Annotated in this window: 51 protein-coding genes and 1 other annotated feature (1 of these 52 running past the window's edge); of the genes, 13 read left to right on the top strand and 38 right to left on the bottom strand. The window is 29.9% G+C overall.

Annotation, left to right across the window (positions count from 1 at the left end; genetic code table 11):
• Positions 1 to 35 precede the first annotated feature (35 nt).
• The 12 genes from RSD37_RS10015 to RSD37_RS10070 form a co-directional block, all read right to left on the bottom strand.
• Complete coding sequence (locus RSD37_RS10015; RefSeq protein ID WP_346946594.1) at positions 36 to 299, bottom strand: CopG family transcriptional regulator; 264 nt, start codon at positions 297 to 299, stop codon at positions 36 to 38.
• A gap of 126 nt (positions 300 to 425) precedes the next feature.
• Entirely contained in the window at positions 426 to 1589 is a 1164-nt protein-coding gene (alr, locus tag RSD37_RS10020; RefSeq protein WP_346946595.1) for an alanine racemase, read from the bottom strand.
• A gap of 74 nt (positions 1590 to 1663) precedes the next feature.
• Positions 1664 to 2284 (bottom strand): germination lipoprotein GerS-related protein, encoded by a 621-nt coding sequence (locus tag RSD37_RS10025; protein WP_346946596.1) that lies wholly within the window; start codon positions 2282 to 2284, stop codon positions 1664 to 1666.
• A gap of 84 nt (positions 2285 to 2368) precedes the next feature.
• Positions 2369 to 3271, bottom strand: a complete 903-nt coding sequence (locus RSD37_RS10030) for an NAD(P)H-hydrate dehydratase (RefSeq protein ID WP_346946597.1) — start codon at positions 3269 to 3271, stop codon at positions 2369 to 2371.
• A gap of 1 nt (position 3272) precedes the next feature.
• Positions 3273 to 3647 (bottom strand): holo-ACP synthase, encoded by a 375-nt coding sequence (gene acpS, locus RSD37_RS10035; protein WP_346946670.1) that lies wholly within the window; start codon positions 3645 to 3647, stop codon positions 3273 to 3275.
• A 176-nt stretch (positions 3648 to 3823) separates the two neighbouring features.
• A complete protein-coding gene (locus RSD37_RS10040) occupies positions 3824 to 4171 on the bottom strand; it encodes a DUF6514 family protein (RefSeq protein ID WP_346946598.1) in 348 nt (115 codons plus the stop codon).
• Between the two features lie 293 nt (positions 4172 to 4464).
• Positions 4465 to 5727 carry a hypothetical protein gene (locus tag RSD37_RS10045; protein ID WP_346946599.1) on the bottom strand — a complete coding sequence of 421 codons (1263 nt, stop codon included), beginning with the start codon at positions 5725 to 5727 and terminating at the stop codon, positions 4465 to 4467.
• A complete protein-coding gene (locus RSD37_RS10050) occupies positions 5727 to 6854 on the bottom strand; it encodes a DUF58 domain-containing protein (RefSeq protein ID WP_346946600.1) in 1128 nt (375 codons plus the stop codon). The genes RSD37_RS10045 and RSD37_RS10050 overlap by 1 nt, the downstream gene beginning before the upstream one ends.
• Before the next feature lie 9 nt (positions 6855 to 6863).
• The gene (locus RSD37_RS10055; RefSeq protein ID WP_346946601.1) at positions 6864 to 7814 is read right to left on the bottom strand and encodes a MoxR family ATPase; all 951 of its coding nucleotides are present in this window, start codon (positions 7812 to 7814) and stop codon (positions 6864 to 6866) included.
• A gap of 342 nt (positions 7815 to 8156) precedes the next feature.
• Positions 8157 to 8498 (bottom strand): single-stranded DNA-binding protein, encoded by a 342-nt coding sequence (gene ssb / locus RSD37_RS10060; RefSeq protein ID WP_346946602.1) that lies wholly within the window; start codon positions 8496 to 8498, stop codon positions 8157 to 8159.
• A 97-nt stretch (positions 8499 to 8595) separates the two neighbouring features.
• Entirely contained in the window at positions 8596 to 10635 is a 2040-nt protein-coding gene (locus RSD37_RS10065) for a PAS domain-containing sensor histidine kinase (protein WP_346946603.1), read from the bottom strand.
• A gap of 396 nt (positions 10636 to 11031) precedes the next feature.
• A complete protein-coding gene (locus RSD37_RS10070) occupies positions 11032 to 11859 on the bottom strand; it encodes a YihY/virulence factor BrkB family protein (protein WP_346946604.1) in 828 nt (275 codons plus the stop codon).
• A 442-nt stretch (positions 11860 to 12301) separates the two neighbouring features.
• On the opposite strand from RSD37_RS10070, the gene RSD37_RS10075 reads away from it, so the two are divergent.
• Positions 12302 to 13096, top strand: a complete 795-nt coding sequence (locus RSD37_RS10075; protein WP_346946605.1) for a nitrilase-related carbon-nitrogen hydrolase — start codon at positions 12302 to 12304, stop codon at positions 13094 to 13096.
• A 180-nt stretch (positions 13097 to 13276) separates the two neighbouring features.
• Positions 13277 to 13447, top strand: coding sequence for an HTH domain-containing protein (locus tag RSD37_RS10080; protein WP_346946606.1), 171 nt, complete (start codon positions 13277 to 13279; stop codon positions 13445 to 13447).
• Between the two features lie 42 nt (positions 13448 to 13489).
• Here RSD37_RS10080 and RSD37_RS10085 read toward each other — a convergent pair whose 3' ends face one another.
• From RSD37_RS10085 to RSD37_RS10100, 4 genes are all read right to left on the bottom strand, one after another.
• Positions 13490 to 14482, bottom strand: a complete 993-nt coding sequence (locus RSD37_RS10085) for a hypothetical protein (protein WP_346946607.1) — start codon at positions 14480 to 14482, stop codon at positions 13490 to 13492.
• A gap of 18 nt (positions 14483 to 14500) precedes the next feature.
• Positions 14501 to 15529 carry a M42 family metallopeptidase gene (locus tag RSD37_RS10090; RefSeq protein WP_346946608.1) on the bottom strand — a complete coding sequence of 343 codons (1029 nt, stop codon included), beginning with the start codon at positions 15527 to 15529 and terminating at the stop codon, positions 14501 to 14503.
• Positions 15520 to 16560: a M42 family metallopeptidase gene (locus RSD37_RS10095; RefSeq protein WP_346946609.1), complete on the bottom strand. Its 1041-nt coding sequence runs from the start codon at positions 16558 to 16560 to the stop codon at positions 15520 to 15522. Before RSD37_RS10095 ends, RSD37_RS10090 begins: the two co-directional genes overlap by 10 nt.
• Before the next feature lie 330 nt (positions 16561 to 16890).
• Positions 16891 to 18252: an MATE family efflux transporter gene (locus tag RSD37_RS10100; RefSeq protein WP_346946610.1), complete on the bottom strand. Its 1362-nt coding sequence runs from the start codon at positions 18250 to 18252 to the stop codon at positions 16891 to 16893.
• 409 nt (positions 18253 to 18661) lie between these two features.
• On the opposite strand from RSD37_RS10100, the gene RSD37_RS10105 reads away from it, so the two are divergent.
• Entirely contained in the window at positions 18662 to 18940 is a 279-nt protein-coding gene (locus RSD37_RS10105; protein WP_346946611.1) for a 4Fe-4S binding protein, read from the top strand.
• Positions 18941 to 19038: 98 nt separating this feature from the next.
• Here the strand turns inward: RSD37_RS10105 and RSD37_RS10110 are convergent, their stop codons facing one another.
• The 3 genes from RSD37_RS10110 to addB all read right to left on the bottom strand — a co-directional run bounded on the left by RSD37_RS10110 (position 19039) and on the right by addB (position 28230).
• Positions 19039 to 20676 carry a hypothetical protein gene (locus tag RSD37_RS10110; RefSeq protein ID WP_346946612.1) on the bottom strand — a complete coding sequence of 546 codons (1638 nt, stop codon included), beginning with the start codon at positions 20674 to 20676 and terminating at the stop codon, positions 19039 to 19041.
• Positions 20677 to 20819: 143 nt separating this feature from the next.
• Complete coding sequence (addA, locus tag RSD37_RS10115; RefSeq protein WP_346946613.1) at positions 20820 to 24767, bottom strand: helicase-exonuclease AddAB subunit AddA; 3948 nt, start codon at positions 24765 to 24767, stop codon at positions 20820 to 20822.
• A complete protein-coding gene (addB, locus tag RSD37_RS10120; protein WP_346946614.1) occupies positions 24757 to 28230 on the bottom strand; it encodes a helicase-exonuclease AddAB subunit AddB in 3474 nt (1157 codons plus the stop codon). Before addB ends, addA begins: the two co-directional genes overlap by 11 nt.
• 467 nt (positions 28231 to 28697) lie before the next feature.
• Here addB and atoD point away from each other — a divergent pair, with 467 nt between their 5' ends.
• The 3 genes from atoD (at position 28698) to RSD37_RS10135 (ending at position 30372) form a co-directional block, all read left to right on the top strand.
• Positions 28698 to 29351 (top strand): acetate CoA-transferase subunit alpha, encoded by a 654-nt coding sequence (gene atoD, locus RSD37_RS10125; protein ID WP_346946615.1) that lies wholly within the window; start codon positions 28698 to 28700, stop codon positions 29349 to 29351.
• Between the two features lies 1 nt (position 29352).
• A complete protein-coding gene (locus tag RSD37_RS10130) occupies positions 29353 to 30012 on the top strand; it encodes a 3-oxoacid CoA-transferase subunit B (protein WP_346946616.1) in 660 nt (219 codons plus the stop codon).
• Between the two features lie 87 nt (positions 30013 to 30099).
• On the top strand, positions 30100 to 30372 hold the full coding sequence (locus RSD37_RS10135; RefSeq protein ID WP_346946617.1) for a late competence development ComFB family protein: 273 nt from the start codon (positions 30100 to 30102) through the stop codon (positions 30370 to 30372).
• A 62-nt stretch (positions 30373 to 30434) separates the two neighbouring features.
• On the opposite strand, the gene RSD37_RS10140 is transcribed toward RSD37_RS10135, so the two are convergent.
• On the bottom strand, positions 30435 to 31784 hold the full coding sequence (locus RSD37_RS10140) for a CCA tRNA nucleotidyltransferase (protein ID WP_346946618.1): 1350 nt from the start codon (positions 31782 to 31784) through the stop codon (positions 30435 to 30437).
• Positions 31785 to 32033: 249 nt separating this feature from the next.
• Between RSD37_RS10140 and RSD37_RS10145 the strand changes: the two genes are divergently transcribed.
• Together RSD37_RS10145 and RSD37_RS10150 are read left to right on the top strand one after the other, a co-directional pair.
• Positions 32034 to 32294, top strand: a complete 261-nt coding sequence (locus tag RSD37_RS10145; protein WP_346946619.1) for a hypothetical protein — start codon at positions 32034 to 32036, stop codon at positions 32292 to 32294.
• 166 nt (positions 32295 to 32460) lie between these two features.
• Positions 32461 to 33231 carry a polysaccharide deacetylase family protein gene (locus RSD37_RS10150; RefSeq protein ID WP_346946620.1) on the top strand — a complete coding sequence of 257 codons (771 nt, stop codon included), beginning with the start codon at positions 32461 to 32463 and terminating at the stop codon, positions 33229 to 33231.
• A gap of 13 nt (positions 33232 to 33244) precedes the next feature.
• Here RSD37_RS10150 and RSD37_RS10155 read toward each other — a convergent pair whose 3' ends face one another.
• The 3 genes from RSD37_RS10155 to RSD37_RS10165 all read right to left on the bottom strand — a co-directional run bounded on the left by RSD37_RS10155 (position 33245) and on the right by RSD37_RS10165 (position 35508).
• Positions 33245 to 33511 carry a hypothetical protein gene (locus tag RSD37_RS10155; RefSeq protein WP_346946621.1) on the bottom strand — a complete coding sequence of 89 codons (267 nt, stop codon included), beginning with the start codon at positions 33509 to 33511 and terminating at the stop codon, positions 33245 to 33247.
• A 2-nt stretch (positions 33512 to 33513) separates the two neighbouring features.
• Entirely contained in the window at positions 33514 to 34074 is a 561-nt protein-coding gene (locus RSD37_RS10160) for a phosphatase PAP2 family protein (protein WP_346946622.1), read from the bottom strand.
• A gap of 84 nt (positions 34075 to 34158) precedes the next feature.
• Positions 34159 to 35508 carry an SH3 domain-containing protein gene (locus tag RSD37_RS10165; RefSeq protein WP_346946623.1) on the bottom strand — a complete coding sequence of 450 codons (1350 nt, stop codon included), beginning with the start codon at positions 35506 to 35508 and terminating at the stop codon, positions 34159 to 34161.
• A 248-nt stretch (positions 35509 to 35756) separates the two neighbouring features.
• Positions 35757 to 36032: a binding site (T-box leader), on the top strand.
• A gap of 171 nt (positions 36033 to 36203) precedes the next feature.
• Here RSD37_RS10165 and thrS point away from each other — a divergent pair.
• Positions 36204 to 38141, top strand: a complete 1938-nt coding sequence (gene thrS / locus RSD37_RS10170) for a threonine--tRNA ligase (RefSeq protein ID WP_346946624.1) — start codon at positions 36204 to 36206, stop codon at positions 38139 to 38141.
• A 48-nt stretch (positions 38142 to 38189) separates the two neighbouring features.
• Here the strand turns inward: thrS and RSD37_RS10175 are convergent, their stop codons facing one another.
• The 6 genes from RSD37_RS10175 to RSD37_RS10200 all read right to left on the bottom strand — a co-directional run bounded on the left by RSD37_RS10175 (position 38190) and on the right by RSD37_RS10200 (position 44147).
• Positions 38190 to 38900: a C39 family peptidase gene (locus tag RSD37_RS10175; RefSeq protein WP_346946625.1), complete on the bottom strand. Its 711-nt coding sequence runs from the start codon at positions 38898 to 38900 to the stop codon at positions 38190 to 38192.
• Between the two features lie 241 nt (positions 38901 to 39141).
• Positions 39142 to 40083, bottom strand: coding sequence for a C39 family peptidase (locus RSD37_RS10180; RefSeq protein WP_346946626.1), 942 nt, complete (start codon positions 40081 to 40083; stop codon positions 39142 to 39144).
• A 104-nt stretch (positions 40084 to 40187) separates the two neighbouring features.
• The gene (locus RSD37_RS10185) at positions 40188 to 41129 is read right to left on the bottom strand and encodes a DMT family transporter (protein ID WP_346946627.1); all 942 of its coding nucleotides are present in this window, start codon (positions 41127 to 41129) and stop codon (positions 40188 to 40190) included.
• A gap of 180 nt (positions 41130 to 41309) precedes the next feature.
• Positions 41310 to 42101 (bottom strand): ABC transporter permease, encoded by a 792-nt coding sequence (locus RSD37_RS10190; RefSeq protein ID WP_346946628.1) that lies wholly within the window; start codon positions 42099 to 42101, stop codon positions 41310 to 41312.
• Positions 42085 to 42858, bottom strand: coding sequence for an ABC transporter ATP-binding protein (locus RSD37_RS10195; protein WP_346946629.1), 774 nt, complete (start codon positions 42856 to 42858; stop codon positions 42085 to 42087). Before RSD37_RS10195 ends, RSD37_RS10190 begins: the two co-directional genes overlap by 17 nt.
• A gap of 230 nt (positions 42859 to 43088) precedes the next feature.
• Positions 43089 to 44147 (bottom strand): ABC transporter substrate-binding protein, encoded by a 1059-nt coding sequence (locus RSD37_RS10200; protein WP_346946630.1) that lies wholly within the window; start codon positions 44145 to 44147, stop codon positions 43089 to 43091.
• A 310-nt stretch (positions 44148 to 44457) separates the two neighbouring features.
• Between RSD37_RS10200 and RSD37_RS10205 the strand changes: the two genes are divergently transcribed.
• Both RSD37_RS10205 and RSD37_RS10210 read left to right on the top strand, forming a co-directional pair.
• Positions 44458 to 44808: a rhodanese-like domain-containing protein gene (locus RSD37_RS10205; RefSeq protein WP_346946631.1), complete on the top strand. Its 351-nt coding sequence runs from the start codon at positions 44458 to 44460 to the stop codon at positions 44806 to 44808.
• A gap of 243 nt (positions 44809 to 45051) precedes the next feature.
• On the top strand, positions 45052 to 46818 hold the full coding sequence (locus RSD37_RS10210) for a M3 family oligoendopeptidase (protein ID WP_346946632.1): 1767 nt from the start codon (positions 45052 to 45054) through the stop codon (positions 46816 to 46818).
• A 189-nt stretch (positions 46819 to 47007) separates the two neighbouring features.
• Here RSD37_RS10210 and RSD37_RS10215 read toward each other — a convergent pair whose 3' ends face one another.
• The 3 genes from RSD37_RS10215 to RSD37_RS10225 all read right to left on the bottom strand — a co-directional run bounded on the left by RSD37_RS10215 (position 47008) and on the right by RSD37_RS10225 (position 50124).
• The gene (locus RSD37_RS10215; RefSeq protein ID WP_346946633.1) at positions 47008 to 48405 is read right to left on the bottom strand and encodes an amino acid permease; all 1398 of its coding nucleotides are present in this window, start codon (positions 48403 to 48405) and stop codon (positions 47008 to 47010) included.
• A gap of 283 nt (positions 48406 to 48688) precedes the next feature.
• Complete coding sequence (locus RSD37_RS10220; protein ID WP_346946634.1) at positions 48689 to 49633, bottom strand: TDT family transporter; 945 nt, start codon at positions 49631 to 49633, stop codon at positions 48689 to 48691.
• A 17-nt stretch (positions 49634 to 49650) separates the two neighbouring features.
• Complete coding sequence (locus RSD37_RS10225) at positions 49651 to 50124, bottom strand: C-GCAxxG-C-C family (seleno)protein (protein ID WP_346946635.1); 474 nt, start codon at positions 50122 to 50124, stop codon at positions 49651 to 49653.
• Between the two features lie 410 nt (positions 50125 to 50534).
• On the opposite strand from RSD37_RS10225, the gene proS reads away from it, so the two are divergent.
• The gene (gene proS / locus RSD37_RS10230; protein ID WP_346946636.1) at positions 50535 to 51971 is read left to right on the top strand and encodes a proline--tRNA ligase; all 1437 of its coding nucleotides are present in this window, start codon (positions 50535 to 50537) and stop codon (positions 51969 to 51971) included.
• Positions 51972 to 52148: 177 nt separating this feature from the next.
• On the opposite strand, the gene RSD37_RS10235 is transcribed toward proS, so the two are convergent.
• On the bottom strand, positions 52149 to 52823 hold the full coding sequence (locus RSD37_RS10235) for a uracil-DNA glycosylase (RefSeq protein ID WP_346946637.1): 675 nt from the start codon (positions 52821 to 52823) through the stop codon (positions 52149 to 52151).
• Between the two features lie 233 nt (positions 52824 to 53056).
• Positions 53057 to 53185 (bottom strand): hypothetical protein, encoded by a 129-nt coding sequence (locus RSD37_RS10240; RefSeq protein ID WP_346946638.1) that lies wholly within the window; start codon positions 53183 to 53185, stop codon positions 53057 to 53059.
• 219 nt (positions 53186 to 53404) lie between these two features.
• On the opposite strand from RSD37_RS10240, the gene RSD37_RS10245 reads away from it, so the two are divergent.
• Complete coding sequence (locus RSD37_RS10245) at positions 53405 to 54484, top strand: DUF3298 domain-containing protein (RefSeq protein WP_346946639.1); 1080 nt, start codon at positions 53405 to 53407, stop codon at positions 54482 to 54484.
• 205 nt (positions 54485 to 54689) lie between these two features.
• Here the strand turns inward: RSD37_RS10245 and RSD37_RS10250 are convergent, their stop codons facing one another.
• From RSD37_RS10250 to RSD37_RS10265, 4 genes are all read right to left on the bottom strand, one after another.
• The gene (locus RSD37_RS10250; protein WP_346946640.1) at positions 54690 to 56069 is read right to left on the bottom strand and encodes an MATE family efflux transporter; all 1380 of its coding nucleotides are present in this window, start codon (positions 56067 to 56069) and stop codon (positions 54690 to 54692) included.
• 188 nt (positions 56070 to 56257) lie between these two features.
• Positions 56258 to 57106 carry an ABC transporter ATP-binding protein gene (locus tag RSD37_RS10255; RefSeq protein WP_346946641.1) on the bottom strand — a complete coding sequence of 283 codons (849 nt, stop codon included), beginning with the start codon at positions 57104 to 57106 and terminating at the stop codon, positions 56258 to 56260.
• 29 nt (positions 57107 to 57135) lie between these two features.
• Positions 57136 to 57510: a GntR family transcriptional regulator gene (locus RSD37_RS10260; RefSeq protein WP_346946642.1), complete on the bottom strand. Its 375-nt coding sequence runs from the start codon at positions 57508 to 57510 to the stop codon at positions 57136 to 57138.
• A 32-nt stretch (positions 57511 to 57542) separates the two neighbouring features.
• A protein-coding gene (locus RSD37_RS10265; RefSeq protein ID WP_346946643.1) for an ABC-2 transporter permease crosses the window boundary here: on the bottom strand, positions 57543 to 57671 show its final stretch. It continues 543 nt past the right edge of the window; the window shows 129 of its 672 coding nt (coding positions 544-672); the start codon falls outside the window, past its right edge; it ends in the stop codon at positions 57543 to 57545.

Genomic DNA, 57671 nt, shown 5'->3' on the forward strand with positions numbered 1-57671 from the left:
CTCTTTATAATAGTTGTCATTAGGCATTCACTCTCCTAAAGGCTAGCTTCATATTCATTTAAGTCATTAATATAACTTTCAAAGCCATATTCCGATAATTCTAAATTTAAATTTCTCATTTCTAAATATCCTTGCTTCATTATCTCTATATAGCTATTATGGTTACTACCTTCACTATATACTATTCCATAGTCAAGAATTAATTTACTACTTGTTTTATACTGTTTTTTATCAATCGCATTTATTTTATTACTAAAACTATTACTGAAACTTAGAACTAATCTCTTCGAGTTACGCATGGAATTCATTACCTCCAATTTAAATAACAACTATATGTACAATTTTATTATAATTCATTAATTGTTATTATGTCAAAGAAATTATCCCTTTTTTCTACTTTTTACAACATTTTTTTCATTCTTTAGTTACACATAATTCCTTACACTAACTACTTTTCCATCTTTTTTGTAAATCCTTGGCACACGCTTGCTAATATCACAAAGTATTTCGTAATTTATAGTTCCTATAGAACTTGCAATATCATCTGCAGTTATAGTATTTCCATATTCGTCTTTACCCATTAATATAACTTCATCGCCAACTTTAACACCTGGTATGTCAGTTACATCTACCATGCATTGATCCATACAGATACGTCCAACTATTGGAGCTACCTTACCGTTAACAATAACTTTAGATTTTCCTGTCAGTAACCTTGATAACCCATCCGCATATCCTATTGGAAGTGTACCTATTATACTTTCTCTTTCTGTTGTAAATACCCTTCCATAACTAATACCTTCTCCAGCTTTAAGGGTTTTAATATGAACAATTTTTGATTTTAGTGTCATAACTGGTATAATATTTACATTACTTTTTTCCACATCATGTGAAGGGTAATAACCATAAAGCATAATTCCAGCTCTCACCCCTTGATAATCTAGTTTAGGTAAATCTATTATTGCTGCACTATTGCTTACATGTTTAAAAGGAATGATAACACCTAATTCTTCAAGATATTTATTAAACCTGTTAAATCTTTCAATTTGAACATTGGTATAATCTTTTTCCTTTTCATCTGCAGTAGCAAAGTGTGTAAATATACCAGCAACACTTATGCCTGGCAATTTAGTTATCCTATGTACTTCCTTGGCCTGTTCTATTGTAGTTAAAAATCCAACTCTCCTCATACCAGTATCAACTGCAATATGAATTTTAGCTATAGTATTTTTTTTAACCGCTACTTTTGAAAGACACTTAGCATCTTCGTAAGTATAGATAGTTTGTTCTATATCAAAATCAACAACCTCATCATAAAACTCACTAGCAGTAAATCCTAATACTATGATGGGCAAGTGTAATCCCGCTTGTCTAAGTTCAATAGCTTCAGTAATTACTGCTACTCCAAACCTAGTTGCTCCACACTTTATTAACTCCCTATATATATCTACAGCTCCATGACCATATCCATCAGCCTTTATAACAGCAACTATTTCCTTGCCATTACAAACTCTCTTCACTTCTTTAATATTATTTCCTAACTTATCTAAATCTATCTCCGCCCACGACGGTCTTATTTTCTCAATCATGTTACTCACCTCAAGTTACTCGAGACTTACACTTTCTATGATCTATAGTTAAATATCTACACTCTATACAATTATTATAAATCCAGTTCTATATCATCAACTTCATCAATCCAATTAAAATTCTCATAAGTATATACAATTCTTTCTCTATGGTTATTATCATAAATCACAATTTTCTTTGGAACATAATCATTAACATTATAATACATACTACCTTCATAAATGTTATTATTACTTCCCGGAATTAAAGTCCTTATAATAAAGTATTCTTGATTATTTATAATTTCAGTATCAAACTTTAGCTCTTCATTTGTATATACAAGACCTATAAATTCTCCAATAAAACCATACTTAAAAACTTCATCAAACTCTTTATCAAGGGTATATTCTCTGGTGCTCTCATTATCTTTAACTTGAATTTCATCCCCTTTAAATGTAAAGGACCTGCTATCATTTAAATCCAACTTATAACCTATATCCTTTTTGTAAACTTGAACACCTTCATATTTATTAGTTTCCTTGTCATTTATAACCTCAATTGTTATGTTACTTTTATATGCCTTGATTTCATTCAAAGCTTCAATTACATGGTATTCATCCGAAGTTTCTGTTTTCCCTCTAAGTCCTAAGATTATTGCAAATATTATACATATACTTATAATACCCACAAGTGTATAAGCAACTTTTTTTTTCATAAAATCCTCCAACCAACTTACTACACTATATGTTTATTAATGTTATTTGTACTCTATACCATATTTACTTATTATAATTAACAGTTATACATCATTTATAATTTCATTTATTATAAATGGTAACTCCTCTACAATATGAGTAGCATTAACACAGAACATATTCTCTGATAATCTATCTCCACAATATCCATGTATAAAAGTCGCAACATAAGTAGCTACTAAAGGTTCATATCCTTGAGCTATAAATGAAGTAATAATACCTGTTAATGCATCTCCCATACCACCTGAAGCCATAGAACTGTTTCCTGTAGTATTCTCAAAAACATAGTTACCATCAGTTATTATAGTTCTATGATCCTTTAATAAAACTATAACATCATGCTCAGCTGCAAAGCTTCTAGCTACTTCCACCCTATTTTCTATTATTTCATCAACAGGTAATCCTGTTATTCTTGCCATTTCTCCATAGTGTGGTGTTAATATAATACTATTATTTTTATTTTGTAATAATTCAAGATTCTCCTGTAGTGCATTTATACCATCTGCATCTATAACTATAGGGCATTCAGCATTTTCAATCATACTCTTAACAATGTTAAATGTTAACTTGGTGTTTCCCATACCAGGTCCAATTGCCATACAATTAGACTTCACCATAATATTACCAATCTTATCACTTTGTTCAAAGTTTATTGTCATCGCCTCATTGAGTTTTATACTCATGATTTCTTGTATTTCTTTTGGTGTACAGAGGGTTACAAGCCCAGCACCACTTCTTACAGCACTTTGTGTAGTGAGATATGCAGCTCCAGTAAATCCTACAGAACCTGCAATTATAAATGCTTGTCCATAATCTCCCTTGAAACAATCCTCACTTCTTCTTCTTAATGTATTTCTTACCATTTCCTTATTCACTTGAACTGGCTTATGTTTAAATCCCATAAATCCCAAATTATTATTTCTAAATTTATCAAAAGGACCTACCAAATTACTCCGCCTCCAGTACAGCATAGGCAATAGCATTATCGCATCCATGTGAAATACTAAGATGTATATTAGTATTCCCTGTTTTATTTGCAATCATCTTTGCTTTCCCTCTTAATGTGACTATAGGTTTCCCAAGAGTAGTACTCTCAACCACTATATCCTTAAATGTAAATCCTCTGAATCCTGTTCCTAAAGCTTTAGACACAGCCTCTTTAGCCGCAAATCTTCCAGCTACATACTCAGGTCTTAAATTACGTGATTTTAAATACTCAATTTCATTATTGGTAAATATCTTCTCTAAAAATCCATTGTTTTTATCTAGGATACCTTTTATTCGTCTTATTTCAACTATATCTACTCCAACACCTATTATCACCATATCACCCCCAACCCGGCATAAAAAACCAAAGAATACTCTGAAGTTTTTTTAATATTCTTATATTATATATTTTACCATAAAAGTGTGCCTTGTTATATATTTAATATAAATATAAGTTAATTATCTATAGCCTACTTAAATACTTATTTTTATTTTCTCCTAATATTAACTTCTTAATTTGCAATTGCCTCTGCAATATCATTAAAATCCATATAGTATTCTTCAATGTGCTCTTCTACTATATCAATAAGATGTATTGGAGATACACTATTGTTTTTTAACATATTTAAAAACTCATGTCCCTTATTCTTATAAGGAGTTATATACTGAACCTCATCTTTAAAAACTTGTCCACTTCCATTGTTATCTTTTATTTTACTTTCTACTTCTATACCATATGCTTCTATCACTCTCCTGCCACCTTCAATATCCATTGATAATTCTCGTTGAATTAACTTATAGGTGTACTCTACATGATCTTCTCCACACACTTCATTACATTTTAAAGTTTCAACTACCATAAAAAACTACCTCCCAAACACAGTAAAAACTGATTTCATAACAATATTTTTTGCTTAATTTATCAGTTAATGAAATTGTAACACTCTATAAAAAAATAATGTGTAAATTCTTGTAGGTAATAATAATATATTCCCCCCTTTTAATTTACACTTTATTTCATAAAACATCGCTAGCTTTACAGTTATATACATTTATTCGTAATTGTTGATATGTTTGGGGATAAAATGTTAATGCATTGTGAGTTTTTTTGTCTTTTCCTGTATATTTTTTTATTTTCATTCTTTATTTTTACTTATTTTATCTTTTTATTTATATTATCCACATATTTTTCCACTTTTTGTTCTTGTCCACAGTTTATAATATGTGTAGAAAATTTTGCTTCGTTATATAAATATGTTATTTCATCTATCTCTTCACAGTTATCAACCTTAATTTTTACCACGTTTAACAATTGTTTAGGAGTCATATATTCCTCAAAAATTCCTTTTTCTCTTGCTTTCTTTACAAACTCGCCATATTTATATATTATTTCTTCCCTCGAGCTTCCCTTCTTCCTAAAAATACTCTTAATACGTCTAATGAATCTGTTTGGTGATTTACCACTGCCTTCAATATTTTCAACTACCTCGATATATTCATTATTTTTGTTAGTCTCATTATTTTTTACTATTTTTCTAGCCAACTTCGTTAAAATAAAAATCAGCATTACAATTACTAATATTTTTATTATTAAATAAAATATAGGGCTTATAGTAATATCATACTTACTAAGCAGTTCCTCAGTTGACTTATTATTAGGATTACCCATACCACCAAAAATTTCTTCTACAGTTGCACCTTTTCCTTTAAAAAGGTTACTAATAAGATTATAAAGTAACGTCATTGGATATGAAAAAATTATTAGCACCAAATCTATAATCTTATCTAAAAGAAAATTAAATATGTTATAAAGCATCTTAACAAGACTTACACACTTATTATAAAAAAAATCCCTTGTTATTAAAATTGCAAATATAACTAGTACAAAACTCCAAGTCCTACTTACTTTACCCCTTTTAATATTGTAACAATATCCCATAGATTCACGTAAAGTTATTACACCTAACACTAAATACATAATAATTGCTCTATATATAACTGTGGACGACGGTAACCATATTAATCCATATACTATTGCAGCTACAAAGATTGCATACACTCCTTTTATAAATATAATCTTATATCTATCATAGCTTATATTTTCGCTCTCTTCCTTAATTAACATCATACTTATAAATATAATAAATATTACATTTAGGCATGCAATAAATGGTTGAACATTGATTACTTGATATGTAAATACTGGAACTATAGGACCTCCTATACATATAATCAACTTTACTTGCTTCTTAAATAAATACCTAGATGCTTCAACACTTATAAGGCTGATTATGAACAAAGAAAAACTTATTTCTCCACCAAAAATAATGGTGCTTACTACAGTCCAAATTATAGAGGCTAACATAATAAAAGTTGTGGCATAAAAAAATCTAACTCGTTCGGACCAACTCATCATTATTTAATATCCCCCTTATATGAAATTTTCTCTACACCTTTAACATCTTCAATGTTATTTTTTTTAGATACATCAATTATTTTAAACTTATAACCCTTTAAAACAAGTGCTGATATAACTGCAATATCTCTTTCATTTAAATAGGATGTTATTAAAACATAGGTGCAATCTCTATCAAAGTAAGGTATCCTAATCTTTAGATATTCACTTAATTCATATTTAACAGCCATATAAACTCTAGTACAGTATTCTAAAATTTTATTAAAATTACCTACCTTTGGAGCAATTTCATTAGGTCCCTTTTCATCGCAATAAATAAGATGACAATTACTCCATATACCAGTAGGGATACTCTCTTTTGTAGCTCTAGCTGCTAATGCTACAGCTATATCTATAGACTTTTCTATAATTTCTTCATTAATACAATTCCAACAAGGATCACCACACTGAGTATTAAGTATTATTACCATTTGCTGTTCTGATGTATAATCATAATCCTTTACCATAAGCTTATTAGCTTTTAAAGAAGTTTTCCAGTGAATATCCTTCATTCTATCTTCAACATTATATTCTCTTATCCCCTTAATATACAATGGGTCTTTATGTATCCATCGTCTTACAGTATTATTACCTAAGAAATTGGTGACATCAAATTTAAAGTCACCTATAGACTTAATCTTTGGATATACTAAAACTTCTATATAATTATCTATTTCTTTCTTTTCGATATTCATTCCTAAAACATCTCCAATAAGAATATTCATGGACTTTATTATATAAGCACCGCGCTTATCTCCTATTAGAGTATATATCCTAGTCTTCCTTTGAAACTTTCCCATAGAATATTTGCAAATATGCCACGTATCATTTCCTTCTTTGTATGAGTTTACATTGCCAACAAACCTTAATCCTGCCGGAATTCGCTCTTCTATTATTAAAAATAGTACTGGCATCTTTTTATTATTTTCAACCTTTGTAGTTATTGTAAATTCTTCCCCAACAGTTACCCTATCTCGCTCTAATTCTCTATTTACCTTTAAATTCCTATACCCCATTTTTGTGGTTATATTAGCAACCTGTAATAATATAATAACTATAAATGCGAGAAACAAAGTTTGAAGTATCATGCTACACCTCTACTGCCTTTCTATTGGGGTCGCAACTACAGCGAGTATATCTTTAATTACCTTCTCGCTCTTTTGGCTTCCACTATTTATTTCACTTCTAAGAATAATTCTATGACTCATTATAGGTACTGCAAGTTCTTTCACATCTTCAAGAATTACATAATCTCTTTCTCTAATTGCAGCTAATGCTTGACATCCTTTCATCAGGTTCAATGTAGCTCTCGGACTACATCCCAGTTCAATTTCGCTATGACTTCTTGTTGCACTGACTAAATCTAAAATATACCTTCTAATATCATCACTTATATGTACTTTATTATAATTTTCTTGTACATAGTTTATTTCTTCCATGGTTATTGTGGCTTGTAAAATATCTATAGGGTCTCTTCCTATAAACCTATCCATCATTTTTATTTCATCATTATAGCTTGGGTATCCCATTGATAATTTCATAAAGAATCTATCCAGTTGTGCCTCTGGTAATGGGAATGTCCCAAACTGCTCTACAGGGTTTTGAGTTGCGATAACAAAGAATGGTTTCTGAAGCAAGATAGTATTACCTTCTACAGTTACTTGTCTTTCTTCCATGCACTCAAGTAATGCTGATTGTGTTCTTGGAGTAGCTCTATTTATTTCATCTGCTAATACAATTTGACTAAGAAGAGGCCCTTCTCTAAATTCAAACTGCTTTGATTGTTGATTATAAAAATATATTCCAGTCAAATCTGATGGAAGTAAATCTGGGGTAAACTGAATTCTCTTAAAACTACAATTCATAGTCTTAGATAAAGTTTTACATAGTTTAGTCTTACCAAGTCCTGGTACGTCTTCCAAAAGCACATGACCAGATGTTATAAATGATACAATTACCTTCTCAATTATATTTTCCTTTCCTATTATAACTTTAGATATATTCTCCATAGACTTTTCTTTGAATTCCTTAAATTTCCTAATTTCCATGATAATCCCCCTTTTAATTCTATGTTTTTATTAATTTACTTAAATAAAATATTTCTTTCTTGCTGTAAATATAATTATTATACTTAAATATGTAGACTTATACATTTATTATACTATTGTAAATGATATTATCCAAATATTTTCATTATATATATCATCCATATTTCACATTAATCTAATACCTATTTTATTCAATATATACCTCCATTTTTCCTACAATAAAATAGTACATTTATATCCCCCAAAATATTATATTACAAATAAAAGACCCTATCTTACTATAATATAATTATAATAAGATGAGCCCTCTCTTTTAACTAATATGATTTTACGGGTTAATTTTTAAATAATTTCTTCTTTTGTCTTCTTACTGCCTACGAATTGAAATTCATCTGCAATAACCTCTGATATGTATTTTCTCTGTCCTTCTTCATTTTCATAATGTCTACTCTGAAGTCTTCCCGTCACGCTAATAACGCTTCCTTTTATAAGGTATTCACTAACAATTTCAGCTTTTTTCCCTCTTAATATTACTGGAATGAAATCTACATACTTTTCTCCAGATGCTGTTTTATAAGGTCTATCTACAGCTAAAACCAATCTAGTAAAAACCTTACTACTATCTTCACCTACTTTAATTTCTGGATCACGGGTTAGTCTACCAACTAAAACAATTCTATTCATCATATACCTCCAAAAAATATATCATTTCTTGTAATTTTACCCATGAATATTTTTTTTAATCAAAATATATGAATCTTTTAACTAACCATAAAGTATCTTATTTATATATATCTGAAAACTCTATCTTTATTCGCTCTGAGTTATTCTTACTTGCATTATATAATTCTGAAGAACAAAACTTATTTTTAGACATTATACTTGGAAGCTCAACAACAAATTCGCTACCTCTACCTACTACACTATTAACAAATATTCTACCGCCATGATTTTCAACTATTGATTTCACAAGAGAAAGTCCTATTCCACTTCCCTCATGACTTCTTGTAAATAATGATTCACTTTGAACAAACTTATCAAATATCTTTTCTTGCATATTAATTGGAATTCCTATGCCGTTATCCTTTACTGAGATTTTAACCTTATCATCCAAGTCATGAATATCTACCACAATAGTTCCTTTATCCTTTGAGAATTTAACAGCATTAGATAATAGATTAAGAATTACTCTTTCAATGTTTTCCTTATCTATACCAACTATCTTTTCTTCTATATTAGTATCAAATATTAATGACATTCCTTTACTTTCTACATATTCTACCGCAGCCATAGTTATATCTTCTACTATTGCTACAATATCATAATTACCAAAGTTCATTTTTAAGTTTCCCACATCAATTCTAGTAACATCTATCAAATTATTTATAAGACGTAAAAGCCTATAACTATTTGATTTCATTAAATCTAAATAATTTCTCAATTGTTCATCTTTATAATCTTTGTAATTATGTTGTAATACTTGTACCGTGCTTAATATTATATTTAGAGGAGTTTTTAATTCATGAGACATATTTGATATAAACTCAGTTTTTAGTCTATCATATTTAATGGCTTGCTCTAGTTGCACCTTATTTAACTCCGCTTTCTTTCGTTCTGTTATCTCATGAGCAAGGAAAACTATAGACCTACCATGATCAAAATCTATTCCTAACGTAGAAATTTCAACATCTAGCAAAGTTCCATCTTGCCTTTTTACCTTTATTTCTTTAAATTCAGTAGTTTTTTTTCTAAAATATGCATCAAAATACATTTCATTAACCAAATGTTGATAATCTTCATGTATAATATCTGCAATTGTTAAGGAATCAAATTCACTTACGCTGTTAATCCCTAAAATGTTAGTTAACGCTTTGTTTATAACGTCAAATTTATTGTTAGTATAAATTGCTACTCCAAAAGGAAGAAATTTAAGTAGAGTTGCATAATTATCTCGGTTATTTACTACAGCTTCTTCAACCTTCACTCTTCTTGATATATCTCTAAGTAGAAATATAGAACATATTTTATCATTCTCTTCAAAACACATAGGTGTTATTTCACAATAAACAACTGTTCCATCTTTTCTAGTAACTTTTCTTTCTATTACACTAAAAGATGGGTCATACTTTAAGTGTTGATTTTTTAAAAATGTATCTTTATACTTCAACTCTTCTATCTTCACTACTTCAAATAGACTTTTTCCTAAAATCATATTATCAGGATAATTACCTATTATATCTGCAGCTGATTTATTAAAATAGCTGATTTCATTTTCCTTCTCAATTACTATACCTGTTGTACTTACAGCAAATATAGTTTTGTATAAATCTAAATTTAAAACTACTTCATTATTATCTTTGTACTCTGTTTTACGTTCCTTGTCTATCATAATATATTTCAAATCCGCTGATTCTTCTTTATATATTTTCTCTTCATCACTAGAAACAACTCTAAAGTAACCATTTGTGTTCACTATATCCTTAAATAATAGTAATACACCTTTATCTCCACATACCTTAATATATTTAATTACTAGATCAATTTCTATATTGCTACAATAATTAACATCTACTTTAATTCTTATCTTATCCGGTTTATTATTATTGATAAATTCATTTTGATTAAATATACCATTATTTAGTGTATTAAACTTTATAACATTATTTATATTTATATTTTCTATAATCTCAAGGTGATGGATTCCAAAAAAATCTAATGCGCTTCCATTACAATAAATAATTTCATTTTTACTATTAATTGCTATAATAGGTTCTGAAATATTATTATAAAACTCAAAATCTGCCTTGTTTTGAAACTCCATTATTTATCCTCCATTCTTAGTACATAAGTTATATATTTTACCCTACACTACTTTTTCATTTTACACTATATTCTATAACTTTTTCACAACATTTTTCTACTATTATTCTACATTTTTTTACACAAATTTAAATTTAGCTATTTTTTCTATTTAATTTATACAAAAACAGTATATTTTGATATACAAAGCAAATTTAATATACACTTATGTTAATAATTGTAATTATTCTGTGTAATTATTTTGTTTTATACACTTTTATAAATATTTATTTACAAAAAAATAAAAGTAACATTACCCTACACTAATATTTTTATGTATATAAACTTAAAATTCCTATAGAATAAAAAACTTAGATTTAAACTAAGACCTCTTTAATGTCTCATTTAAATCTAAGTTCTACCTTTTTGAATTAAATTCTTTATCATATACCAACATGGCATTTAACTCTCCACCTAAGAGAATAGTTGTAGATGTTATTTGTAGCCAAACCATCAAAACAATAATTACTCCAATACTTCCATAAACATCTGTGTATCTTCCAAAATTATTTACATAAAAAGCAAATCCCATAGATAATATTATCCATACTATACTAGTAAATATTGCTCCTGGAAAAGCATCTATCCATCTAATTTTCCTGGAAGGTATCAATTTGTAAATAGCCGAAAACACTACAATCATACCTGCAAGACCTATTGGGTATCTTAAATATTTTATAAATTGAAATATACTAGAGTCAAGCTTTAGCCAATTAACTAGTGCTAAACTTAGCATTTCTCCGAATACTAAAAATGCCAACACAAATATTATCATAAAAGATATCACCATCATAAATATTACAGATGAAATAATTACCTTTATTTTATTTTTACTTTCATCTTCATTATATGCTCTATTTAATCCATATCCTATAGCTCTGAAGGCTCTAGATGCAGTATATAGAGAAAACACTAATGAAAATGATAATAAATTACCATTTCTAGTTTGCAATAATTGAAGAGCCAGTGTAGATACTAATGAATATAACTCATTTGGCATAATTGTTTCCAATGCACTTATTATTTCTATAGGATCTACATTTATAAATCCTACTAAAGTTAATAAAAGGATTAAAAACGGGAAAAATGAAAACAGCATGTCAAAGGCTAACTGTGAAGCTAATGATGATATATGGTGATTTTTATATCTTAACACCATTTTTACAACATATTCAGTTATTTTCATACATCATACCTCTACTTTAAATATTTTTATTTTATAAGTATATATTTTTATACTTTTTTCATCTTAAACAAAGTAAATATCATCCCAAACCAGGAATCTCTGTTTATTATAACACTGTTTTCCAGTAAGCAAAATAATATATTTTCTTATTTTAAATCATACTATTTAATTTCATATTTTAAATTATAATTAATATGTTTATATTTTCTATTATCCATTTTATTATTATATTATAATAGTTTCTTAAATATGCTTATTTTTTATCTTTTCATAAAATTATTATTTATTTTACGAATATTAATTATGAAATTTATTATAATTAGTAATAAGCATAGAAAATAAAATATATAACAACTTTACTGATTACAATTAATTCTTTTGTTACAATAACAATAATATACTTATTTTCTAATCTATTATATCTAATACAAGGGGTGATGTTGTGAAAATAGGACTCGTACAAAATAATATTCTCTGGGAGAATAAACAATTTAACTTAATCTCCAGTAAAGATCTTTTTAAGAAAGCTAAAACTATGTGCATAGATTTATTGTTATTTCCAGAACTCTCCTTTACAGGCTTCACCATGGATGTAGAAAAACTTAAAGAATTTAATTTATCTACTATAAACTACATTTCTAGTCTATGCAAAACTTATGGTATTAATGCAGGAATTGGATATATTCAAGGTATTCATGACAATATAAAAGGGAAAAACAATTATGCAATAATATCTAGTAATGGAGAAATCATATGTAATTATACTAAAATCCATCCTTTCTCCTATGGGACAGAAAGTAATTATTACTTAGGTGGAGATGATATTGTTTTTGCAACTATTAAAGATATTACACTTTCACCTTTTATATGCTACGACTTAAGATTCCCTGAAATATTTCAAATAGCCTCTAAAAAATGTGATTTAATAACTGTAGCTGCAAACTGGCCAAATTTAAGAAAAGAACACTGGATATCCATGCTTAAAAGTAGAGCTATAGAAAATCAATGTTATATTGCAGGCATAAACAGAATTGGAATTGGTAATAAAATAGTTTATAGTGGAAATTCCATGATAATAGATCCATTGGGTAAAGTTATTGCTTCTGCAGATGATGGCGTTGAGGATATAATCGTTGCTGAGGTTGATAATTCTTTAGTTAATAAAGTTAGATCCACCTTTAAATTTAAAGATGATAGACGTGAAGATTTATATAATAAACTAAGAAATAAGTTTTAGTTTGAACTCTGTTTTAAATTAGCATTGACTATCACATCATATTACCCTCTCTCAGCGGTTACTTAAAACGTAGCCTTAGTTTAAAATTTAAAATATATAGTTGAAATTCTCAATTGAATAATATATAATCTATTTAATAACCATTATTATTAAATTACAATTATTGAAAGAGGTGCTACTATGTTAGATAAAGTTTTAGAGGTACTAAAAAATTCACCAGAACCATTAAAAGCTGGAGAAATAGCTGAAAAAGCTGCTATTGATAAAAAAGAAGTAGATAAGGCTATTAAAGCACTTAAAGCTGAAGATAAAATCGAATCTCCAAAGAGATGTTACTACAGCGCTAAATAACTAAACAAAAATCCCATCTGTAAAAGATGGGATTTTTTATTACTATAAAGTTACATAGTTAAATATTACTTCAATACCTTCTTCTATATCCTTATAGTTAACTATTTCCATGTTAGTGTTTTTATATCTTACAGGATATACTAAAGTTCCAGTTTTAACTCCAGTTCCCTCTTTATGAATAGTTCTTCCATCCCCTTGATCCTCACCAAATATATAATGTGGTTTTTTATCAAGCTTTTCATAAACAGTTTCTAATTGTTCCTTCACTTCATGATGAATTAACATAGTTCTATCCATAAATTTAATTCCAGTTCCCTTACCTAGAGATAATTTCCCTTTTCCACCTAAACTATCTCCCGACTCTTCTGAATCAATAACTAAAGCATACATAGGATTTATTTCATAGGCAGCTGCCCTAGCACCTCTCCCTCCAAGTTTTTTTTGAGTTGAGAATACAAAGAATATCTCTTTATCTAGATTTTCTAGCATTTCTTTATTTTCCTGTAGCTTTTCCATGGACTTTAATGTCATGTAGCATCCCACTCTATTATCTAAAGCAGGTGCAATAATATTTTTCTCTTCTTCAATTACATTTGAGGTAAATATACATACATCTCCTTCCCTCACAAGTTCAAGAGCTTCTTCTCTACTCTCAACTCCAAGATCAATATACATATCATCTATTTTTCCACTATCTTTTGAAGTAGATACTCTTCCTGAGTTTCCATTTTCAAATTCAACCACATTATTTATAAAGTTAGTTTCATTAAAGTCTCCAACCTTACCAACTCTTAAGAATCCATTGTCTTCTATATACATAACTATGAACCCAATGGTATCCATATGAGCTGAAATCATAACCTTATTCTCTTCTGATTGCTCCTTTAACCCCATAGTTGCTACTACATTTCCCATTTTATCTATTCTATGATCTATCCCTAAAGAATCTAAGTGCTCTATTATTACACTTCTAACTTCAGCCTCATGACCACTGACTCCGAAAGCTCCTATTAAGTCTTCAAATAATTTATTCATGATTATACCTCCAAAAATCTATAATGTTTTTAAGTACTCTATAAGAAGTTTAACTGTATTTTTTATATCCTCCTTTGATGCTACCGATACTGAAGAATGAATGTATCTACAAGGTACTGAAATAGTAGCAATTTTCGCTCCTTCTCCTGTTCCATGGAAGGTTGCTGCATCGTTTCCCCCGGCTATTGCCTTTCTTCTCTGGTAAGGTATATTTAAGTTATCTCCAACTTCCATAATGTTATCCGCTATATCTATATCAAATATACTAGTTAAGTCCATTATTGATATAGCAGGCCCCTTACCTACTTCTGTAGCTCTTAAATGCTTTGGAATGTTTGGCATATCTGCACATATAGTTCCCTCTAAAGCAATGCCTATATCCCCCTTAATATTTAAAGAAGATATAAAGGCACCTCTTTCTCCAACCTCTTCTTGAACTGCAAAGACACCATATAAATCTACATCATATGTCTCTTTTAAAGCTTCCATAAGTACCAGGCACCCAACTCTATCGTCAAAAGCTTTTCCCTTTACTAAACCTTGACCAAACTCATCATATTCTGTATCAAATACTACATACTCTCCTAATTCAATAAGTTTTTCACTTTCAGTTCTAGTTGTAGCTCCAATATCAATACAGCAGTCATCATAGGTAAGCCCCTTTTCTCTTTCATCTGCACCTTGAAGGTGAATTGGTTTAGCTCCAATGACTCCTGGTATTTTATCTGACCCTATAAGTACAGTTTTAGAAGGTATTATCTTTGCATTTATTCCGCCTAATGGACTAAATCTTAAAGTTCCATCCTCATTATATCCAGTTATAATAAAGCCTACCTCATCCATATGAGCATCTATTACAACTTTTTTACCATTTCCTTTTTTGTGAACAACAATATTACCCATTCTATCCACAAAAATTTCGTCTATATAAGGTGTAACTTCCTCTTTAATAAAATTTCTCACATCACCTTCAAAACCTGAAGGACCACTTAATGAAGTTAACTTATCTAAAACATTGCCCTTTTGAAGAATTTCATCTAAAAACATATTAACTCCTCCAATTCTTCTCCCTTAATACTTTCTATAAGCTTTGCCATCATATATCCAGTGTTCTTTACATCTTCCATGTTAACAGTCTCTACAGATGTATGCATGTACTTTATAGGAATTGATATGAGTAGTGTAGCAACGCCATCTCCTGATACTTGAATATCCCAAGCATCTGTACCTGTAGAACCAGCTTCAACTTCTAGCTGGAATGGAATATTATATTCCCTACATACCTTCATAAGATGTTTTCTAACCTTAGGATGTATATTAGGACCAATACATATTACCCCACCATTCCCTAGCTTAGTATCACCATGTTCAAGACCATGTTTCCCACAGTCAAAGGTTACGTCCACAGCTATTCCTATATCAGGTTTAATTCTATTTGTTGCAGTCTTCGCCCCTCTATGTCCAACTTCTTCTTGGGATGAGCATACAAAATAAACATCCATATCATGATTTATATTTCTTAATTCCTTTGCACATCTATAAAGAGCTACAACTCCACCTCTATCATCAACAGTTTTTACACTTACATTATTATTTAAAAGTTCCTTATAGTTTCCCTTAACTGTTATATAATCCCCGGTGGTTACTATCTTTTCTAGGTCCTCCGTTGAATATCCTGTATCTATTATTAGGGTATCTATTGTAACTGCCTTTTTACGATCTTCCTCTTTCATTAAATGAGGAGGTTTAATTCCTATAATTCCTGCCAATGTCTCTTTTCCATGAATAACAACTTCTTTAGATACTAAGGTCTTTGGATCAATACCATTTCCTTTAAACTCTAAGAATCCATTTTCCTTTATATCTGTTACCACCATAAATACTTCATCTAGGTGGGCCATAAGCATTATCTTTCCCTTACCATTACCCTTTTTATGAACAATTATATTATTTAAATTATCCTTAGTAACTTGTCCAAATTCAGAAAACACCTCTGATACATAATCATAAAGCCAGTGTTCTCTTCCACTAGGTCCATGAGCCATACAAAGATTTTTAAGTAATTTCTTATCATCCATAACTATAAGACTTCCCTTCTGCTTACAAAAATTTCTTACTGATAAAAGTATACATTAATTGTTAAGTATTTACAACAAAGGTACTTCTAAATATATAAGTAACTTATTAAATATGTATTTAATTTCCATAAAAAAAATACCGCATATCCTTTTCTGAATAATACGGTATTAAAATTAATTTTAATTTATTATGAATAAAAAAGTAAACTTTCCTCATATTCTTCGCTTGGATAAGGATATTTTTTATTTTGTTATTTAACTCCATTTGAATAAATATTATAATATTAATATTGTAGCATAATTACCAATATTTAACACTAGCAATTCTATCTATATTTCTGTGACATTCTTTATCCATTTATTTTCAATTAATCTCTTAGAGCACCAAATTGCTTTTATAACCTCATCGATCTTTAAACATAAAAATACTATCCCTGGAGATAAACTAAATATTAACCCTGTAATTGATCCAAGTGGAATAGAAACAAGCCATAGGAATAACACATCTGCTACCATTAAGAACTTAGTGTCTCCACCTGCTCTTAATACGCCTTTCGTCAGTGTACTTGAAACTGCTTGAAAAGTTACTAAAACAGCTGATGCATTCATTAGCTGTCTAGTAATGACTTTAGTTGCATCCGATACATTATAAAAACTGATAACCATATCTTTAGTTGTAAATATTAGTATTCCTGCTAATACACCTATAATTATCGATAGTACTAAAAATATTTTTCCATATTCCTCAGCCTTTTTATAATCTCCTGACCCAACAGTGTTTCCTATAATAACTCCACTAGAACTTGAAACCCCCATTAAAAATACAGTGGCTAACTGTTGTACAATTGCAGTTATAGAATTTGCTGCTACCATGTCTGCTCCCATTCTACCCATTATAACTGCCAGCATATTAAGACCAATAACTAGAATAAAATCGCTAATTAATACAGGAGTTCCATGTCTAAAGTAATCTTTAAATATTTTCTTGTCTATATAGAATAAGCTCTTTAATTTAAATTGAACCTTTTTATCTATAAATAATAAATACCCTATAACAATTATAAATTCAATTATTCTAGATATTAATGTTCCAACTGCGGCTCCTGCAGTTCCTAATGCTGGTGCTCCTAAGTTACCAAATATAAACATCCAGTTCAAAAATATATTTAAAACGAATGATATACTAGTAGATACTAATGCTAGCTTAACCACTCCAACAGTTCTTAATATACCAATAGCAATAAGTGAAAATCCTTGTACTAAAAATACAAAGGATAATATTTTAAGATATCTTACGCCTTCACCTATTACTGATGGGTCTGGTGTATAAACCCTCATTACATGCTGTGGGAAGAATTGTCCTAAAATAAAAAAAGCAATGCATACAATAGCACTCATCTTAAACATAATAGACATAGTCTTCCCTATAGACTCCTTGTCCCCTTTTCCCCAAAATTGACCTGTAAGTACTCCTGCACCCCCAGATAATCCGAAGTGAATTACCATGAAAATGAAAGTAAACTGATTTGCTAACGATGAAGCTGATAGCGCAACTTCACCTAATGAGCCAAGCATCATAGTATCTGCCATATTTATCCCAATAGTAATAAGGTTTTGAAGTGTTATTGGAATTGCTATAGCAAACATCTTCTTGTAAAAACCTTTATCTCCTTTAAAAACATCTAATGTCATATATTTTTTCTCCTCATTTGTTATTTAACCAGCTTAATTGTTAGTAACATTTTAAGTATTTATTTGTAAAGACTTCAAAGCTACTCTAAAACATAATTTAATATTTAATCATTTATTTTATATATAATTACAACTATCTATATAATTACAACTATCTATATAATTACAACTATCTATATAATTTTAGAATTTCTATTCATCATTATACACTAAATAAAAATTTATTTCTAATGACATACTGAAGTTGAAAGCATTTAAATATGTATCATAATATAATAAGCTATACTCTAAATAATAAGTTAAACTTCAAATAACTTAATTTATAAAATAAATATTGAAGCAATAGTCTAGCTTTGATATGATATCATATGAGATAATAAATCTTATATAATATTCACTACACATTAGTATGTATAAATACAATATATTATTTCAGTACACAAAAGGAGAGAATAGCATGACTATGAACGAAGAACTTTTTCATAAAAACAATGCCACACTGAGAAATTCTACAATACTTATAAATCAAAAGAAGTGTGTAGCTTGTGGTAGATGTATTAACTTTTGCCCAGTAACTGCCATCTTTAAGGAAAATAAAGATGTTATGATTGATCAAAGTAAATGCATTAAATGTGGTAAATGTATTGGAAACTGTCCATTTCTAGCAATATCAGCTACAGAAGAATAGGTATAACTAAAGCCTCGTAAGTTGATGCATTTTCACTTACGAGGCTTTTAAATGTTTAATTTTTATTTGTAGCTATCGATATTCCTATTTAGACAAAACTACAAGTTAATCTTTAAATTATCTTTTTCCTTATAATACTTAGCCTGTCTTTTTACATACTCTATATTTCTTCCTGTTGTTTGAAACATATAATCAAAATATGATATGAAATCCTCTTCTAACCTTTCACAAATCTTTGTTTTAAAGGTCTTTATGTTTTCATGAAGTTTATGTTTTTTATCCTCTAAATATTCTACATTGCTATAGTTATCTATATTAAAAAGGTTTTCATACTCACTTCTGTAACCCATATATTCTTCAAGGAAGTCTTTCTGCATATGGCTATCTATACTATATGTATTCAATTCATTATTTAAGAAATTATATATCTCTTTTTTATCTGTATAACTTTTATAAAGCTCATGAATTTTCTTATAAACTTCACTGGTAACTTCATGATTATAGGAATTTATATACCCCTTATAATTATCTATAGATTTAAACATATACATATTGTTAAGTCTACTCTTTTTTCTCAATAGTGTATTTGTTATATAATCGTAGTATTTGGTCTTGAAGTTTTTAATTGCTTCTATAACAAAGTTGTACAGCAAATAATGAACTTTTTCCTCTAGGGATATACATATACGTTTAAAATCTTCATCAGTATTAATATAATAAATGGGTCCATAAAATTCATTGATAAATATACTATCCATTGCAAATTTAATCTCATCATTTATAGCATCAAACCCAACTTTACTTAAATTAATTATGGTTTTTAAGTACTCATACTGGATAAGAAAGAGTTCTGAGCACATATCATAAAGCTCCGCATCTATGGATCTACCAATAATATTTTCATACCCGACCTCAATTAATTTTTCTTGTTGTTCCATCATAATTCTTCTTGCCCTAAACCCATTAAGGGTACATTTAAATGCTCTTGTCTTTTCTAATATTTTAGCACTTAAATTTTCTCTTATTATTTCTATGGATGGATTTAAAAAGTTCTCTTTTATAACTGATTCTATTCTAGATTTTAAGCAATCTATCTTATCTATAACTTCTTCTCTCTCTAAAAACATTTCTTCAATGAACATTCCTTCTTCAACTTCACTTCTATCTTTCCACAACTTACCAATACATTTTTTCATATTCCATAAATTCATGTCATAGGTATTTAATTCTTCAATGAGAAGTTTTTCAACTTCATCTTTAATTTCACTTACGCTGTGAATAATATATGGTATATTATTTTCAATAGATTGTTTAAAAAAATCATTGAGTTCTTTAACTAAACTATTGGAGTTCCCACATTTTTTATTGACGAAACTCCTAATTTCTAATTTAGCTTCTATTTTGAATAAAGCCACTTTCTTCTCCAAGATACTCTCAACACTATCTAAAACAGGAAGAATTTCATTCTTATCTAAGCCTATACATTGTTCCACTCTAAAAATACCCTTTGAAAGCTGATAAAACATATTTAACACAATTTCTCTATGTTCGATAATATGATAGGTGTTATAGTCAATAATAAATTTCCCTTCACTCTCTGATATTCCATCAGTAATGTCATCACCAAAGTAATCTTCAAACCCCTTTGAAAGATTATCAAAAACTTCTATAATGTCTGAATAGGAATTAATATTATTATACAATGAAGTCAACAAAATCTTTTGTTCATTTTCCATAAGTATTCAACTCCAATATTTTCATTAGAATACTTATTCTACACATTGCATAAAATACCTTTTCTTATAAAATATCCATAACCACAAATCCCTTCAAACCAGTATTATTACTTCAAATATTTCTATATTTGTGGTAATAATTATTATTCTATCTCCACTTCTCTATCTAGTGAAAACAAATATAAATGCTTTCTTACTTTAGTTTTCTTAAAAGCATCTTGCACAGCCTTACTGTAGTAATCTAGTTGAACCTTATATCTCTCTTTAATTTCTTCTATATTACCTTCTTTAGCATAATCTGTTTTATAGTCTAAAATTACACCTTCCTCACCATCTTCAAAGTAACAGTCAATTACGCCTCTAAGTAGCATCTTTTCTTCACTATACTTGCTACCATCAATATGAGGATAAATAACCGAGCTATCAATCTCTACTCTAAAAGGTAACTCTCTCTTTAAGGTGCTTCTTCTAAATGCCTCTATAACCTTAGTTCCAATATTACTTTCAAAGAACTTAAGAATTTTATCCACCTTAACGGATTTTGCAGCTTCATAAGTTATAAGTTCACTATTCACCATACTATCAATTTGGGAGCTTATATTTTCCTTAGTAATATCCTCACTTAGGTTTAACCTTTGCATAATATTATGGTAGGCAGTTCCAACCTCTGATGGAGTTAAACCCTTTTTCTCTTGAAGAAATAATGGAGTCTGCACTAGTGATTTAAATTTTCTTTGACCCTCTGCTAATTCAATTATTTTCTCTGTGCTATCTGATTCTAATTCTAATTTTTCTTTAATTAAACTTTTATTTTGATGTGCTTCCTTAATCTCTGTAACAGTAATTACCGTTGGCATTTTTGTAGCTTCTTCATATTCATATTTAAAATCAAGTCTATCCTCTATTAGATTTTTATATTTATTTTCTAGTGAATTTTCATCACTGCATAAAAGAGCTTCCATCTTTTCTATAATCAGAGTTTCCTCAGCATTTATATCTTCTATCTCCTCAAAATCTTCTCTAGGATAAATTTTCACTTTAAATTCACTTTTATCATCTATAAGGTTTTCCTTTACAATTTGATCTTTATAATGCCTTAATTGTTCTACCTGTTTATGATTTATTAAAGCTGCTCCAATCCAATCCAAATAAGTTTTTTGATTTTTTACATAGCTAGACTTTATGACTTTATTCTCATCTAAACTTGCTCCTGACCACTTCTCAATTTTTTTCTCTATACCCTTAGTGGTTCCTACAAGTATTAACTTTTCCTTTGACCTTGTAAGTGCAACATAAAGAAGTCTCATTTCTTCTGACTTATTTTCACTTTGAATCTTTTTACTTATGAATTCTCTTTGAGTTGTGTTGTAACTAACCCTGTTGTCCAAATCTATATAAGTAGGACCATATCCTAGCTCATGGTGAAATAATATCTTTCCTTTTAAATCACCTTCATTAAACCGCTTACCAAGTCCACAAAGGAAAACCACTGGAAATTCTAAGCCCTTACTCTTATGGATACTCATGATCCTTACCACATCTTCATTTTCTCCAATAATCTTTGCACTTCCCATATCTTCACTGCTGGTTTTAATATTATTAATAAAGTTTATAAAATTATATAGTCCCCTATAGCTAGTTTTCTCAAAGTCTTTTGCTCTCTTAAATAATATCTTTAGGTTAGCCTGTCTTTGCTCTCCTCCAGGTAAAGCTCCCACATAGCCATAATATCCAGTATCCGTTATAATTTCCCATATTAGCTGATTTATTGGGGTATATTTACTTTCAATTCTCCAATTGTTAATCTTATCTAAGAAGTTTTTAACCTTTATTTTAAGATTACTATCACTATCACTTATATCTTTTGTATTTTCATGACTACATTCTTCACTAACGTCACTACTTATACATTCTTTATCCTCTGTATTTAAAATATCATCCTTAGTACTGTGGCTATTTAAAATTTCTAACATAGCGTGATAAAAACTTAATTTCTTGTTTGAGATTCTGATATCTGCCAACTCTTCAGTAGTGAATCCACCAATTGGTGATCTTAATACTGCTATAAGAGGAATATCTTGAATAGGATTATCTATAATCTCTAACGTACTTATAATAGTTTTTACCTCTAGAGTCTCAAAATATCCACCACCACCTTCAGAAAATAGTGGTATACCAACCCTTTTAAATTCTTCTATAAAAATTGGAGATAGCTTATTACTAGATCTTAAAAGAATTATTATATCCTTATAAGTAACACTTCTATATTCATCTAGGTTCTTATCATATACCTTTAATGAGTTTTCACCCTGAATTTCCATAAGTTCTCTTATACGTTTTGCCACAAACCTAGCTTCTATCTGCATAGCATCTAATTCTTCCTTCTCTAGCTGTTCTTCACTGTCCTCATTATCTTCACCACTATCCTCATCATTAGATTTTAAAACTAATTCATTGCTGCCATCTTCGCTGCTAATCTCATCTTCATTTTCATCCAAATTTATTAAATTAAACTCTACAGCTCCGCCTACATTTCCTTCTCCATTGAATTCTTTATAGGAAGCTCCAACCTTTAACTCTTCACCTTCATCATAGGAAAGTTCGCCTATATCCTCACTCATTACAGCTTTAAAAATGTAGTTAATACCATTTATAACTTCTTCTCTACTTCTAAAGTTTTTATGGAGAGTTATCAGTGCGTTATAGTCGTCTCCATCCTTGGTGTAACTTCCTTTCTTCTCTTTAAATAGCTCTGGCTTTGCCATTCTAAATCTATATATACTTTGTTTTAAATCTCCAACCATAAATACATTTCTTTTATCTTTTTCTTTTCTGCATATAAGATTTATTATTTCTTCTTGAACATTGTTAGAATCTTGATATTCATCTACTAGAATTTCTTGAAATTTCTCTTTCATTTCTATGGCTACATTTGAAGGACCACCAGTTTCTTTATCTTTTAAAATTTCTAAGGCAAAGTGCTCTTGGTCATTAAAATCTATAATTCCTCTTTCTCTCTTTTTCTTATCAAAAGCTTCTTTAAACTCAATAACTAAGGTTGATAGTTCCCTCATTAATGGATATAAATCTTTAGTTATTTTAATTGTGGCTTCAGAGGTAGCATTTAAGATTTTACTTTTAACTGACACATATATTTCCTTGCATTGATCTCTTAAATCCTTAGCTTCCTTTTGAATCAACTTCTCTTCTTCACTTAACTTAGTAAGGGTTGGAATTCTTCCAAAAGAAATTCCATCAATATATTCTCTTCCATCCTTTAATCCATTTTCAATGATTTCTAATGTTCTTTCTAATATTTCTCCATCACTTTCAAAGGTCGGTGTGTATTTAGATAGAATTTCATTTTCTAAGATAAAATCTAACCCTTGATTATTCATCTCTAATGCTATTAGTATCTCTTCCCTCAGTTCCCTTAATAATGGATCTTTAAAAGGCAACTTATCAAAGGAAAAATCTTCTCCAACATTAAAAACATCTGCTTTTTCTCTTAGCCAAACTTCCGGACTTGGCATACTCATAGAAAAGTTATATAACTTTAAAACTATTTCTGCCAATGCTTTATCGCTTTTATTATCGCAGTAACTCTCCACTAACTCTATAAACTCTGCTCTTCCTTCAACATACTTTTCTTCCATTAGCTCTTCTAATGCTTCCATTTTTAAAAGATTAATTTCTGTTGTATCCCCTACTCTAAAGCTAGGCTCTATATCTATTTGATGAAAATTATTCTTTATGAGATTTAAACAAAAGGAATGTAGTGTAGAAATACTAGCCTTATTAAGTAGAATCAATTGAGTTTGTAGATTTCTACTATTTGGTTCCTCTTGTATCCTTCTATTTATAGCTTCACCTATACGCTCCCTCATCTCTGCCGCTGCTGCATTGGTAAAGGTTACAATGAGAAGTTTATCAATACTTACAGGATTATCACTATCAGTTATAATCTTTATTATTCTCTCAACTAGTACTGCTGTTTTTCCTGATCCTGCAGCAGCAGATACCAATATGTTCTTATATCTAATATCTATAGCCTTTTGTTGATCCTCAGTCCATTTAACACTACTCCCCACAGTTTTCTCCTCCCATTCCTTCTTCTTCTAGTTCCATAAGCAATTCTTTCTTATTCTTTCTTGGCATAACCTTAAAATTATTTACTCCTAAACTCTCATCAAATTGACATATAGAAGAAAAATCACAGTACTCACAGTAAAAACTCTTTCCATTTTTACATGGAGTTACTTCTATAATTCCATCTAACATATTCTCACAAACTTCTCTAATCTTATCCTTCATATGATTTCTTAGTACATTAAATCCACCTAATGTAATTACCGAATTATTAACTTTAGAAAACTCTGGTTCATTACTTCCCTTTGGTGGTTTTTTAAGGGATACTGGAATAATAGAAGAGTTTCCTCCGCCTTCTATGGTTTTATCCATTTTCGTTACAACCTTTAAATCCTTAATAACGATTCCCTTCATCTTTAAAGCCTTTAAAACCTCTTCCTTCAAGTTATCTATGGTAAGCTTCTTTCCATCCATAATTGGATCATCTACAGATAGATATACCATAGCTCCTGGCATTGTATTTCTACTATTAGAAATATTAGCCGCTGGCTCCTTTGACCTTCTACTCTCCTCTAAGGTTAAAATTGCATCTAAATAAGTAAGTAGCTGAATCTTAAGTCCATTGTAAACATCGTTTATGTCAAGATCTATCTTTCCTGTTTTGTAGTCAACAACTCTATAATAATCAGTTCCATCAATGGTTGCTTTATCCACTCTATCAATTTTACCTTGAAGTTTTACTACTTCTCCACTTGATAAAGTTATAGGAATTGCTGGATAATAATCTTCTGAATCTGACCCAAAGGAAAGTTCATATCCAATTGGGCTAAACTCTCCCCTCTCCATTTGTTCATTTATTACTAGAATCATTCTATATAAAATTCTTCTTACTCTTATAGATATATACTCATATCTCTTAGAACTTTTAAGTATCATATGTTCATCTGAATTTATCATTTCCTGCATTACTTCATTAAGTATTTTTTCACAGAAATCCTTATCTAAAGCTCCCCATTTCCCATTTTCATTTTCAACTTTCTTTGAAAATTTCTCAAGACCTTCATGAATTAAATTTCCAAAGTCTAGTGGTGCAAATGTGTATATCTTCCTTTCCTTAGCCCTTAGTCCATATCTTACAAAATACCCAAATGAGCAATTTGCATAGGATTCTATTTTGGATACACTAAGACCTTTTCCATAAAGTTCTCTTATTTTATCTTTACTGATTTCCTCTACATGGTTTTTATAAGTGAACCCGCTTATAACCTTGTTTATATTTTCTCTGTACCAAGGTTTATCATAGTAATAATTATAAATTTCTCTCCAAAGAGGGCTTATCTCATCTTTTTCAATATAATCATGAAGCTTTCCAATCATATTATTAAAGGTTGGAATCTTACCTACTATGTCCTCCGCTTCCCCTTTATCAAGGTTACTTAGTATATCAGTTTCCTCGCTTATATTCTTAAATAGTGATTTTAATCTTGGAATAACCATAGAATATCTCTTAGTTTTACCCTCTAAATCTGCAATTGGATAGGTTATATAAAGAAGATTACTTGGCAAACTAAGTAAATTATAAATTAGATATTGCTCCCCAAAAGCTAACTCGAAGCTATTGTTGGCAACACTAATACCATTATTTTTAAAGGTTATTCTATCATTGTCATTAAATAATCCTTCATCTCCATTAGTTCTTGGCAACACTCCATCATTTACTCCAACTACAATTGCAACCTTTACTTCCTGGGCTTTTATTCTATCTGCACTTCCTACAACCACCTGATCCATAGATGGAGGGATAAGTCCCATTTTATTATGAGATATTCCCATAGTAAGAAGATTATTAAACTCTTCAGCAGATAGTTTTTCATCTCCTAATACTTCTACAAACTGGTCTAGAAGTTCTATTAATATATTCCAAATGTTTCCGTATTCATCCGCTAAAACCAGCTTCTCTTCAGCTTTAAATTTTTCTACATAGTCATTTACCTGATCATAAATCTGATTATCTACTAAGAATTTATAAATACTTGTGCAAATATCTTTAACCGTATTTTTACCCTTTATTTCTTTTTCAAGATTTATCAAAGGTTCTATTGCCTTCGCCTTAATCTCAACTATTCCCTCATATCTTGGAGTTTCCCTCCAAAATTCATTATCTTCATCAATCCATTTTTTCCTACTTTTAATTCCATACTCTAATACATAGTTCTCTAATAAATCTACCTCTTCTGGAGCTAGATTAGTAAATCCACTTTTAAAATAATTCACAATAGAATTATCTCTAAATCCCTTTGAAAATATATTTAGAAGTGATGTTATATAAACCACCAATGGGTTTGACCCGATATCTTCTTTATCATCTATAAAAAAAGGTATTTCATATTCTTCAAAAATCACCTTAACTATATCCTTATAATTTTCTAAATCTCTACTTATAACAGTAATATCTTTGTATCTTAATTTATTTTCTCTAACTAAAGCTAATATTTCCTTAGCTACAAACTCAACCTCACTATAAGGATTTTGTGCCTTAAACAACTTAATATCTTGAGTATTTTTAATAATAGACTTACCCCTATTATTAAAATAGTTTTCTTCTAGAAATCTAAGTTCTTGGCTATCCTTAAATCTATGAGGAATAGTTAAGTTAAGGTTTTTCTTTGGATAATACCCATAATCCTGAGCAAGTTTTGTTAACTTTTCCTCCGTAGTGTAAATTGGATAGAATGGATTTGTAACATCATCTACTCCTCCAACCTCTTCTCCGCTATAGGGTATTGTTACATTTACATTTGAACATAAATTAAGAAGTTCTCCTATAATATCGTATTGTTGTGGGGTAAATCCATTAAACTCATCTATCCACACTTCTGCCCCTTTTAAAAAACTACTTTCATCAATTTTACCCTTTAAAATAGTTAAATTATCCTCTGAATCAAAGTATCCCTCATTAAGCTTTTCTTGAAACTTTGAATAAATACTTTCAACATCACTTAACTTATCCACTAGTAGTGAACTTTCATCCACATTTGCTTTTAAATCCCTAAGCACCTGTGGAGTAATATTGTGCCTTTTAAATTCAGTTAGAACTCCTATAATTTTATCCACAAACCCCTTTTGCTTTGTTGCTTTTTTGAAAATACTTAAATCATCCTTAACTTCCTCTATAGCTCTACCAATAACAATAGCTTTCCCAGTATCATCCATATATTTATGAGTTATTCCTCCAACTTCATTAAACACAGTAAAGGCAAGTCTTTTAAAACTTAAAAGATGTACATTGTTTATCCCTGTAGCTCCAATTTTCTCAATAAGCCACTTCTCTGCTCTAAAGGAAAGTTGCTCTGGAACTATTAATATTAGGGGATTTTTATTATCTAAAGACTTTTCATATATCTCTTCAACACAGGTATAACTCTTTCCTGTACCTGCTCTACCATATATAAATCTAATACCCATAAATATCACTTCCTAACTTCTAATTTATAACACATTGTATTAATCCTATTTAAAAACTATTTATTTTTCTTTACTAAAATTTAAACATAAAGTCATATTTAAAATTATTGAATTAATTTCCTTTTTAATTATAACATAAGGCAATGCTACCTTTAATATCATGGACTTGTTTATAGTTAATATTTCCTTAGTAAATATCTTACCTAATTCTTTTTTCCTTTTTCTTTAACACCTTTTAATTTACATAATATTCTTTATTTTCCCCTAGTAATTACAATTAAAACCATCCAATAAATTTATTTATTTAAAACAATAAAACCCATTTTAATGCTTTTAAATACAAAAATACAATTAAATGTATGTAAAATCCATGATTTAAGATATAATAAATCTTTATACATTGCAAAATCTTTTAAATAGAGTTAAACTTAGATAGGAAAATTTTTAATTTATGGAGGGTACGAGATATGAATAAAATTACTTCAATTGATGATGCTGTAGCTAAAATTCAAGATGGAATGACTATCATGATAGGTGGATTTTTAGCTGTAGGTACGCCTGAGAATATTATAGATGCTTTAGTTAAAAAAGGCGTTAAAGATTTAACTATAATTGCAAACGATACAAGTTTCCCAGATAGAGGTATCGGTAAATTAATAGTTAATAAACAAGTTAAAAAAACTATCGCGTCTCATATTGGAACAAATCCAGAAACAGGACGTCAAATGAACGAAAAAGAAATGGACGTAGAGTTATCTCCTCAAGGAACTCTTGCTGAAAGAGTTAGATGCGGTGGTGCAGGTCTTGGCGGATTCTTAACTCCTACTGGTCTTGGAACAATAGTTCAAGAAGGAAAAGATGTAATTACTGTTGATGGTGTAGAATACATCCTTGAGAAACCATTAAAAGCTGATGTAGCTCTTATATTTGGTTCAAAAGTAGATGAAAAAGGAAACGTATATTACAATCAAGCAACTAGAAACTTTAACCCATTAATGGCTACTGCTGCTGATATGGTTATAGTTGAAGCTGAAGAAATAGTTAAAACTGGTGACATAAATCCAAATGACGTTATGACACCATATATATTTGTTGACTACATAGTAAAGGGGGATAACTAACATGGATAAAAACATGATAAGAGAAGTCATTGCTAAAAGAGTTGCAAAAGAATTCAAAGATGGAGATGTTGTTAACCTTGGAATAGGGCTACCAACTTTAGTTGCTAACTACCTACCTGAAGGTATGGATGTTACATTACAATCTGAAAATGGATTTATAGGAATTGGCGCTGCTCCTGTTGCTGGAGAAGAGCAAAAAGACCTTGTAAACGCTGGTGGACAATTTGTTACTGTAGTTCCTGGTGCTGCATTCTTTGACTCATCTATGTCTTTTTCTATTATAAGAGGTGGTCATGTTGACGCAACAGTTCTAGGTGCTTTAGAAGTTGATGCAGAGGGTAACCTTGCAAACTGGATGATTCCAGGTAAAAAAGTTCCTGGTATGGGTGGAGCTATGGATTTAGTAGTTGGAGCTAAGAAGGTTATCGTAGCTATGGAGCATACTGCTAAAGGAAATCCAAAAATACTTGAAAAATGTACTCTTCCTTTAACTGCTGCTCACCAAGTAAACTTAATAATTACTGAAATGGCAGTTTTAGAAGTTACTCCTGAAGGACTTGTTCTTAGAGAACTTGGACCAGAGTCTACTATTGAAGATGTACAAAATGCAACAAAAGCAAAACTTATTATTCCATCTGATGTAAAAACTATGGAGCTATAATTCCAAAAGATTACTTTCATGGTTATAATGTATTTAAGTATATAAAGATCTTTTAATAAACTATTAGTTTAGAAAGGAACCTTTTTTATGCCATCTTACAAAAATTATGCTGAAACTCAAGTTGAAAATGTTTTAAAGCGTATTCTTAAGGATTATACTAATATTTGTACTTGTGACAAGTGTATTAGTGATATATCTGCTCTTGCGCTTAATTCTATTAAGCCCAAGTATGTGGTTAGTGAATCTGGTAAGATTTACACCTCAGCTTTAAATGAAATTGATAAGCAAGAAGGTGTGACTATTACTGCCCAAGTTATTAAAGCAGTTGAAATAGTTTCTGCAAATCCACAGCATGAATAATAACTTTTGAAATTAAATATACCCCAGTATGTAATAAATATTTTACATACTGGGGTAATTTGTTATATCAATTTAGCTTTAATTTCATTATAGAATGTTTTCGCATAAATTTCCAATTCCCTTTTACTATTTAATTCAGGTTTCTCAATAACCTCATCTACCAGCATATCTAATATTTCCCCAATTACCTTTCCTTGTTTAATTCCTAGTACTATTAAGTCGTTACCAGTTATCATTAAATCTTTTTTATTATAACATTCTCTTTTATCTACTATTTCATTTAAGAGCAACTGAATATCATCTTTAGTTTCAATATTTCCATTAGATTTACTTGAATTACAAACCATACGTTCTGCATTCTTTATAGAAAGTAACTGTCTAAATAAATCTTCTCCCATAACCTTTAAAAGCTTTTTAACACTCTTTTTTTCATTAGTAATAATAGCGTTATAATGCTTCATTAATATTTTCACATGCTTTATTGTGTTATTATCATATTTTAAGTTTTTTAATATATTCTCAGCAATGTCATTCTTGTACTTATCTCCGCTCTTAGTGTCTATATCTTGTTTTGAGTCTTGTAAATACTTATAATTATTAATGGAATAATGTAAAAACACTGTTAACCTTACCGCTAAATTCTTAGGACATAGTCTTATAACTTGAATGTAGATGTCAATAAATCCTTCACTCATATTTTTATTTGAAATATAACTTTTAAACTCTGGTAAAATTAAAGAAAATATATTAAGATCTAAAATCATCCTAATACCATGGTCTGGAACATCTGATAAAATTAATTTATTAAACTCCACAGATATTCTTTCAACAGAAACATTACTTATTAAATCTTTTGTAATTTCTATAGCTTTTAGTGTTTCTTTATCTAAACTATAATTAAGCTGAGCCATAAACCTTAAAGCTCTCATTATTCTTAATGCATCTTCTTGAAATCTTTTCTCTGGATTTCCTACGCATCTTATAATTTTTCTGTTTATGTCTTCTTTACCATTAAAATAATCAATTATACCGTCTTTATAATTATATGCCATAGCATTAATAGTAAAATCTCTTCTTGATAGATCATTACGTATATCATTAGTAAATGTTACTTTATCTGGTCTTCTATTATCACTATACTCCCCATCAATTCTAAATGTTGTTATTTCAATAAACTCTTTATTTATAATCACTGTTATTGTTCCATGCTTTATTCCTGTATCTATAGTTTTATAATCCTTAAACACATATTTAATCTCCTTTGGATTAGCCGAAGTACACACATCCCAATCGTTAGGTTTTCTCCCTAAAATACAATCTCTAACACAGCCACCAACCACATATCCTTTATATCCATTACTTACTAACATACTAATACATTTTTCTATGTTACTAGGAATTTTTATATACATAATTATCCTTCTTTCACTTCTAGCATTTCAATTGTTCTTAATACCTATATTATATTTACATTGAAAATAAAAATATTCTCTTCTCATATATATTTAAATCATACTTAGTTACCTTTTAATTATATTATAGGTTAATTTACTGAAAATTTGCTAAAAAAATCTTTAATTGTTACTTTTTCGTAATAATTGTTAACTTATTTTAGCATATAATAATTATATAAGAAGTTTTTCTACATAAGGAGGTTAAAAATGTCAATTTTTTCACTAATACAAAACAAATCAAAATTTAAAATTCCAAGTTTTTGCATAATTGCACCAATTATATTTATATTCCTAATCGGTATTGCTATTTTCGCTAACAATAAAGAAAAAGAATATACACTTGAAAACAATACTATTAACAACGAAATAGAAACTCTTAGAACTGAAGAATCAGAGTTAAAATCTATAAATAATTCCTTAGTAGAATCAAAAACTGCCATTGAAAAATTACTTAAAGATTTAGAGTGAAATCAAAACTAATAAAAGGAGATAATAATATATGAATTATAATTTTAATATAGAATCCACTAGAAAAAAACATAAAATAACCCACAATATTTTAAACATAAACACGCTTTCCCTTGTTATTATTATTATCCTCTGTTTAGGTTTATCATTTTTTTCAACTTTTAAAATGATATCTGCACATAGCAAACAAAAGGATTTACTGAAAACTGTTGAAAACTTAAAATCTTCTAACAATTTGCTAGCTTCAAAAAACATTGAGCTTGAACAAGGGATAAAAACTGATCAAGAAACTTATGATAAAGCTATTGCTAATATGAGAATTGCTCATCTTACCTTTGATGATGGACCATCAAATAACACTATAAAACTACTTGATATTCTAGATGAATATCAAGCAAAAGCAACCTTCTTCGTAAATTATAAAGAAGGCTACGATGATGTTTATAGGGAAATCGTTAACCGTGGACATGTGCTTGCAAATCATACAGCTAGCCATAACTATAAAAATATTTATTCTGATGCTACATCTTTTATAAATGATATAGAATTACTGGATAAAAAATTAGAAGAAATTACAGGACAAGTTCCATCTAAAATTCTGCGTTTCCCAGGCGGATCTAATACAGAACATATTCGCAGCGATAAAAATATTATGACTGAAATAATAAAAAGTGTTACAGACCGTGGATACACCTATTTTGATTGGAATGTTGATTCACGAGATGCTTGTAAAATGACTCAAGATAAAAATGTTATTATTGACAGTGTCCTTAACGGAAGTATTCCTATGAATACTGCAAATATATTAATGCATGACACAAATCTTAAATATACAACTATTGAAGCTATGCCTGAAATACTTAAAGGTTTAAAATCTCAAGGCTATATATTTAAACCATTAAATCATGATTCTGCTGATATTAGATTTGTTGAATAAATTAGTAGCTGTTCTAAAAAGGTTTTTGATTCCTTCTTAACACAGCTACTTCAATTTTAGTTTGCTCTACTGATTCATATATATCTGCTATCTCATCCTTCTTTAAAAACTTAAGTTCCGCCTTGGAAAAGTCTCTAGAAGCTAAATCTACAACTATTTGCTTTATAGAATTTAGTCTATTATCCATCTTATTTGCAGTTATATATGCCATACATATACCTAGAATCATAGATAAAGTTCCTACTACAACTACCCCTTTTAAATATTTAATTATATACATTTTTATGCATCTATAGTTATAATATCACTATGGTTTTTATATATTTTTTTCATAATATATACTACTAATATCCCGCTTATAATACCAACTAAAACTCCACCTAATACATCAGAAAAATAATGTACATATAAATATATTCTAGAAAATCCTATTAAAGCAGCTAAACTAATAAAATATGGTTTAGACTTTTTAATATAGGTGCAAAGCACATAGGTAACAGCTACTGAAGATCCTGTATGTCCGGATGGAAATGAGGAGCTTATAGGTAGATTAATTAATGGATTATCTATTGGATACGCAATTATAGGTCTAATTCGGTCAAATATATGCTTTATTATTCCCTCTGTTAAAACAGTACATATTATCAAGGATAAAAGACAGGCAAGTCCTACCCTTCTATATTTTTTTATACACATTAGTACAACACTTATTGCTATCCACACAAAACCTATATCTCCTAATCTTGTTATAAATGGCATTATGGCATCAAAAAAATCATTTTGAAGTCCATAATGTATAAAATCAGTTATTCCCTTGTCTATACCATATAACCACTGACTCATTTGTTCCTCCTTCTTTAATAAAAGCTTAAATTTTAATACCACTTTTATTATATTATCTTAATTTATATCTAAGGTTATATATTATTAACCTAAAATATCCTTCACTCCAACAATAGAATCAATATATGAATTCCCACTAGAAGTATAAATTTCTTTAAGATTACATACAGTTACCCCTTTTATGGTAAGATATACTTTTTCAATATTGTGATCTTCATCATTATTATTCTCTTTATTACCTTTTTTCTCCTTACCTTTATTAACATATACTCCTATTGTATCATGAATTATAAATATATCATTTTTATATTGTCCTATAAACATACCTACATGACCATCTAAAAATATTAATGCACCAGGCTTCAAACTCTCTAAAATCTTTATTCTTTCATGGTAACTTATTTCTTTACCAATAATAATAGCCTCACCTACTGAATTCTTAAGCTGATCTCCGCTATTTCTTGGAAGCCTTATTCCAAAACATCTAAAGACATCTAATATAAGAGATGAGCAATCTCTTCCGTCAAACTCTCCACCCCACCCATAGCGTTCTCCTTGAAATTTAAAAATCTGCTTTAGAATATTTCCCCTACTACACTTTAAATATCCTTCATGAACATCTTCATTATATGGTATTAACACATGGGTAAACTTCAATTTACCATCACAATCTCTTAGTGGATATTTTACTATATAGTTTCCTTCACAATACATATCACAAACTAAATCTTTTCTATTCCAATTCTTCTCTATAGGTAGCCTAACTCCCATATCAATATCAAGACCCCTCAATGCTTCCATGAATGGATTATATCCAAGATGTATCTTTTTTCCTGTAACCACAATAAAATCTTCACAACTGCAATAACCCTCAATTTCTTTTTTATCCCCAATTGCAACATTTTCACTTTTTACCCATCCACTATAATTATAAGTTTTGCAAAAATACCATTTACCATCCTTGCTCCTTGCATAAACAATGCAAGGCTCCGTTGGATAAACTGCGGTTTCCATAAATCTGTCTAATTCATAATCATTTTGGTTTTTGAATACTTTATCACTAGTTGGAAAAGTTTTCACCTTCGCTCTTTTAATTAAAATCCCATAAGATATCTGAACCTCATCCCTTAAGCCTTCTAAGTTTAAATTATCAATTAATCTATCATAATACTCTTTTTTAACCTTATTTCCATTTTTATATCTATCAACTTTTGGAACCTTACTAATTTCATTTATCATATCAACAATTGCATCTTTTCCAATTTTATTCTTTTCGCTAAAAATATCATTAATATAATATCTTTTTATACTCTCTTCATTGTACTTTTCTATTTCATCTTTAGTCAAAATCTCTCGTCTACTATTTTTATATAGCTTAATCCATAGATCACCATAATACATTTCATCTATAACATTTAGGTTTTTGTTATTCATTTAATACCTCCTATTATGAAATTTCTCAATAAATTTATTACCCATAATAACCCGCTACAATCACAAAATATTACTAGTATAATTATACTATTTATTATAGAAACTTATTATAATTTCCATAAATACAAAGGTTGTAAATTTTTATTTATAACACTTACATATTGACATACATCTTATATGTGTTAAAATAGTATTAATAATTTTGTGTCACAAGTTGAAATTTGTGATATAATAATATATTATATATAGTAATCACAATGAAGAGGACAGTAAATATGTACCCTTATTTACAGAGAGAAAGCATAGTAGCTGAAATTGCTTTTAAATAAATTATATTGAAGACCACCTCTGAGCGGCTCTAATAAAGTCCGTTAACTACGTTATAGTTTTTAAAGTGGTCCTTATATCACTTTATTCAAAAGTTTACTTTTGTAAATTCTTATTATTTCGAGGTAGATATTTTTAATAAGCTTAAGGACAATTTGGGTGGAACCACGGGTGTATAACTGCAACTCGTCCCTTTTCTTCAGGAAAAGGGGCGAGTTTTTTATTATCTTAAATAAGTTTTACTGTGTAATTGACTATTACAATGAATTACATTCAATGATAACTAGTAATCGCAAATTTTTGGAGTAGCTACAGAAAATCAAATTACAATTTAGCTACAATATTAAATATAGAAGGGAGATTTTCAAATGATTAAAATTACTTTAAAAGACGGCTCTATAAAAGAGTTAGAAAATGAAATGAGTATTCTTGAAATTGCAAAGAGTATTTCTGAGGGGCTTGCAAGAATGGCTACAGCTGGAACTGTCAATGGAAAAACTGTAGACCTACGTTATATTGTTAAAGAGGATTGTGAACTAAGTATATTAACATTTAGTGATGACGAGGGTAAAAAAGCCTTCAGACATACAGCTGCTCACATTCTATCTCAAGCGGTTAGCAGATTATTCCCTGATGCAAAGCTTGCTATAGGGCCATCAATTTCTAATGGTTTCTATTATGACTTTGACCACGAGGGTGGCTTTACTAACGATGATTTAGCAAAAATCGAAGCTGAAATGAAAAAAATAGTTAAGGAAGATCTTGCAATAGAATGCTTCCAACTTCCAAGAGAAGAAGCTATAGCATTTATGAAAGAGAAAGATGAGCCTTATAAGGTAGAACTTATAGAAGACCTACCAGAAGGTGAAATAATAACTTTCTACAAACAAGGAGAATTCACTGACCTTTGTGCGGGACCTCACCTTATGTCTACAAAGCCAGTAAAAGCTTTCAAATTAACTAAGCTTGCAGGTGCTTACTGGAGGGGAAGCGAAAAAAATAAAATGCTTGCTCGTATCTATGGAACTGCTTTCACTAAAAAAGCTGAAATGGATGAATATCTAGAAGCTGTAGAAGAAGCTATGAAGCGTGACCACAACAAACTCGGAAGAGAGCTTAAGTTATTCACTACTGCTGAGGCAATAGGTCAAGGACTTCCACTTCTAATGCCTAAGGGTGCTAGAGTAGTTCAGATTCTTCAAAGATGGGTTGAAGATGAAGAACAAAAAAGAGGTTATTTATTAACTAAAACTCCTTTAATGGCTAAGAGTGATTTATATAAAATATCTGGACACTGGGATCACTATAAGGATGGCATGTTTGTACTTGGTGATGAAGAAAAGGATAATGAAGTATTCGCTCTAAGACCAATGACTTGTCCATTCCAATTCATGGTTTATAAAGCTGAGTCAAAGAGTTACAGAGATTTACCACTTAGATATGGTGAAACTTCTACTCTATTTAGAAATGAATCTTCTGGAGAAATGCATGGATTAATCCGTGTAAGACAGTTTACAATTTCCGAAGGTCACCTGGCTTGCAGACCAGACCAACTTGAAGCTGAATTTAAAGGTGTAGTAGATTTGATTAACTACATGCTTGAAACACTTGGTCTTAAAGAGGATATCAGCTATAGATTATCTCTATGGGATGAAAATAATAAAGAAAAATACATTGGAGAACCTGAAGCTTGGAATGACACTCAAAATAAAATGAGAGAAATTCTAAATCATCTTGGCATTAACTATACTGAAGCTGCTGGAGAAGCTGCTTTCTATGGTCCTAAGCTCGATCTTCAAATCAAAAATGTTCACGGTAAAGAGGATACTATTATAACTGCTCAAATAGATTTCTCTCTTGCTGAAAGATTTGGAATGACTTATGTTGATAAGGACGGACAAGAAAAGCATCCATATGTTATCCATAGAACTTCTATAGGATGCTATGAAAGAACTCTCGCTCTTCTTATTGAAAAATATGCTGGAGCATTCCCAGTATGGCTTGCACCAGTTCAAGTTAAACTTCTTCCAATCTCTGAAAAATATCACGACTATGCTGATGAAGTTTATGCAAAACTTAAAGAAAACAACATCAGAGTTGAGGTTGACTACAGAGCGGAGAAAATTGGTTATAAAATCAGAGAAGCTCGTAATGAAAGATCTCCTTACATCATAGTTGTAGGAGAAAAAGAAGCTGAAAATAAAGAAGTAGCTGTAAGAAGCCGTAAAAATGGTGATGAAGGCTCAATAGCTTTAGATAGCTTTATTGAAAGAATTTTAAAAGAAATCGAAACTAAAGAAAAATAAACCACAGAAAGGGTCGAGAATATCATCTCAACCCTTTCTTCTTTTTTCCTACTTATAATATGACAATGCCTTCTTACCCATCTTAGTCCACACTAACTTAAAAGTATCTTTATTAACCTTTGCATTTTTTACACCTATCAATGGATCATTATAATATAATGCTTCTTCATCTACACCTGTAAGCAACACGGCATGTTGTGAAAAATCAGCTTTTACACTTTTTCCATTGCTCGTCCAATTTTTAGAGAAAGTTGGATTTTTAAAATATACAGTTATCCAAACCACCACAGGTCTTCCACTTAATATTGTACTTTCTAAAACATTATAGTCACATCCAGTTAAATCTAAAGCCTTCTCTGGTAAGTAATGATTAATTACTGGAGCTAGTGCAACTGGATCAATAGAATATCCAGGACTTTTTCCTGTAATATCTCCTACAAAACCAATCTGTGGATTTCCCCATTCTATTATTTTCCCTGTTGAATCATATTTTATTGGAGTAACATCCATTTTCACCATTGAAACTACCGTAGCTTTTTCCACCTTTACACCTGCATGATTTAACATCATAGTTAATGATGTAGCTTCACAGCCATTGTGATATTCTGGCAACTGCTTAACCACTGCAATATCTAGAAGTACACTCTTTGATATACTAAGTGCACTAGCTAATTTGCCCCTATAAATACATATATTCATGGCAAATACCAATGTAACAAAGGAAATCATTAATATAAGTAACTTAAAAAGCTTTTTCATAGTGCTTCCTCCTTATACATTCTTATATTAAATATAATTTTTAATATATTATTTTATAATAACTTCCTTAAGATATACATTTGTATTTTTTAAAAGATTTTGTCCTACTAATATTTTGCCCTTCATACATTAATTCATTCATTTAAATATATCATGTATTTCCACAAATTTTCTAATAAAAAAATGGCTCTGCTTTAAACAATGTTAAAGCAAAACCATTTTTATTTATTTTAAAATTATTTTATTTATAATAAGATAGTGCCTTTTTCCCCATCTTAGTCCATACTGACTCAAAGGTTACCTTATCAATAATGGCATCCTTAATACCTGTTAACGGATCATTATAGTGTATATTTTTCTCATCTATTCCTGTAATAAGTACCGCATGCTGTGAATAATAGGAATTAATTGTTTCTGTTCCACTTGTCCAAGTTTGAGATATATTTGGATCTTTAAAGTTTGAAGTTATCCAAACTATTATAGGTCTTCCACTTAACAATGTACTCTCTAACTTACTATAATCACATCCTGTTAAATCTAAAGCCTTCCCTGGTAAATACTGATTTATTACTGGTTCTAAGGCAACTGGATCTATAGAGTATCCCGCCTTATTTCCTGTAATGTCCCCTACAAAACCTAACTTAGGATTTCCCCACTGAACTATCTTCCCACTAGAATTGTACTTAATAGGTGTGGGATCAATTTTTATTTCCTTAATAACAGAATGCTTATCCACTTTTATTCCTGCATAATTTAACATCATAGTCAAAGATGTAGCTTCACATCCATTTTTATATTCCGGTAATTGATTAATTATTGGTACATCAAGAATTAAACTCTTAGGAGGATTTTTTTCTTTCTCCAATTTTTCTTTTAATTTTTGAATTTCCTCTTCTTTTAATCTTTTCTCCTCAGCCTTTTTTGCTACCGCTTCTTCTCTAGCTTTTATTTTAGCTTCCTGTTTTGCAGCCTTCTCTTCTTCTTCTAATCTCTTTTTCTCTTCTTTTTTTAGTCTAGCTTCTTCTGTAGCGCTTATATAGCTAACATCTCCCTTGCTGGCTAAAAAGCTCATATGATCCTGAAGAGCATTAATCTTTTCACTCTCATTTGTGTATATCTTAAGTGATACTATTACTACACTTAAAGAAAGTGCTATTACAAGTAATTTAATAAACTTCTTCATAGTACTTCTCCTTAACATTATTCTATTATATGATGTTATAGCCACTTTAGAAATACTGTTACATTTTGCTTAGACTTTAATAATCCTCCACTATTTATACAATTCTAAAGTTCACTAACTTGTTGACTCTCTATTTCACTATTTTTATCAGCCTTTTTTATATTATCGTCAACTTCCTTCTGTCCTTTAGGAGGTTTAGTTGCAATATATACAGCCCCAATAATAATTATAGATCCAACTACTTGCATAAAGCTTAATGTTTCTCCAAGAATTAAAAAACTAAATATAAAAGTTACTACTGGACTTAAATTTAGAAATAACGTTGATATACCAACCCCTAGTTCCTTATACGCAAAAGTATATCCAAAATTTCCAAATGCAGAGCATATTAATGCTAAAAATAACATATTAAAAATTATGTTACTATTGATCATACTGTAATTAATAGTTTCAAAAGGTAAAAGTGGTATAAACGCTAATGTTCCAAATATAGACTGATATGTTGTAATCGTTAGATTTGAATACTTTTTAAATAATGGTTTTGTAACAATTAAATATCCACACCAAGCAATAATACTTGAAAGCATAAATAAGTACCCAACTACGGAACCTTCTATTACGTCCTTTCCTATAACCAAGTAAATCCCAAATATAGATACTGCTATACTAATAATATTTATTTTTGAAATTTTTGTCTTATAAAAAATTTTATCTGATATAAGAGCAGCAATAGGTATTGAAGCAACTATTATAGACGCTGTATTTGATGATACTCTAAGTATTCCGTTATTCTCACAAAAAAAGTATAGTGTAATAGCAAAAATCCCACTTATAGCTAACCTAGGATAATCCTCTTTCCTAACCTTTTCTTTAGTAGTGAATTGTTTAGCAATAATCAATGCTGTAGTAGCAATCAAAAATCTTACAAATGCCATAGACACAGGCGAAAAAGCTTCTAATACAACTTTAATGCTGACAAAAGATATTCCCCATGATACAACTACACCTATTAAAACCACATAGGCTAGTGCCTTTACTTTATTCATATTTTATCCCCCATATTTTCATATTTTTATCTAGTGTTTATCTACTCTAATAAATTTATTTTATATAATTAAAGTAAATCTTCTAATACATCTCATACATATTCAAATTATTACATAAAACTCCTAATAAATCAAATATCCCTAAGATAAAAATTTCTTAGGGATATTACTAATTTACGTCTAAACGCAATATTTTTTTTCAAAATAATGAACTAATTCATACATTATATATGCAATTACAGCAAGAATAACAACACTCATCATTACCATATCTAACTGAGCCACTTGTCCTCCATATACTATTAAGAATCCAAGCCCCTCTTTTGCCACTAGGAATTCTCCCATTATGACACCAACCCAAGAAAGTCCAACACTTATTTTAAGTGCTGATATAAAAGTTGGTTTTGTAGCAGGAATAATTAGGTGAATTAAAATCTTAACCTTTGAAGCTCCAAAGGTTTTTAATAATTTTATCTTATCTTCCTCAACTTCTCTAAAACCCGAAAGTACACTTATCACTGTGGATATTACCGAAATCAGTAATGCCATAATAATTATAGCCTTCATTCCATTTCCTGCCCAAAATATTATCATAGGACCTAAAGCTACCTTTGGAAGTGCATTTAATACTACAATGTATGGATCTAGAACCTTGCATAAGAAATCTGACCACCAAAGCATTATAGCAATTAACGTTCCAAGTAAAGTTCCTAAAGTAAATCCTATTATAGTTTCATAACAAGTTATACTTATGTGACTAATTAATGAGCCCTCATTAAAAAGTTTTACAAAACTTTTTATCATACGTGATGGTGTGCTAGTTAAAAATGGGTCAATGACTTTAAGGTTTCCTAGTACTTCCCATAAAATAAAGAATGATACTAATATAAGTATTCTAGTTATAATTATATTTCTTCTATGCTTTTTAACCTGTTTTAAATATTTTTGATGTTCATTACTTTCCATCATCATTGTAATCCATCTCCTTCCATATGTCATTAAAATATACTCTAAATTTACTGTGCTCACGACATTTTAAAGGAGTTAAATCCTCTCCATCAAACTCTATATTAACTATCTTCTTTATTACTGCTGGTCTTTTAGATAGAACTACTATCTTTGATGACATTGATACTGCCTCAGATATATCATGAGTCACCATTATTGCAGTTTTCCCTTCTCTTTTTATTATTTCATATATCTCATCACTTACATTAAGTCTAGTTTGATAATCAAGTGCTGAAAAAGGTTCATCAAGAAGTAACACCTCTGGGTCAAGGGCTAAAGTTCTAATTAATGATACACGTTGCCTCATTCCCCCTGATAGTTGCCTTGGATAATGATCTTTAAACTCCCATAAGTTATAATTCTTTAGTAATTTTTCTAACTTAACTTTTGATTCTTCATTCATTGCTTTCTTAATTTTAAGTCCTATGCTTACATTTTCAAACACTGTTAACCATTCAAAAAGTTGGTCCTTTTGAAACATATATCCTAACTTATTTGAATATCCATTTTGAACCTGTCCATCAATCAATATTTCTCCCGATGAAGCTTTTACAATTCCAGCTATTATATTTAAAAGTGTAGACTTACCACATCCTGAAGGTCCAACTATGCTGACAAATTCTCCACCTTCCACTGAAAAGTTTATATCTTTTAATGCAACGGTTTCTGCAGTTAGTGTATGATAATTCATATAAATATCTTTAACCTCTACTCTATTCATATCGACCTCTCCATATTGTTTTTATTTGTTTTTTCTTATTCGTAGATAATTCTAACTCTAAATTTGTTCTAGGTCATATACTAATATATGAATTAACCTTCCATGTTGATAATAAAATTTATTTAGTTTTATCTAAAAGAGCTCTCATCTAATAATAGATGAGAACTCTTAATAACGGTTACACTTTACCTAGTATGAAATAATAAATTGTAATTGTCCAATGAGTTTTTTTATTTTCCCACAACCTTCTCGCTAATTGAATTATTAACTATATCTTTAAATGGCGGTCTTGATGTTAATAACTCTGAATCATAGGACTCTATAATATCCATCAATCTATTCATATCTTCTTCATTTACTACTGGTGTTTTTGCATAAGCTTCTATTTCTTTATAGTTTTCTACAACTGTTGCTATTAATGCTTCATCTGTTGCTGGAAAGAATGTTTTTATAGACTTAGCCACTGTATCATTATCATTAGCCATTACCCACTCTTGTCCCTTCTGTATAGCTGTTACAAATTTTACTAATAAGTCTTCATTTCCTTTTATATATGATTGAGTTGAATAGAAGCATGTATAAGGAAGATTTCCTACACTTTCTCCAATTGAAGCTACAACAGAACCCTCTATTTCTCCAGCAATTACACTAGCAGTTGGTTCGAATATAGCTGCGTAATCCCCTGTACCACCCTTAAAAGCTCCAGGTACTGCATCAAAAGCTATATTAGTAACTAAATCTAAATCCTTATTCTTGTCTATATTTTGACTTTTTAGCACATATTCAAGTGCCATTTCAGGTACTCCACCAGGTCTTCCACCTATAACTGTTTTACCTTTAACATCTTGCCATGAAAAATCACTATGTTTTTCTCTTGACACTAAGAATGATCCATCCGTTTGAGTTAATTGAGCAAATACTACTGGGTAATCGTCTCTTTGTTGATTATAAATATACATTACTTGCTCTGGTCCTGAAAAACCAATATCTACACTACCACTAATAAGTTGTTGCATAGTTTTATCTGCACCCTGACCTGTAGTTAACTCGATTTCAATTCCTTGTTCTTCAAAGAAGCCTTCATTAATAGCTGCATACATTGGTGCATAGAATATTGATCTTGTTACTTCATTAAGTTTTATAGTTGTTAATGTTGTTTCAGTTTTAACTTCTTCTCCAGGCTTTCCCTCTTTATCTACAGATTCTTTCTTTCCACATCCTGCAAATAAACCTACAATCATAAATACAGAAACTAAAGTTACTATTAGCTTTAAAGTTTTTCTCTTCATGAACTTCCTCCTATAAATTTTAGCTATATTCTATATTATGTTAATATCTGTTTTTTTGTTAATTGGCTACCTAAATTTTTCTAATAATATCTATCAATAGATCACACCTTATATTAAACTCTAATGAAAGATAATTCTTAAATCTTATTAATAAAAATATACTTATATTTAGTGACTTTATCACATATAATAATTAAAGTATCCGATACAATAAACCTATATTCATCAGTGATAAAGAAATTTTGTTAATTATTTAATGAATAAATGATTATTTATTTTAAATAGTATTTATAAATAAGGAGAGATTGTTATGAATTTTTTAGAAAAATTACTTGGGTCAAATGGTGGTTCACCCATTAATAAAATAAATCCTAAAGAAGCAAAAGAAAATTTAAATAAAGATAAAAATATAATTATTTTAGATGTAAGAGAAAGTTATGAATATGCAGCTGGGCATATAAAAAATTCTAAGAATATATCTTTAAGAGCTATAAACCAATCAATTACTAATGTACTAAAAAATAAAAATGCTACAATATATGTTTATTGTCAAAGTGGTTCCAGAAGCTCTCAAGGTTGCAAAATCTTAGCTAAATTAGGATATACAAATGTATATAATTTAGGTGGAATTTCTTCTTGGCCCTATGAAATAGTTAAATAAAAATAGGTGTAAATAACGTAATGTATATTTACACCTATTTTTTGCAACTTTTTATATCAGCCATACATTCCAATATTCTGATGAATATTAAAAGTTTTAACTTCTATCTTAAAACTTTTAATTCATAATCCATTACTATTTTATAGTTATATATACGAATTACATACTTTTATTGTAAACTCATTTATTTTTTTACAATACAATGATATAATTTTATTAAAAGTTATTAAGGAGATGATATATATGAAACTTAATTGGAGTCTTAAAGAACTTTACACATCTTTTGAATGTGAAGAATTCAAAAATGATATTAAGTCATTAGACAAACTTATAGAAACTATTATTAATAGCACTAATACTACTGTTGTTAGTACTGATTGCCCTACAAAACTACTTGAGAATTTTATAACTATGAATAAAGACTTAAATAATCTATACGAAAAACTAGGTAGTATGATTGGTTTAACTCTTAGTGTGGATACAAAAAATTCTACAGCTTTAAAATATGATGATATTTTATCTACTAAAATTAGTAGTCTAGCGGAAAGCGATGCTAAAATCACAAAATGGATTGGAAGCCTTAATGATTTAGATAAAATTATAGAATCATCTCATTTACTTAATGAGCATAAATTCTTTATTAAAGAAAAGGCAAACAATGCAAAATATATGTTAAGTGATAAAGAAGAATCCGTAATTGCTAAAATGAAAAATACTGGCTCAAATGCTTGGTGCAAGCTTAAGGATGTATTAACCTCTGGACTCATGATTGACATAGAATCAGATGGAGAACAAAAACAACTTCCTCTATCTATGATTAGAAATATGGCATATGAAGCTGATGCTGCTATTAGAAAGAATGCTTATGAAGCAGAACTTAAAGGTTATGGAAAAATTCATGATGGAATTGCTGCTGCTCTTAATGGAATAAAGGGAGAGGTTATTACTGTATCTGACATGAGAGGCTTTCCTTCTCCACTAGAAGAAACCCTTTTCCATTCAAGAATGGATAAACAAACTTTAGATGCTATGTTAGATGCTATGAAAGAGTCAATGCCTACGTTTAGAAAATACTTAAGAAAAAAAGGCGAACTTCTAGGACATAAAAACGGACTACCTTTTTATGATATGTTTGCTCCTATGGGAAATGTTGATATGACTTATTCCTATGAGAATGGTTGTAAATGTGTAATAGATAACTTTAGAACTTTCAGTGATGACTTAGCTGATTTTGCAAAAACTGCTATAGAAAATGCTTGGATAGATGTTCTACCTAAGGAAGGGAAAGTCGGTGGAGCATTTTGTTCCGGACTTCACCACATTGGTGAAAGTAGAGTTTTGTTAAACTATGGAAATACCTTTAGTGATGTAGTTACCCTAGCTCACGAACTTGGACATGGATATCACGGTCATTGCTTAAATGATGAAAGTATATTAAATGCTGATTATCCTATGCCAATAGCAGAAACTGCTTCAACCTTCTGTGAAACTATAGTTAAAAAGGCAGCTGTGAAAACTGCTACTAAAGAGCAAGCCTTTGCGATCTTAGAGAGTGAAATTTGTGATAGTACTCAGGTTATTGTTGATATTTATAGTAGATACTTATTTGAAAGTGAACTATTTAGAAGAAGAGAAGAAAGTGCTCTTAGTGTAGATGAATTAAATGAAATTATGATAAATTCACAAAAAGAAGCCTATGGTGATGGACTTGATCCAGAGTATCTTCACCCTTATATGTGGGCATGTAAAACTCACTACTACTATGCTGATGCTAACTTCTATAACTTTCCTTATGCCTTTGGACTATTGTTTGCTAAAGGACTTTACTCTGAATACTTAAAACGTGGAAGTAGCTTCACTGAAGACTATAAAAATCTTCTTTCCGTTACTGGTAAAAATACTTTAAGTGATGTAGCTAAAATAATGAATATTGATATTACATCTGTAGATTTTTGGAGAAGTTCTCTTAAGATGATTGAAGAAGATATCGAAATTTTCTTAAGTTTATAATTTTCTACATCTATATGTCTTTTAAAATTATAGTATATCTAATTGCATTTAATTATAATTCTTTTATAAAAAAGAATATATAACAAGAAAAATCCCATGGAGTTTATATTATCCATGGGATTTTTCTTGTTATGTCTTTTTAACTATATTCTTCTATTTAAAATTATAGTTTATCAACATAAGTATAGTTTATTCTAAATCTATACCTGCTGCTTCCCTTAATTTATCTACATTCTTATCTTCTTTATTCTTTTGAAGCATCATATATACATATATTGGTATGCCAACAAGCATTAATATAAATCCATACATTACTACATCAGAACCCGTTCCATATATTGCATAGATTGAATATGCAAAAGCAAGAATTGAGAAAAATGAACTCTTTAAGAAGTTTATAAAGTTAAAGTTCTTTGTTCCCTTACAAAGTAATACAATTTCAGCTGCTGCTGAGAATGTATATGCTGGTAAGAAGGATAAAGTTGCAAGTAATATCATGAAATCAAATGCACTCTGAAGACTACCTACGTAGTTCATGATTAAAAGTAAGTTCATGCATACACTACCTATAACAATAGATGCTACTGGAGTATTAAACCTTGGGCTTATACGTTTGAAAATTGGTGGAAACAGCCCATCTTCCGCTGCTCCAACAGCACTTCTAGCTGTGGTTAGAAGCCATCCACAAGTTGCTCCTAGCGTTGATACTAAGGCACCTGCTGCTATAAACATTCCTCCCCAAGTTCCCCCAGTTACTTTATTTATAATATCAGCAAGTGGAGCATCTGAACTTGCAAGAGCTGCTTGATCCATAGCTCCCATAGAAACAACACTCATTATAATGTATATAACTGATACTATAATTATTCCATATATAGTACTTTTTCTAATATTCTTTTCTGGATCTTTTATTTCTCCACCTGCTACCGTAGCACTTTCCAATCCTACAAATGCCCATAATGCTATAGCTATAGCCGATGGTAATGTTCCCATTCCGCTAACTTCAGGACTTGAAATTGTTTTCATATAACTTGGGTCAAAATTTAATGCAGCAATTACTATAAATGCTACAAGAACAGCAACCTTTATTACCGTTGAAACAATTCCAATTTTACCAACATATTTTACTCCAAATATATTAATAAGAGTAAATATCCAAACTACTGCTGATGATATTAAGAATGCAGCAACAGGATTATTTGCAGCTGGAACAAAGTATGTAAAGTAACTCATAAATGCGGTAATTATTGCTGCATTACCTACCCATGCACCTATCCAAAATGACCAGGCAATCAAAAACCCTGCAAAATCTCCGAATGCAGCTCTTGTATAAACAATAGGGCCTCCTGTTTTAGGCATTTTTGATCCTAAATTTGCAAAACTTAAAGCAATAAGCAAAGAACCAATTGAAGTTAAAATCCATGCTATTATAGCAACCTTCGGATTAGTTACCCTTGCAAAGCTTGCAGGAGACATAAAAATTCCTGAACCAATTATGTTTCCAACTACTATGGCTGTAGCTGCACCAAGTCCAAGTTCTCTTTTAAGTTTCCCGTCTTCTTTTAAAAGATTATCTTTGTTACTCATTTTTCTCCTCCTATGTATTAGCTTGTACTCATATAAGTTCATAAAACAAACTTATATTAAGTATATTTATTAACCCAAGTATTTAGTTTAATTTAATTTTCGATAAAAATCAACTATTTTCAACTATTTTTGACTATTTCGACTTATCATTAAATTCAAAATAGTTGAAATATGCTATACTACTTTGATTTATTCTTCTAATAACATAGTATATATAAAAATGTGTACACTTCTTGTTTTCACTAAACATATTACATTTTATAATAAAAATCTATTTATTTTCTTATTTAGATATTACATTTTCGATTTTTACTGCATCATTTTTTAATGTAAACATTACAAATCGTATAAGCACATAAGCTACTATTATAACTGCAACTACTTCTTGAAATTTAATTATATATTTAAATAAGTAAATACCTTTTTCAATCTTAATTAAGAATCCATTTGTGCCCTTAATAGCAATTGCGCTTATTACCATTGGAAATGTAAATGCAGCATAACTTGGATAAAACTTTAATCTTAATCCTTGAACCAAATATATTAGTCCACAAATATATAATATCATTACTAAAACTGCTAAAAATCCTACCATATAAATATTTTTTTCTGAAAATGAATTCAGGTATGCAGTAAGAGTAAGAGCTGCTGGCGCAGCAAATATTACATTAGTAGGCAACACTGGCTCTGGCATTCCCTTTACCACAAGAATTCTATATCCCAATACCGGAACTAAAACTATAAGCGATATAAAAGCAAACCAAAAGAACCCTTGTCCTAAATTGACTAAATTAAATGCTGGTGCCGTTATTCCTGCCACTCCAATTCCAACATACACTATGAAAGTACTCGCAAACATCTTTTTAATATCAAATCCTATTACAAAATTCTTTGTGTAATAGATTATAAGTCCTATGTGAATTATTACTCCAATCCACCATAGTGTAAGACCTGCACCATATGATATTTCTTTTAGATATCCTGCTAAAATCATAACTCCCATAGAATAAGTTGGCATTACACTTGCAATCACTGGATTTTTCATCTCAGTCTTAACTCCTTGCCAACAAATAATAATTTTCACTGTAATTAGAATTAGAATTATTGATGACAATGCTCCACAAATATTCTTATATACAATTCCATAAGATGATAGTAGATTTCCTACTGCTGCTAACGCTAACATAACCGCTGTCATAGGTAGTGGTATTTTTTTTATATAGTTCATAATATACCTCCTACCAATTATTCATCAATATTTTTGATATTTAATTCTCTTACTATGATTTCTGCAGCCTTTTCAGCCATTGTTCCAGTGAATTTTATACATTGCGCCTTGTGCTCACCTGATGCCATATCCATTCCCTTAGTTAAAACACTGCAACATAAACATTTGTTTTTTTGTCTAAATTCATCTTGAAGTTCGTAAGCAAGTTCTAATGCCTTTACTGACTTCGGATCTTTCGGGTTGCTTCCTTTAGTTCTACCAAAGAAGTATCCAAGGCATAAAACCGCTCCTGTTACTGCTCCACAAGTACATTTTGATTTACCAATTCCTACTGGAAATCCAGAAGCCATTGCTATCATTTCATCTGGCATGTCCAATTCAAAGTTATTTTTTATTGATGACACAATTGCTTCTGAACAATAGAATTCCCCTTTTCTAAAATGTTCCTCTGCATCACTTTTGATTTTCTTTACACTAACTTGATTAATCATAATAATTTACCACCTTTACTTATTTTAATTTCATATTAACATGGTAAACCATGTCAGTCTAATCATGTTTTTCAATATAAAATTTCCATCTATTACGTTTATTGATATACATATTTTAACTATATTTTGTAGTATTTAGGATTATTATTTTTTAATTATATATATCATACAGTATAAGATATAATTTTATACCATATAACTTTACTATTCAGAACTAATTACAGATTTATTATATATATTGTTATTTACTATAATATTATTTATAAACATTACCCTTCATTTTATAAGTTAGATTTGATATAATATTTAAGTTATAATAATAAGAGCACATTAAATTATGTAAATTAATGAAAGCTAAATTTAGCTAATTTAGCCATCATAAAAACTATAGAAAACGAGGTATTAGAAATATGGCAAAAGGAAAAAAATTTGTTGAAGCAATAACCTCCATGGATGAGGATTTTGCAAAGTGGTATACTGATATAGTAAAAAAAGCTGAACTTGTAGATTACTCAAGTGTTAAAGGTTGTATGATAATTAGACCATATGGCTATGCAATTTGGGAAAATATCCAAAGAAATTTAGATGATAGACTTAAAGCAACTGATCATGAAAATGTATATATGCCAATGTTTATACCTGAAAGCTTACTTAATAAGGAAAAGGATCACGTAGCTGGTTTTGCTCCTGAAGTTGCTTGGGTTACACATGGTGGAAGCGAGCCTCTTGCAGAAAGATTATGCGTTAGACCAACTTCTGAAACATTATTCTGTGAACACTTTTCAAAAATAGTTCAATCACACAATGACCTACCAAAACTTTATAACCAATGGTGTTCTGTTGTAAGATGGGAAAAAACTACAAGACCATTCCTTAGAACTACAGAATTCTTATGGCAGGAAGGTCATACTGTTCACGCAACAGCTGAAGAATCAGAGAAAGAAACTATTGATATTTTAAACATGTATGCTGACTTCTGTGAAAACATTCTTGCTATCCCTGTTGTAAAAGGAAGAAAAACAGATAAAGAAAAATTTGCAGGAGCTAATGCTACTTATACTATAGAAAGCTTAATGCATGATGGAAAAGCACTTCAAAATGGTACATCTCACAACTTTGGAGATGGATTTGCAAGAGCTTTTAATATCAGATATAACGATAAAAATGGAGTTCTTCAATATGTTCATGAAACTTCATGGGGAGTAACAACTCGTCTAATTGGAGCTTTAATCATGGTGCACGGAGATGACAGCGGACTTATCCTACCGCCAAAAATAGCTCCAACACAAGTAATTATAATTCCTATTGCTCAACACAAAGAAGGAGTTCTTGATAAGGCTATGGAGCTTAAGGACAGAGTTGCTAAAGTAGCAAGAGTTAAAGCTGATACTAGTGATAAAATGCCTGGTTGGAAGTTTAGTGAATGTGAAATGAAGGGTATCCCTCTAAGAGTTGAAATTGGACCTAAAGACATCGAAAGTAACCAAGCGATTCTTGTAAGAAGAGATAATAGAGAAAAAGTTATTGTTTCTCTTGATGAATTAGAGACTAAAATCACTGAAACACTAGAGTTAATGCAGGTTGAACTTCTTGAAAAAGCAAGAAGCAGTGCAAATGAGAAAACTTATTCTGCAACTACTTTAGATGAGTTTGTTGAAATTGCAACCACTAAGCCAGGCTTCATTAAAGCTATGTGGTGTGGAGATGTAGAGTGTGAAGAAAAACTTAAAGAAGTGGCTGGGGTATCTTCAAGATGTATGCCATTTGAGCAAGAAGAACTTTCTTCAACTTGTATCTGTTGTGGAAAAGAAGCTAAATCTCTAGTTTACTGGGGTAAGGCTTACTAAAATTAAATCTATTTTATTTATAAGTTATAAACTAATAGACTCTCCAAAAATGGAGAGTCTATTTTATTTTTTTAGAATTTATTACTTAAAACTAATCTAATTTCCAAATAACTAACCTATTCTGCTTAGCTTTTTTCCCTAAATCCCATAGTATTTTTGCTTATTCATATCTAGCTTTTAAATATTTAGTATTTGCCAATCAATTTCATTTTCACCTAAGTTTTTCAAGATCTCATTTGTCTTAGAAAAATGCTTACATCCCATAAATCCTCTAGTTGCAGATAGTGGACTTGGATGCACTGATGTTAGTATATAATGATGTGGATTTGTTATAAAGCTAATCTTTTCCTTTGCATTATTTCCCCATAGTAAAAATACAACTGGTTTTTCTCGTTGATTTAAAATTTTTATTATCTCATTTGTGAAGGTTTCCCAGCCTTTTTTTCTATGAGAATTTGCTTCCCCTTCCCTTACTGTAAGAACAGTATTTAAAAGTAACACTCCTTGTTCTGCCCAAGGCACAAGATATCCATTGTTAGGTATGAAGCATCCTAAATCAGCCTTTAATTCTTTATACATATTTAAAAGTGATGGAGGTGTCTTAACTCCCGGCTGTACTGAAAATGAAAGTCCATGAGCCTGACCCTGTCCATGATAAGGGTCTTGACCCAGTATCACTACTTTAACATCTTCATAAGATGTAAGCTTTAGAGAATTGAAAATATTATCTTTTGGAGGAAATATATTTCTTGTGTTATACTCCTCTACTAAAAATTCTCTTAACTTTATATAATAAGGTTTTTCGAACTCATATTTCAACTTTTCATCCCATGAATTATTTAAATTAACCATTATTCATCTACCTCTCTACTTATATATCAATAATTAAGCTACATATAATCTAATAGCTTAATTTTATGTATAAACTTATTATAACTTATATAAAGTTTTTATTTCTACCTATATTCATTCTCTATGTTTTACTTGCATTATATAGCCTTAACTATAAGAAAGCCTCTCTGCTAAATAACAAAGAGACTTTCATCAATATATTATAACAATAAAATCATTATACTACCATGAAACTATTTCCGGTGTTTGCTCCGATAATCTTCCCAAGGCATTTCTTCAGAAAATTCTTTTTTAAATTTCCGTAATTGTTGCTTTGTTTTAGGGCTAGTAGCTATATGTGTTGATTGGTAAACATTTCTCATATGCTATTCCTCCTTTAAATTTTCGTTTCTATGAAAATTACTACAAAGTTCATAGGCATGAAAACTTACTGCAAAACAAATAATGATTTTATTGGTATGATAATAGTATGTCACCTTAATAAAAATCTATGCATTAATTTAAAATTTTATTTAAATTAAAATCACATTCTAATTTAAACTGTATATTATAATAATGTAATACTATTAAGGAGTACATTTATGTTTATTAGAAAACCTTATAATATTGGTTCACCTGATTTTCGTAGTGATAAATACTTAGATTTCCAAGAAACTGGTACAGAACGAATAATGCCACCTAGACCTAATCCCGGTGGACCAGGACCGTTTGGACCACCACCAAGACCTGGCCAGGGTAATAAGCCACAAAATAATCCTCAAATTCATGGAGGTCCACAAGGACCACCACCAAGTGTGTCACCTAAAAAATCTAGTAATTCTAGCTCACAAACGAAATTTGTATCTCCTGGTTCTATACAACCTTGCAAATTCCAATTTGTGTATATTTGGCTTACTAATGGTCGTTCATTCTGGGCATGGCTTACTAATGTAGATAGAAGAACTGCATCTGGATTTAGATGGAGTGGTTGGAGATGGGTTTACTTTGGAGTAGATTTAAGAAGAATAGAATTCTTTGAGTGTTTTGGAAGAACAAGGTTTAGACAAGAAGATAATGCAGTTTCATATTTAAACACACAAGTTCTATCGCCTATAGACTTTAAACTAGAATATCCATTTATTGAAGGTATTCCAAATGAAGATGTAGCAAATACCATCAACGAAGAAATTATTAATGTGTTAAATTCCTTATGGCTTTCCAAAGTACTAGTTCCTGAAAAAATTGATTTCGCAAAAATTGAAAGTGCATATGAAGTACCTCTAGATTCAAATGGTATACTTAGTATAGTATTCTCTCTATACACATATGTTAAAGGAGCCGAACATGGTGATACTTTATTTGCTTCAATAACTGTTGACACTAATACTGGAGAAGTCTACAATTTTGAGGACTTATTTAATTCAGAAATGAACTACATGAAAGCTATTAGTGATATTGCTATTGATAAAGCTTCCACAATGAATGTAGAGTTTGTTGTGCCATATGAAGGCATTACCGATTTTCAAAGTTTCTATTTAACACCTGAAGGTTTAGTTTTATTCTACCAAGTTGATGAGTACACACCTTATAATAGTGGATTATTTAGAATTACTATTCCTTATAATGAAATTTCAAATCTACTATATCCCGGAAGTCCACTATCTAAGCTTACTCCTATGTAATAAATTTGAACATTTAAACTCACTCTTGTAGCTAATATTTATATCATCTATAGGGAAAACCACAAAAGATTCCTTGTGGTTTTCCTTTTTATCTGCTATTTTATCTACCACTATAAAATTAATTACATAAACAAAGCATTAGAAAAGTATATTATCATACTCTCCTAATGCTTTATTTCATACTTTTCATCTTAAATTTTTATTTTTACCATGTTATTGCTTCTTCATTTACAGTTTCACTTAGTAACCCTCTTCTTATCATATACCAAAGTACAATCACAATAGCTATTCCCTTAAATATACTGCTTATACTTATACTCCACCATACTCCATCAATCCCAAGTAAATTTGGAGTTGCCAGAATCATAGCTGCAGGCACTCTAAGCCCTGTTAATATGATACTTATTATAACTGGTATAAATGTTCTTCCCAGTCCATTGAATAACCCTACTGTGGTAATTTCAATACACATAAATAATTGAGAATATCCAAGGATTCTTAAATAATCCTTTCCTAAGCTTATAGCTTTGGCCTCAGGTATAAATAGTGAGAATATCCACTCTCCTCCAACAACTAAAAGTATAGTTGATAATATACCAACTACTCCTGCAATCATAATGGTAGCCTTGTACCCTTTTTTAATTCTATCATACTTCCTTGCTCCATAGTTTTGTCCAACAAAAGAACTAAGGGCTGTTGAAAATCCTCCAGCAGTCATCCATGTAATTGCTTCAATTTGACAACCTACCTTTTGCACTGCTATTGGAACTTCTCCCCACCCACCTATTACTCTAGCAATAAGTATAGAGAAAGTTGTAAATAAGCCTTGCTGCATTCCTGTTGGAAATCCTAATTTCAAAATACTCTTCATAGCTAGAAAATTAGGCTTTTTAAGTAATGTAAACTTCAGATACTTTTCCTTACTTTTCACTAATGAATATATAAAACAGGCTACAACAATTGACTGTGCGCCTATTGTGGCTATGGCTGCTCCAAGAACCCCAAGCTCTGGGAAAGGTCCTATTCCTAAAATTAGTATTGGGTCAAAAACCATATTTACAACTAGACCTATAGTGTTAATAATAAATGGAGTCTTACTATTTCCTGATCCATTGAATATAGCTGTAAATACTGGGATTGCATTGGTAATCACCATTCCCATAGCAATTACCCCTAGGTAAGTTTCTGCCATGGTTACAACTTCTAAATTCTCAAGTTGAAAGAAGGATAAAAACTGTCTTCTAAATGCGAGTACTACAATCCCCATTATGAGTGATAATACAATATTTATTTGTAATGCACTTACAATATAATTATTGGCAGCCTTATCATCTTTACGCCCTAAACTTTGAGCTACCTTTATCTCTGCACCTACCTTAGATATCATTGCAAGGGATGTAGCTAGCATGGTAAAAAAGCCTGCAGTTCCTACTGCCGCCACCGCACCACTCCCAATTCTACCTACCCAAATCATATCCGTCATGTTATAAGCCATTTGTATAAATGATGTAGCCATAATAGGCAATGCTAGCTTAACTAGTTTTCCGCTAATAGACCCTTCGGTTAAATCAATTCTTTTCTCCATAATACATAATCTCCATAATTTAATTATATTTTCATTTCTAAAGTAAAAGTTAATTACATACTTTCACTTTAAACTCTCATCACTTTATTTTACTTCGTGTTACGAATAATGTCTATATAATTCCTATATAAAAATATAAAGATATATTCAATTGTCTTTGAATATATCTTTACTATAAATTTATAAAATTACTTTTTCAAAATCATTATATCTTCTAATGTTGCTCTTTCAACTACTACATTACTACCCAAAACTGTCTTAACTTTATCACTTTGTCTAGTTAATCCTTCAAATCCAAAACTATTTTTACTTATCCCCTCAAAATACTTTTCAATATCCTTTGTTAATAAAGATTTATCACCTTTAATAACTTTGTATGATTCTAAAATTTCATCCTTTGTCTCTGAGAATACAACCTTACCATCTTTAATAAAGGTTATATAATCTGCAATCTTCTCTAAATCAGAAGTTATATGTGTAGATATCAATACGCCTACTTGCTCATTCTGTATTACACTTTGAAGCTCCTCTAGAACTTCAGCCCTAACTATAGGATCAAGTCCTGCTGTAGGTTCATCCATTATTATAAATTCAGCATTATGGCTAAGGGCTAAGCATAATGAAAACTTCATTTTCATTCCTTTAGATAGTTCTTTTAATTTTTGGTTCTTATTAAGCGAAAACTTATTTAAATAAGAATGAAAAGCATGAAAATCCCACTGTTTATATAACTTTGACATAATTTTGGCATTCTCTTCTAAGGATAAATGCTCATGATAATAACACTGGTCATATACAAATCCTATCTTCTCTTTTATCTCTTTCTCATACTTTAAGTTATCTTTTTCAAAAATTTTTATTTCTCCACTGTCCTTCTTAACCAAATTCATTATAAGTTTTATTAAAGTAGTTTTTCCCGCTCCATTCTCACCTATAAATCCCATGATGTATCCCCTAGGAAGATTAAATGATACATTATCTATTTTAAAATTCTTATATGACTTAGTAATATTATTTATTTCTAATATATTATCCATACATATCCACCTTTATCATAACATTAATTCTATTTCTCTCTATACAATATCCCTAATATTTCTGTGATCTCATCTAACGAGAGACTTGCCTTCGCCCCTTCATCTATTGCCTTAACTAAATACTCTTCTACATTTCTCATAATAGATTCTCGAACTAGCTCCTTATCCTGTGCACATACAAAAGATCCCTTTCCTGGAACTGTATATATAAACCCATCTCTTTCAAGCTCATCATAAGCTCTCTTTGTAGTTATAACACTAATTCTAAGATCCTTTGCTAATGCTCTAATAGATGGTAGTGGTTCATCTACAGATAATTTATTCATTAAGATATCATTCTTAATTTGCTTTTCTATCTGAGAATATATAGGTTCTCCTGAAGAGTTATTGATTAATATATTCATATATTTTCCTCCAAATCTGACTAGTCAAAACTTTACTGTAAATCACGTTTTTTATACCCTTCAATGGAAAGCAAAATAAATACCGCATAAATTGCTAACCCTATCAAAATTATGGTAGTTGCTACTAATGGTACATTATTCATAACCTTATCTCCATAGCT

The organism is Clostridium sp. (assembly GCF_036646415.1).
Lineage (GTDB): Bacteria > Bacillota > Clostridia > Clostridiales > Clostridiaceae > Clostridium_J.

Bases quoted from the DNA above. Each gene is read 5' to 3' on its own strand.
- RSD37_RS10015 (WP_346946594.1), bottom strand. From the start codon at position 299: ATGCGTAACTCGAAGAGATTAGTTCTAAGTTTCAGTAATAGTTTTAGT.
- alr (WP_346946595.1), bottom strand. From the start codon at position 1,589: ATGATTGAGAAAATAAGACCGTCGTGGGCGGAGATAGATTTAGATAAG.
- RSD37_RS10025 (WP_346946596.1), bottom strand. From the start codon at position 2,284: ATGAAAAAAAAAGTTGCTTATACACTTGTGGGTATTATAAGTATATGT.
- RSD37_RS10040 (WP_346946598.1), bottom strand. From the start codon at position 4,171: ATGGTAGTTGAAACTTTAAAATGTAATGAAGTGTGTGGAGAAGATCAT.
- RSD37_RS10045 (WP_346946599.1), bottom strand. From the start codon at position 5,727: ATGATGAGTTGGTCCGAACGAGTTAGATTTTTTTATGCCACAACTTTT.
- RSD37_RS10050 (WP_346946600.1), bottom strand. From the start codon at position 6,854: ATGATACTTCAAACTTTGTTTCTCGCATTTATAGTTATTATATTATTA.
- RSD37_RS10055 (WP_346946601.1), bottom strand. From the start codon at position 7,814: ATGGAAATTAGGAAATTTAAGGAATTCAAAGAAAAGTCTATGGAGAAT.
- ssb (WP_346946602.1), bottom strand. From the start codon at position 8,498: ATGAATAGAATTGTTTTAGTTGGTAGACTAACCCGTGATCCAGAAATT.
- RSD37_RS10065 (WP_346946603.1), bottom strand. From the start codon at position 10,635: ATGGAGTTTCAAAACAAGGCAGATTTTGAGTTTTATAATAATATTTCA.
- RSD37_RS10070 (WP_346946604.1), bottom strand. From the start codon at position 11,859: ATGAAAATAACTGAATATGTTGTAAAAATGGTGTTAAGATATAAAAAT.
- RSD37_RS10080 (WP_346946606.1), top strand. From the start codon at position 13,277: ATGTTAGATAAAGTTTTAGAGGTACTAAAAAATTCACCAGAACCATTA.
- RSD37_RS10085 (WP_346946607.1), bottom strand. From the start codon at position 14,482: ATGAATAAATTATTTGAAGACTTAATAGGAGCTTTCGGAGTCAGTGGT.
- RSD37_RS10090 (WP_346946608.1), bottom strand. From the start codon at position 15,529: ATGTTTTTAGATGAAATTCTTCAAAAGGGCAATGTTTTAGATAAGTTA.
- RSD37_RS10095 (WP_346946609.1), bottom strand. From the start codon at position 16,560: ATGGATGATAAGAAATTACTTAAAAATCTTTGTATGGCTCATGGACCT.
- RSD37_RS10100 (WP_346946610.1), bottom strand. From the start codon at position 18,252: ATGACATTAGATGTTTTTAAAGGAGATAAAGGTTTTTACAAGAAGATG.
- RSD37_RS10105 (WP_346946611.1), top strand. From the start codon at position 18,662: ATGTATAAATACAATATATTATTTCAGTACACAAAAGGAGAGAATAGC.
- RSD37_RS10110 (WP_346946612.1), bottom strand. From the start codon at position 20,676: ATGGAAAATGAACAAAAGATTTTGTTGACTTCATTGTATAATAATATT.
- addB (WP_346946614.1), bottom strand. From the start codon at position 28,230: ATGGGTATTAGATTTATATATGGTAGAGCAGGTACAGGAAAGAGTTAT.
- atoD (WP_346946615.1), top strand. From the start codon at position 28,698: ATGAATAAAATTACTTCAATTGATGATGCTGTAGCTAAAATTCAAGAT.
- RSD37_RS10130 (WP_346946616.1), top strand. From the start codon at position 29,353: ATGGATAAAAACATGATAAGAGAAGTCATTGCTAAAAGAGTTGCAAAA.
- RSD37_RS10135 (WP_346946617.1), top strand. From the start codon at position 30,100: ATGCCATCTTACAAAAATTATGCTGAAACTCAAGTTGAAAATGTTTTA.
- RSD37_RS10140 (WP_346946618.1), bottom strand. From the start codon at position 31,784: ATGTATATAAAAATTCCTAGTAACATAGAAAAATGTATTAGTATGTTA.
- RSD37_RS10145 (WP_346946619.1), top strand. From the start codon at position 32,034: ATGTCAATTTTTTCACTAATACAAAACAAATCAAAATTTAAAATTCCA.
- RSD37_RS10150 (WP_346946620.1), top strand. From the start codon at position 32,461: ATGATATCTGCACATAGCAAACAAAAGGATTTACTGAAAACTGTTGAA.
- RSD37_RS10155 (WP_346946621.1), bottom strand. From the start codon at position 33,511: ATGTATATAATTAAATATTTAAAAGGGGTAGTTGTAGTAGGAACTTTA.
- RSD37_RS10160 (WP_346946622.1), bottom strand. From the start codon at position 34,074: ATGAGTCAGTGGTTATATGGTATAGACAAGGGAATAACTGATTTTATA.
- RSD37_RS10165 (WP_346946623.1), bottom strand. From the start codon at position 35,508: ATGAATAACAAAAACCTAAATGTTATAGATGAAATGTATTATGGTGAT.
- thrS (WP_346946624.1), top strand. From the start codon at position 36,204: ATGATTAAAATTACTTTAAAAGACGGCTCTATAAAAGAGTTAGAAAAT.
- RSD37_RS10175 (WP_346946625.1), bottom strand. From the start codon at position 38,900: ATGAAAAAGCTTTTTAAGTTACTTATATTAATGATTTCCTTTGTTACA.
- RSD37_RS10180 (WP_346946626.1), bottom strand. From the start codon at position 40,083: ATGAAGAAGTTTATTAAATTACTTGTAATAGCACTTTCTTTAAGTGTA.
- RSD37_RS10185 (WP_346946627.1), bottom strand. From the start codon at position 41,129: ATGAATAAAGTAAAGGCACTAGCCTATGTGGTTTTAATAGGTGTAGTT.
- RSD37_RS10190 (WP_346946628.1), bottom strand. From the start codon at position 42,101: ATGATGATGGAAAGTAATGAACATCAAAAATATTTAAAACAGGTTAAA.
- RSD37_RS10195 (WP_346946629.1), bottom strand. From the start codon at position 42,858: ATGAATAGAGTAGAGGTTAAAGATATTTATATGAATTATCATACACTA.
- RSD37_RS10200 (WP_346946630.1), bottom strand. From the start codon at position 44,147: ATGAAGAGAAAAACTTTAAAGCTAATAGTAACTTTAGTTTCTGTATTT.
- RSD37_RS10205 (WP_346946631.1), top strand. From the start codon at position 44,458: ATGAATTTTTTAGAAAAATTACTTGGGTCAAATGGTGGTTCACCCATT.
- RSD37_RS10210 (WP_346946632.1), top strand. From the start codon at position 45,052: ATGAAACTTAATTGGAGTCTTAAAGAACTTTACACATCTTTTGAATGT.
- RSD37_RS10215 (WP_346946633.1), bottom strand. From the start codon at position 48,405: ATGAGTAACAAAGATAATCTTTTAAAAGAAGACGGGAAACTTAAAAGA.
- RSD37_RS10220 (WP_346946634.1), bottom strand. From the start codon at position 49,633: ATGAACTATATAAAAAAAATACCACTACCTATGACAGCGGTTATGTTA.
- RSD37_RS10225 (WP_346946635.1), bottom strand. From the start codon at position 50,124: ATGATTAATCAAGTTAGTGTAAAGAAAATCAAAAGTGATGCAGAGGAA.
- proS (WP_346946636.1), top strand. From the start codon at position 50,535: ATGGCAAAAGGAAAAAAATTTGTTGAAGCAATAACCTCCATGGATGAG.
- RSD37_RS10235 (WP_346946637.1), bottom strand. From the start codon at position 52,823: ATGGTTAATTTAAATAATTCATGGGATGAAAAGTTGAAATATGAGTTC.
- RSD37_RS10240 (WP_346946638.1), bottom strand. From the start codon at position 53,185: ATGAGAAATGTTTACCAATCAACACATATAGCTACTAGCCCTAAAACA.
- RSD37_RS10245 (WP_346946639.1), top strand. From the start codon at position 53,405: ATGTTTATTAGAAAACCTTATAATATTGGTTCACCTGATTTTCGTAGT.
- RSD37_RS10250 (WP_346946640.1), bottom strand. From the start codon at position 56,069: ATGGAGAAAAGAATTGATTTAACCGAAGGGTCTATTAGCGGAAAACTA.
- RSD37_RS10255 (WP_346946641.1), bottom strand. From the start codon at position 57,106: ATGGATAATATATTAGAAATAAATAATATTACTAAGTCATATAAGAAT.
- RSD37_RS10260 (WP_346946642.1), bottom strand. From the start codon at position 57,510: ATGAATATATTAATCAATAACTCTTCAGGAGAACCTATATATTCTCAG.